47 protein-coding genes (1 of these 47 running past the window's edge) are annotated in these 57,671 nt (G+C 68.7%); 22 read left to right on the forward strand and 25 right to left on the reverse strand.

Annotation, left to right across the window (positions count from 1 at the left end):
- The 3 genes from hflK to E4A53_RS08925 form a co-directional block, all read left to right on the forward strand.
- Window positions 1-1,021: FtsH protease activity modulator HflK (gene hflK, locus E4A53_RS08915; RefSeq protein ID WP_136162759.1), on the forward strand; the 1,021-nt coding region annotated here is incomplete at its 5' end.
- On the forward strand, window positions 1,018-1,881 hold the full coding sequence (gene hflC, locus E4A53_RS08920) for a protease modulator HflC (protein WP_136162760.1): 864 nt from the start codon (window positions 1,018-1,020) through the stop codon (window positions 1,879-1,881). The genes hflK and hflC, both read left to right, overlap by 4 nt.
- Before the next feature lie 97 nt (window positions 1,882-1,978).
- Window positions 1,979-3,502, forward strand: a complete 1,524-nt coding sequence (locus tag E4A53_RS08925; protein ID WP_136162878.1) for a DegQ family serine endoprotease — start codon at window positions 1,979-1,981, stop codon at window positions 3,500-3,502.
- A 101-nt stretch (window positions 3,503-3,603) separates the two neighbouring features.
- Here the strand turns inward: E4A53_RS08925 and phoB are convergent, their stop codons facing one another.
- From phoB to E4A53_RS08960, 7 genes are all read right to left on the reverse strand, one after another.
- Complete coding sequence (gene phoB, locus E4A53_RS08930; protein WP_136162761.1) at window positions 3,604-4,302, reverse strand: phosphate regulon transcriptional regulator PhoB; 699 nt, start codon at window positions 4,300-4,302, stop codon at window positions 3,604-3,606.
- Between the two features lies 1 nt (window position 4,303).
- The gene (gene phoU / locus E4A53_RS08935; RefSeq protein ID WP_136162762.1) at window positions 4,304-5,008 is read right to left on the reverse strand and encodes a phosphate signaling complex protein PhoU; all 705 of its coding nucleotides are present in this window, start codon (window positions 5,006-5,008) and stop codon (window positions 4,304-4,306) included.
- Window positions 5,009-5,019: 11 nt separating this feature from the next.
- Window positions 5,020-5,808: a phosphate ABC transporter ATP-binding protein PstB gene (pstB, locus tag E4A53_RS08940; RefSeq protein ID WP_136162879.1), complete on the reverse strand. Its 789-nt coding sequence runs from the start codon at window positions 5,806-5,808 to the stop codon at window positions 5,020-5,022.
- Between the two features lie 2 nt (window positions 5,809-5,810).
- Window positions 5,811-7,064 (reverse strand): phosphate ABC transporter permease PstA, encoded by a 1,254-nt coding sequence (pstA, locus tag E4A53_RS08945; protein ID WP_239018218.1) that lies wholly within the window; start codon window positions 7,062-7,064, stop codon window positions 5,811-5,813.
- The gene (gene pstC / locus E4A53_RS08950) at window positions 7,057-8,448 is read right to left on the reverse strand and encodes a phosphate ABC transporter permease subunit PstC (RefSeq protein WP_136162763.1); all 1,392 of its coding nucleotides are present in this window, start codon (window positions 8,446-8,448) and stop codon (window positions 7,057-7,059) included. Before pstC ends, pstA begins: the two co-directional genes overlap by 8 nt.
- The gene (locus E4A53_RS08955; protein WP_136162764.1) at window positions 8,445-9,491 is read right to left on the reverse strand and encodes a substrate-binding domain-containing protein; all 1,047 of its coding nucleotides are present in this window, start codon (window positions 9,489-9,491) and stop codon (window positions 8,445-8,447) included. Before E4A53_RS08955 ends, pstC begins: the two co-directional genes overlap by 4 nt.
- Window positions 9,492-9,559: 68 nt before the next feature.
- Complete coding sequence (locus E4A53_RS08960; protein ID WP_239018219.1) at window positions 9,560-10,792, reverse strand: sensor histidine kinase; 1,233 nt, start codon at window positions 10,790-10,792, stop codon at window positions 9,560-9,562.
- Window positions 10,793-10,902: 110 nt separating this feature from the next.
- Between E4A53_RS08960 and E4A53_RS08965 the strand changes: the two genes are divergently transcribed.
- The 4 genes from E4A53_RS08965 to E4A53_RS08980 are packed head-to-tail and all read left to right on the forward strand — an operon-like array spanning window position 10,903 to window position 13,425.
- On the forward strand, window positions 10,903-11,310 hold the full coding sequence (locus E4A53_RS08965; RefSeq protein ID WP_136162766.1) for a hypothetical protein: 408 nt from the start codon (window positions 10,903-10,905) through the stop codon (window positions 11,308-11,310).
- A 5-nt stretch (window positions 11,311-11,315) separates the two neighbouring features.
- Complete coding sequence (locus tag E4A53_RS08970; RefSeq protein ID WP_136162767.1) at window positions 11,316-11,579, forward strand: HPr-rel-A system PqqD family peptide chaperone; 264 nt, start codon at window positions 11,316-11,318, stop codon at window positions 11,577-11,579.
- Window positions 11,576-12,418, forward strand: coding sequence for an HprK-related kinase A (locus E4A53_RS08975; protein ID WP_136162768.1), 843 nt, complete (start codon window positions 11,576-11,578; stop codon window positions 12,416-12,418). The genes E4A53_RS08970 and E4A53_RS08975 overlap by 4 nt, the downstream gene beginning before the upstream one ends.
- Window positions 12,415-13,425 carry a nucleotidyltransferase domain-containing protein gene (locus tag E4A53_RS08980; protein ID WP_136162769.1) on the forward strand — a complete coding sequence of 337 codons (1,011 nt, stop codon included), beginning with the start codon at window positions 12,415-12,417 and terminating at the stop codon, window positions 13,423-13,425. The genes E4A53_RS08975 and E4A53_RS08980 overlap by 4 nt, the downstream gene beginning before the upstream one ends.
- Before the next feature lie 15 nt (window positions 13,426-13,440).
- Here the strand turns inward: E4A53_RS08980 and E4A53_RS08985 are convergent, their stop codons facing one another.
- The gene (locus E4A53_RS08985) at window positions 13,441-14,124 is read right to left on the reverse strand and encodes an HAD-IA family hydrolase (protein ID WP_136162770.1); all 684 of its coding nucleotides are present in this window, start codon (window positions 14,122-14,124) and stop codon (window positions 13,441-13,443) included.
- Window positions 14,125-14,201: 77 nt separating this feature from the next.
- Between E4A53_RS08985 and glmU the strand changes: the two genes are divergently transcribed.
- Complete coding sequence (glmU, locus tag E4A53_RS08990) at window positions 14,202-15,566, forward strand: bifunctional UDP-N-acetylglucosamine diphosphorylase/glucosamine-1-phosphate N-acetyltransferase GlmU (protein WP_136162771.1); 1,365 nt, start codon at window positions 14,202-14,204, stop codon at window positions 15,564-15,566.
- Between the two features lies 1 nt (window position 15,567).
- Window positions 15,568-17,391, forward strand: a complete 1,824-nt coding sequence (glmS, locus tag E4A53_RS08995) for a glutamine--fructose-6-phosphate transaminase (isomerizing) (protein WP_136162772.1) — start codon at window positions 15,568-15,570, stop codon at window positions 17,389-17,391.
- Between the two features lie 6 nt (window positions 17,392-17,397).
- On the opposite strand, the gene ybaK is transcribed toward glmS, so the two are convergent.
- The 3 genes from ybaK to E4A53_RS09010 all read right to left on the reverse strand — a co-directional run bounded on the left by ybaK (window position 17,398) and on the right by E4A53_RS09010 (window position 19,430).
- Entirely contained in the window at window positions 17,398-17,871 is a 474-nt protein-coding gene (gene ybaK, locus E4A53_RS09000) for a Cys-tRNA(Pro) deacylase (protein ID WP_136162773.1), read from the reverse strand.
- Window positions 17,872-17,879: 8 nt separating this feature from the next.
- A complete protein-coding gene (locus tag E4A53_RS09005) occupies window positions 17,880-18,344 on the reverse strand; it encodes a nuclear transport factor 2 family protein (protein ID WP_136162774.1) in 465 nt (154 codons plus the stop codon).
- Window positions 18,345-18,440: 96 nt separating this feature from the next.
- Window positions 18,441-19,430 (reverse strand): phosphatase PAP2 family protein, encoded by a 990-nt coding sequence (locus E4A53_RS09010; RefSeq protein ID WP_136162775.1) that lies wholly within the window; start codon window positions 19,428-19,430, stop codon window positions 18,441-18,443.
- 220 nt (window positions 19,431-19,650) lie between these two features.
- Here E4A53_RS09010 and E4A53_RS09015 point away from each other — a divergent pair, with 220 nt between their 5' ends.
- The 3 genes from E4A53_RS09015 to E4A53_RS09025 all read left to right on the forward strand — a co-directional run bounded on the left by E4A53_RS09015 (window position 19,651) and on the right by E4A53_RS09025 (window position 23,587).
- On the forward strand, window positions 19,651-21,723 hold the full coding sequence (locus tag E4A53_RS09015) for an NAD(+) synthase (protein ID WP_136162776.1): 2,073 nt from the start codon (window positions 19,651-19,653) through the stop codon (window positions 21,721-21,723).
- 64 nt (window positions 21,724-21,787) lie between these two features.
- Window positions 21,788-22,912 (forward strand): PQQ-dependent sugar dehydrogenase, encoded by a 1,125-nt coding sequence (locus E4A53_RS09020; RefSeq protein WP_136162777.1) that lies wholly within the window; start codon window positions 21,788-21,790, stop codon window positions 22,910-22,912.
- Window positions 22,913-23,074: 162 nt separating this feature from the next.
- Complete coding sequence (locus E4A53_RS09025; protein WP_168694343.1) at window positions 23,075-23,587, forward strand: FxDxF family PEP-CTERM protein; 513 nt, start codon at window positions 23,075-23,077, stop codon at window positions 23,585-23,587.
- Between the two features lie 74 nt (window positions 23,588-23,661).
- Here E4A53_RS09025 and E4A53_RS09030 read toward each other — a convergent pair whose 3' ends face one another.
- The 5 genes from E4A53_RS09030 to E4A53_RS09050 all read right to left on the reverse strand — a co-directional run bounded on the left by E4A53_RS09030 (window position 23,662) and on the right by E4A53_RS09050 (window position 31,187).
- The gene (locus E4A53_RS09030) at window positions 23,662-25,245 is read right to left on the reverse strand and encodes a phytoene desaturase family protein (RefSeq protein ID WP_136162779.1); all 1,584 of its coding nucleotides are present in this window, start codon (window positions 25,243-25,245) and stop codon (window positions 23,662-23,664) included.
- Window positions 25,245-26,036, reverse strand: coding sequence for an SDR family oxidoreductase (locus E4A53_RS09035; RefSeq protein ID WP_136162780.1), 792 nt, complete (start codon window positions 26,034-26,036; stop codon window positions 25,245-25,247). The genes E4A53_RS09030 and E4A53_RS09035 overlap by 1 nt, the downstream gene beginning before the upstream one ends.
- 12 nt (window positions 26,037-26,048) lie before the next feature.
- Window positions 26,049-27,542 (reverse strand): flavin-containing monooxygenase, encoded by a 1,494-nt coding sequence (locus tag E4A53_RS09040; RefSeq protein ID WP_136162781.1) that lies wholly within the window; start codon window positions 27,540-27,542, stop codon window positions 26,049-26,051.
- Window positions 27,543-27,643: 101 nt separating this feature from the next.
- Window positions 27,644-28,621 carry an AraC family transcriptional regulator gene (locus tag E4A53_RS09045; protein WP_206366286.1) on the reverse strand — a complete coding sequence of 326 codons (978 nt, stop codon included), beginning with the start codon at window positions 28,619-28,621 and terminating at the stop codon, window positions 27,644-27,646.
- A gap of 121 nt (window positions 28,622-28,742) precedes the next feature.
- Window positions 28,743-31,187, reverse strand: a complete 2,445-nt coding sequence (locus E4A53_RS09050; protein WP_239018220.1) for a TonB-dependent receptor — start codon at window positions 31,185-31,187, stop codon at window positions 28,743-28,745.
- Window positions 31,188-31,636: 449 nt separating this feature from the next.
- Between E4A53_RS09050 and E4A53_RS09055 the strand changes: the two genes are divergently transcribed.
- From E4A53_RS09055 to E4A53_RS09065, 3 genes are read left to right on the forward strand one after another with little or no spacing between them, the layout of a single operon-like run.
- On the forward strand, window positions 31,637-34,816 hold the full coding sequence (locus E4A53_RS09055) for an efflux RND transporter permease subunit (RefSeq protein WP_136162782.1): 3,180 nt from the start codon (window positions 31,637-31,639) through the stop codon (window positions 34,814-34,816).
- On the forward strand, window positions 34,809-36,011 hold the full coding sequence (locus tag E4A53_RS09060; RefSeq protein WP_136162783.1) for an efflux RND transporter periplasmic adaptor subunit: 1,203 nt from the start codon (window positions 34,809-34,811) through the stop codon (window positions 36,009-36,011). Before E4A53_RS09055 ends, E4A53_RS09060 begins: the two co-directional genes overlap by 8 nt.
- On the forward strand, window positions 36,001-37,413 hold the full coding sequence (locus E4A53_RS09065; protein ID WP_136162784.1) for an efflux transporter outer membrane subunit: 1,413 nt from the start codon (window positions 36,001-36,003) through the stop codon (window positions 37,411-37,413). The genes E4A53_RS09060 and E4A53_RS09065 overlap by 11 nt, the downstream gene beginning before the upstream one ends.
- Before the next feature lie 125 nt (window positions 37,414-37,538).
- On the opposite strand, the gene trmB is transcribed toward E4A53_RS09065, so the two are convergent.
- From trmB to lnt, 4 genes are all read right to left on the reverse strand, one after another.
- Window positions 37,539-38,219, reverse strand: a complete 681-nt coding sequence (gene trmB / locus E4A53_RS09070; protein ID WP_136162785.1) for a tRNA (guanosine(46)-N7)-methyltransferase TrmB — start codon at window positions 38,217-38,219, stop codon at window positions 37,539-37,541.
- Between the two features lie 44 nt (window positions 38,220-38,263).
- Complete coding sequence (locus tag E4A53_RS14895) at window positions 38,264-39,232, reverse strand: hypothetical protein (RefSeq protein WP_136162786.1); 969 nt, start codon at window positions 39,230-39,232, stop codon at window positions 38,264-38,266.
- 74 nt (window positions 39,233-39,306) lie between these two features.
- A complete protein-coding gene (gene metK, locus E4A53_RS09080; RefSeq protein ID WP_136162787.1) occupies window positions 39,307-40,494 on the reverse strand; it encodes a methionine adenosyltransferase in 1,188 nt (395 codons plus the stop codon).
- A 51-nt stretch (window positions 40,495-40,545) separates the two neighbouring features.
- On the reverse strand, window positions 40,546-42,039 hold the full coding sequence (gene lnt, locus E4A53_RS09085; protein ID WP_239018221.1) for an apolipoprotein N-acyltransferase: 1,494 nt from the start codon (window positions 42,037-42,039) through the stop codon (window positions 40,546-40,548).
- A gap of 71 nt (window positions 42,040-42,110) precedes the next feature.
- On the opposite strand from lnt, the gene E4A53_RS09090 reads away from it, so the two are divergent.
- Complete coding sequence (locus E4A53_RS09090; RefSeq protein WP_136162789.1) at window positions 42,111-42,530, forward strand: VOC family protein; 420 nt, start codon at window positions 42,111-42,113, stop codon at window positions 42,528-42,530.
- Between the two features lie 9 nt (window positions 42,531-42,539).
- Here the strand turns inward: E4A53_RS09090 and E4A53_RS09095 are convergent, their stop codons facing one another.
- Window positions 42,540-43,805, reverse strand: a complete 1,266-nt coding sequence (locus E4A53_RS09095; RefSeq protein WP_136162790.1) for an NAD(P)/FAD-dependent oxidoreductase — start codon at window positions 43,803-43,805, stop codon at window positions 42,540-42,542.
- A gap of 283 nt (window positions 43,806-44,088) precedes the next feature.
- On the opposite strand from E4A53_RS09095, the gene E4A53_RS09100 reads away from it, so the two are divergent.
- Window positions 44,089-45,183, forward strand: a complete 1,095-nt coding sequence (locus E4A53_RS09100) for an alpha/beta fold hydrolase (protein WP_136162791.1) — start codon at window positions 44,089-44,091, stop codon at window positions 45,181-45,183.
- 6 nt (window positions 45,184-45,189) lie between these two features.
- Here the strand turns inward: E4A53_RS09100 and E4A53_RS09105 are convergent, their stop codons facing one another.
- Together E4A53_RS09105 and E4A53_RS09110 are read right to left on the reverse strand one after the other, a co-directional pair.
- Window positions 45,190-45,654, reverse strand: a complete 465-nt coding sequence (locus E4A53_RS09105; protein WP_136162792.1) for a YybH family protein — start codon at window positions 45,652-45,654, stop codon at window positions 45,190-45,192.
- Window positions 45,651-47,057, reverse strand: a complete 1,407-nt coding sequence (locus tag E4A53_RS09110) for an amidohydrolase family protein (protein WP_239018222.1) — start codon at window positions 47,055-47,057, stop codon at window positions 45,651-45,653. Before E4A53_RS09110 ends, E4A53_RS09105 begins: the two co-directional genes overlap by 4 nt.
- Before the next feature lie 243 nt (window positions 47,058-47,300).
- Between E4A53_RS09110 and E4A53_RS09115 the strand changes: the two genes are divergently transcribed.
- The 5 genes from E4A53_RS09115 to pyk all read left to right on the forward strand — a co-directional run bounded on the left by E4A53_RS09115 (window position 47,301) and on the right by pyk (window position 56,801).
- Window positions 47,301-50,201 (forward strand): TonB-dependent receptor domain-containing protein, encoded by a 2,901-nt coding sequence (locus E4A53_RS09115; RefSeq protein WP_136162794.1) that lies wholly within the window; start codon window positions 47,301-47,303, stop codon window positions 50,199-50,201.
- A gap of 84 nt (window positions 50,202-50,285) precedes the next feature.
- Window positions 50,286-52,082 (forward strand): DUF885 domain-containing protein, encoded by a 1,797-nt coding sequence (locus E4A53_RS09120; protein WP_136162795.1) that lies wholly within the window; start codon window positions 50,286-50,288, stop codon window positions 52,080-52,082.
- Window positions 52,083-52,112: 30 nt separating this feature from the next.
- Window positions 52,113-53,723, forward strand: a complete 1,611-nt coding sequence (locus E4A53_RS09125) for an amidohydrolase family protein (RefSeq protein WP_136162796.1) — start codon at window positions 52,113-52,115, stop codon at window positions 53,721-53,723.
- Window positions 53,724-53,780: 57 nt separating this feature from the next.
- The gene (locus E4A53_RS09130; RefSeq protein ID WP_136162797.1) at window positions 53,781-55,274 is read left to right on the forward strand and encodes a peptide MFS transporter; all 1,494 of its coding nucleotides are present in this window, start codon (window positions 53,781-53,783) and stop codon (window positions 55,272-55,274) included.
- A 69-nt stretch (window positions 55,275-55,343) separates the two neighbouring features.
- Window positions 55,344-56,801, forward strand: coding sequence for a pyruvate kinase (gene pyk, locus E4A53_RS09135; RefSeq protein WP_136162798.1), 1,458 nt, complete (start codon window positions 55,344-55,346; stop codon window positions 56,799-56,801).
- Between the two features lie 14 nt (window positions 56,802-56,815).
- Here pyk and E4A53_RS09140 read toward each other — a convergent pair whose 3' ends face one another.
- Together E4A53_RS09140 and E4A53_RS09145 are read right to left on the reverse strand one after the other, a co-directional pair.
- Window positions 56,816-57,511 (reverse strand): aspartate/glutamate racemase family protein, encoded by a 696-nt coding sequence (locus E4A53_RS09140; RefSeq protein WP_136162799.1) that lies wholly within the window; start codon window positions 57,509-57,511, stop codon window positions 56,816-56,818.
- Between the two features lies 1 nt (window position 57,512).
- Window positions 57,513-57,671 carry the end of an HAD family hydrolase gene (locus E4A53_RS09145; RefSeq protein WP_206366287.1) on the reverse strand. Its footprint extends 459 nt past the window's final position, so only the last 159 of its 618 coding nucleotides appear in the window; the start codon falls outside the window, past its right edge — the gene reads right to left on this strand; its stop codon occupies window positions 57,513-57,515.

Raw genomic sequence — 57,671 nt, forward strand, 5'->3', positions numbered from 1 at the left:
CGGCGGACCGCGCAACCCGTGGAGCCAGCCGCCCGGTGGCGGCCGCCCGCGCGGCAACCGGCCGGGTGCCGGGCCGACGGCGCTGGACGAACTGCTGCGCCGCGGGCGCGCGCGTTTCGGCGGTGGCGGTGGCGGCGGTTTCCCGGATTTCGGCGGCGGACGGCCGCTGTGGCTGTACGGGATATTGATCATCGTCGGCCTGTGGCTGCTGCTGACCAGCGTCCACCGCATCGGCCCGCAGGAACGCGGGGTGATCCTGCGCCTGGGCAGCTATGCCGGGACGATGGGGCCGGGCGTCAATCTGTCGCTGCCGGCGCCGATCGACACCGTCACCGTCCGCGATGTCGAGGAGATCCGCACGATCGACATCGGGTCGACCTCGCCCGATTCGGAAAACCTGATGCTGACCGGCGACCAGAATATCGTCGATCTCGCCTATTCGGTGCGCTGGAACATCAGCGATCCGGCTCATTACCTGTTCCAGCTCGCCGAGCCGGACGAGACGATCCGCGAGGTCGCCGAAAGCGCGATGCGCCAGGCGGTCGCCAATGTCAGCCTGAACGACGCGATCGGCTCCGGCCGCGGCGCGATCGAGACCGAGGTGCAGGAACGCATGCAGTTCCTGCTCAACGACTATCGCGCCGGCATCCGCATCCAGGGCGTCGCGATCAAGCAGGCCGATCCGCCGCTGGCGGTGATGGACGCGTTCAAGAAGGTGACGGCGGCGCAGCAGAACGCGATTAGCTACCTGAACAACGCGCGCGCCTACGCTCAGCAGATGACCGCCAAGTCCGAAGGCGAGGCAGCGTCGTTCGACAAGGTCTACGTCGAATACCGGATGGCGCCCGAAGTCACCCGCCGCCGCATGTATTACGAGACGATGGAGGATGTTCTGTCCAAGGTGGACAAGACGATCGTCGAGGCGCCGGGGGTCACCCCCTATCTGCCGCTGCCCGAGATCAAGCGCCGCGCTCAGGCGGAGACCCAGACTCAGACGGTGACCGGGGGGGCCAGCCGATGAACACCGTTTCCTGGCGCAACCCGGTCGCGCTGATGATCGCCGCGATCGCCCTGATGGTGTTGGCCAGCGCCACTTTCTCGGTCGTTCCCGAAACCCGCCAGGGGGTGATCGTCCGCTTCGGCGAGCCGATCAGCATCGTCAACCGCTACAAGGCGGACCAGGATTTCGGTCGCTCCGGCGCCGGGCTGATCGCCCGCGTGCCGTTCGTCGACCAGATCGTCTGGGTCGACAAGCGGGTGCTGGATGTCGAGATGGATCGCCAGCAGGTGCTGTCGACCGACCAGCTACGGCTGAACGTCGACGCCTATGCGCGCTACCGCATTGTCGATCCGCTGCGCATGTTCATCACCGCCGGCACCGAGCAGCGCGTGTCCGACCAGTTGCGCCCGATCCTCGGTTCGGAGCTGCGCAACGAGCTGGGCAAGCGGCAGTTCGCCGCCTTGCTCAGCCCGGAGCGCGGCCAGCTGATGGACAACATCCAGGCCGGCCTGAACCGCGTCGCCCGGCAATATGGCGCCGAGATCATCGACGTTCGGATCAAGCGCGCCGACCTGCCCGACGGCGCGCCGCTCGATTCCGCCTTCGCCCGGATGCGCAGCGCCCGCGAACAGGAAGCGCTGACCATCGACGCGCAGGGCCGCAAGCAGGCGCAGCTAATCCGCGCCGAGGCCGACGCCAACGCGGCGCGCACCTATGCCGACGCGTTCAACAAGGACCCGGACTTCTACAATTTCTATCGCGCGATGCAGTCCTACCGCCACACCTTCGGCGTCGACGGCACCACTGCGGAAGGCAATGCGTCGATCGTCCTGTCACCGAACAACGGCTATCTGCGTGAATTCCAGGGCAGAGGGCGGTGACGATCAGGGGTCATTCAATTTCCGTTCAGCGTGGGCGCGCAAGGACAGCGCGCGCATTCCGCGCCCCGGGCCTGCAGTCTTTGAGAGGACAATGAACGTGCGTTACGCCTACGCGATCACGACAGCCCTTCTCGTCGGCGGCGCGGCCGCGACGATGACCATGCAGCAGCCGGTCGGAGCACAGGTGGCCCAGAACGAGCCGGCCGCCATCGGTTCCGCCCCGCCGCGCGCCGGCGCGCCGATGAGCTTCGCCGACCTAGCCGCCAAGCTCCAGCCCGCCGTCGTCAACATCTCCACCACCCAGCGCGTCGCGGTGCAGACCAACCCGTTCGCGGGCACGCCGTTCGGCAGCCTGTTCGGCGACCAGGGGCCGGGCGGACCGGTCACACGCGAAGCGACGTCGCTCGGCTCCGGCTTCATCATCTCGACCGATGGTTACATTGTCACCAACAACCACGTGATCTCCGGCGGGCGCAACGGCGCCGTCGTCGAATCGATCACCGTCACTTTGCCCGACCGCACCGAATACCGGGCCAAGCTGATCGGCCGCGACATCGTGTCCGACCTGGCGGTGCTGAAGATCGACGCGACCGGCCTGCCCTTCGTCAAGTTCGGCGATTCGACTCATACCCGGGTCGGCGACTGGGTGGTGGCGATCGGCAACCCGTTCGGGCTGGGTGGCACCGTCACCTCCGGCATCGTATCCGCCCTGCACCGCAACACCGGCCAGGGCGGCGCCTATGACCGCTACATCCAGACCGACGCGTCGATCAACATGGGCAACAGCGGCGGCCCGATGTTCGACCTGAACGGCAACGTCATCGGCATCAACACCGCGATCTTCTCACCCAGCGGCGGCAATGTCGGCATCGGCTTCGCGATCCCCGCCGAACAGGCCCGCCCGGTCGTCGAGACGCTGATGAAGGGCGGCAAGGTGCGGCGCGGCTATCTGGGCGTGCAGATCCAGAACGTCACCGCGGAGATCGCCGAGGCGATGGGCCTTCCCAAGCATCGCGGCGAGCTGATCGCCGGGGTCGAGCCGAACGAGGCGGCGGCCCGCGCCGGCATCCGCCGCGGCGACGTCGTCACCAAGGTCAACGGCCAGGACGTGACGCCGGACCAGACGCTGTCCTATCTGGTCAGCAACACCCCGGTCGGCGCCCGCATCCCGATCGAGCTGATCCGCGACGGCAAGACGATGACGGTGACGCTGACCGTCGGCGAACGCCCGCCGGAGGAGCAGTTGGCCGCCAGCCTGGGCCAGGGCGACGGCTTCGACAGCGAGGACGACGACAGCGAATCGAGCCAGCAGGCCGCGCAGGCTTCGCTCGGCGTCGCCGTCCAGCCGCTGACCCCGGCGATCGCGCGCAGCATCGGCGTCCCCGCCGACGTCAAGGGCGTGGTCATCACCGGCGTCGACCCGTCGAGCGACGCGGCGTCCAAGACGCTGAAACGCGGCGACGTCATCCTGTCGATCAACCGCCGTCCGGCGCTGACCGCGCAGGACGTGACCGCCGCGGTGCGCGAAGCGACCGCCGCCAACCGGACCAGCGTGCTGCTGCTCGTCCAGCGCGGCGCCGGCCGGCCGCAATATGTCGGCGTCAAGCTGAAGAGCCGCTGAGCCGCGGCCGGGCTGCGGCCTGGCGCAAAGAAGCCATGGACACCGGCCGCGGGGCGCCCCGCGGCCGGTGTTTCATTGTCTGTCCCGCGCGGTAGCGCCGGTCAGTGCCGACCTTCGCTGTCCAGGGAATAGCCGGCGGAGCGGACGGTGCGGATGATGTCCGGCAACGCATCGCCGTTGATCGCCTTGCGCAGCCGGCGGATGTGGACGTCCACCGTGCGCGGCTCGATATCCGCGTCCTGGCCCCAGACCGAATCGAGCAGCCGCTCGCGCGAGAACACCCAGCCGGGATGCTCCAGGAAATGGCGGAGCAGGCGGAACTCGGTCGGCCCCAGCGCCACCGGCTTGCCGGCGCGGCGGACCTTGTGGCCGACGGTGTCCATTTCGATATCGGCATAGCTGAGCTGGGCGCCGGCCAGCGCCGGCCGCACCCGGCGCAGCACCGCGCCGACCCGAGCGACCAGCTCGCGCGGGGAAAACGGCTTGGTCACGTAATCGTCGGCGCCGGTTTCCAGCCCGCGGACGCGGTCCTCCTCCTCGCCGCGCGCGGTCAGCATGATGATCGGCACATTGGCGGTGCCCGGCATCCGCCGCAGCCGGCGGCAGACCTCGATTCCCGACAGGCCCTCGATCATCCAGTCGAGCAGCACCAAGTCCGGCGCCCGTTCCTGCGCGAGGAGCAGCGCCTCTTCTCCGTCGGCGGTGTGGCGGACGGAAAAATCCTCCCGCCGGAAATGCCAGACCAGCAGTTCGGCGAGGGCGGCGTCGTCCTCGACCAGCAGCATGTCGCCGCGCGCCATGTCAGCTCTCCACGCTGTCTTCGTCGCCGCCGCGCTCGCGTTCCGGCATCGGCGTGCCGCGCGCGGCGTAATAGACCATTTCGGCGACGTTGGTCGCATGGTCGCCGACCCGCTCGAGATTCTTGGCGACGAACAGCAGATGCGCCGCCTGGCCGATCGTTGCCGGATTCTCCATCATGAAGGTCACGAGGGTGCGGAAGATGCTGTTGTAGAAATCATCGACCCGCCGGTCGTCGTCGCAGACCCGGACCGCCGCCTGCCAATCGCGCGCGGCAAAGGCGTCGAGCGCGCCGCGCACCATATCCACCGCCAGCGTCGCCATCGACGGCAGCACCGACAGCGCCTCGACCGTGTGGCGCCCGCCGATCAGCGGGGTGCGGCGGGCGATATTCTTGGCATAATCGCCGATCCGTTCGATGACGCCGGCGATCTTCAGCGCCGCCACCACCTCGCGCAGGTCGTCGGCGAGCGGCGCGCGCAGGGCGATGATCTGCACCGCCAGCCGCTCTACCTTCGCCTCGATCTCGTCGATCAGCTGGTCCTCCGCGACGATCCGCCGCGCCGTTTCCAGGTCGTGGCGGACCAGCGCCTGCATCGCCTGTTCGATCGCCGCTTCGGCGCGGCCGCCCATTTCGGCGATCAGGCCGCGCAGCGCGACGATTTCGTCGTCGAATGCCTTGATCGTATGTTCGGTGCCGTTCGCCATGTCCTGTCCTCTCAGCCGTAGCGGCCGGTAATATAGTCCTTGGTGCGGACTTCCCGCGGGTTGGTGAAGATTTCCGACGTCACGCCATATTCGACCAGCTGGCCGAGGTGGAAAAAGGCGGTGTGTTGCGACACGCGCGCCGCCTGCTGCATGTTATGGGTGACGATGACGATCGCGTAGCGGCCGCGCAGTTCGTGGATCAGTTCCTCGATCTTGGCGGTGGCGATCGGGTCCAGCGCCGAGCAGGGCTCGTCCATCAGGATCACCTCCGGGTCGACGGCGATGGCGCGGGCGATGCACAGCCGCTGCTGCTGGCCGCCGGACAGCGCCGTGCCGCTCTCGTGCAGCCGGTCCTTCACCTCGTCCCACAGGCCGGCGCGGCGCAGCGACTGCTCGACGACCGCATCGAGGTCCGCCTTGCCGTCGACCAGGCCGTGGATGCGCGGGCCGTAGGCGACATTCTCGTAGATCGACTTGGGGAACGGGTTCGGTTTCTGGAACACCATGCCGACGCGGGCGCGCAGTTGCACCACGTCCATGTCGGGATTGTAGATGTCGGTGCCGTCGAGGGTGATCTGCCCTTCCACCCGCGCGCCGGCGATGGTGTCGTTCATCCGGTTCAGCGTGCGCAGGAAGGTCGACTTGCCGCAGCCGGACGGGCCGATGAACGCGACGACATTGTCCATGTCGACATCGATCGACACGCCGCTGATCGCCTGTTTCTGCCCGTAAAAGACATTGACGTTGCGCGCCGACATTTTTGCCGGCCGGTCGGATTTGACGGAATGGTCTTCGATCATGGTCACCAGCGTCGTTCGAAACGGTTGCGGAGGTAGATGGCCAGCCCGTTCATCGCGAGCAGGAAGGCAAGCAGCACGACGATCGCCGCCGATGTCTTCTCGACGAAACCACGGCTGACTTCGTCGGACCACAGGAAAATCTGCACCGGCAGCACCGTCGCCGGATCGGTGAAGCCGTCGGGCGGGGTGGCGATGAACGCGCGCATGCCGATCATCAGCAGCGGTGCGGTCTCCCCCAGCGCGCGGGCCATGCCGATGATCGTGCCGGTCAGGATGCCGGGCAGGGCCAGCGGCAGGACATGGTGGAACACCACCTGCACCGGGCTGGCGCCGACGCCCAGCGCCGCGTCGCGGATCGACGGCGGCACCGATTTTATCGCGTTGCGCGCGGCGATGACGATGACCGGCATCGTCATCAGCGCCAGGGTCAGCCCACCGACCAGCGCGGCCGAGCGCGGCAATTGCCAGGTATTCAGGAACACCGCCAGGCCGAGCAGGCCGAAGATGATCGACGGCACCGCCGCCAGATTGTTGATCGACACCTCGATCAGGTCGGTCATCCGGTTGCGCGGGGCATATTCCTCCAGATAGACCGCCGACAGCACGCCGATCGGGAAGGCGAGCAGCAAGGTGACGATCATCGTCAGCAGCGAGCCCTTGAACGCGCCCCAGATGCCGGCGCGGGTCGGGTCGTTCGAGTTGGACCGGGTCAGGAAGCCGGCGTTGAACGTCTTGCGCACCGCCCCGGCCTGTTTCAGCTTCGCATAGGCCGCCTTCGCCTCGGCGGTGCCATGGCCCTTGGCGGCAAGGTCGATGGCGGTCGCCGCCGCGACCCAGAAGCTGGCCTTGCCATCGAGCAGGGCGGGGTCGTCGCGCACCGCGTCGCGCACGTCGAGCCAGCTGTTTTCCGACAGATAGCCGGCCCCCTCGCCGCCATAGGCGGTGGTGGCGGCGGCGTTCAGATGCGCGGGAATGCCAGCATTGGCGAGGGCAAGGTCCGCCCCGCGCCCAGCCAGTGCCGCGCGGTCGATCAGCAGCGGCGCCGCCTTGAAATCCAGGGTGACGCGCACTTCCGTGCGCAGGAAGCCGGTAGCGCCCTGGCCGATCATCGACACCAGCAGAAAGGCGAGGAAGGCGGCCGATAGCAGCACCGCGCCCAGGCCGAGCAGCCGGAAACGCCGTTCGGCGGCATAGCGCCGGGCAAGCCGCCGCCGCATCACCGGTCCGTTCCAGTCGGTAAGGCCGAGCCTATTCATATGCCTCGCGATATTTCTTCACGACGCGCAGGGCGACGATGTTGAGCAGCAGGGTGATGACGAACAGCACCAGCCCCAGGGCAAAGGCGGCCAGCGTCTTGGCGCTGTCGAATTCCTGATCGCCGGTCAGCAGCTGGACGATCTGGGTGGTGACGGTGGTCACGCTGGCGAACGGGTTCGCCGTCAGGTTGGCGGCGAGGCCGGCGGCCATCACCACGATCATCGTCTCGCCGATCGCCCGGCTGACGGCAAGCAGGACGCCGCCGACGACGCCGGGCAGCGCGGCGGGGATCAGTACCTTGCGGATGGTCTCCGACTGGGTGGCGCCCATCGCCAGCGACCCGTCGCGCATCGCGGCGGGAACGGCGGTGATCGAATCGTCGGCCATCGACGATACGAACGGGATGATCATGATACCCATCACCACACCGGCAGCGAGCGCGCTTTCCGACGAGGCGCCGGGGATGCCGACGGCGGCGGCGAAGTCGCGCAGTGCTGGCGCCACGGTCAGTGCCGCGAAATAGCCGTAAACGACGGTCGGCACGCCGGCGAGCATCTCCAGCGCCGGCTTCATCCACGCACGCAGCCGGGGGCCGGCATATTGGGTCAGGTAGACCGCGCTCATCAGGCCGAGCGGGATGGCGACGACCATCGCGATGATCGCGCCGATGAAGATCGTCCCCCAGAACAGCGGGATCGCGCCGAACTGGTTGGTCTGGCCGGCGATCACCGCCGATTGCGGGCTCCAGCGTAGGCCGAACAGGAAATCGACCGGCGACACCATCGAGAAGAAACGCCAGGATTCGAACAGCAGCGACGCGACGATGCCGACCGTGGTCAGGATCGCGATCAGCGATGCGACGAGCAATGTCGCCATCACCGCCCGTTCCACCCGGGTGCGGGCGCGGAAATCCGGGCGGACGCGGGTGAAGGCATAGGCGCCGCCGGCAAAGGCGAGGATCAGCGCCAGTACCGTCGCGATCCCGTCGAAGCGCGCCTGTGCGGCCCGATAGGCGGGGGCGAGCGCCGCGGCTTCGTCGTTGAACGCACCGGCGAGCTTGCCCTGGGCCAGTGCCCGCGCCTCGGCGAGCAGGGCGCCCCGCTCGATCCCGCTTTCGGGCAGGGCGGCGGCCGGGGTGTCGAGCACCGCGCCGGTCACCAGCGCCGGGCTGGTCCAGCCCCAGACCGCAAGAAACAGCAGCGCCGGCACCGTCGCCCACAGCGCCACATACCAGCCATGATAGAAGGGCAGCGAATGCGGGCGACCGGCCGCCCCGGCGGCGGTATCGGCTGCGGCGGCGAAACGGGCGGCGCGGGTCCGCGCGCTGAGCCAGCCGATCAGGCCGAGGCCGATGACGAGGAAGGCGATGGCGGCGACGCTCATTTCAGCACGGCCGGATCAAGCGGGGTCAGCGCGGTGGCGACGGCGACGTTCTGCGCGCGGACGTCCGGCGTCGCCGCGATCAGCCCGCGCCGGGCGAGCGGACCGCCCGGGTTCCACGCCCCGGCATATTCGGCGACGAATTCCTTCAGCCCCGGTATCGCGCGCAGATGCGCGCTCTTGACGTAGATGTAGAGCGGCCGCGCGCCGGGATAGGCGAAGCTGGCGATGCTGTCGTAGGTCGGTTCGACGCCGTCGATCGGGATGCCGGCCAGCGTGTCGAGATTCTCTTCGAGGAAGCTGTAGCCGAAGATGCCGACCGCATCCGGGTTGGCGCCGAGCTTCTGGACGATCAGATTGTCGTTTTCCCCGGCATCGACATAGGCGCCATCCTCGCGGATGCGGGTGCAGCGGTCCTTGTGCTTGTCCTCGTCGACGGCTTTCAGCGCCTTGTTCGCCGGGTTCTGATCGCAGCCGGGGGTCATGATCAGCTCGGTCAGCGAATCGCGGGTGCCCGACGTCGACGGCGGGCCGTAGACGACGATCGGCGTCGTCGGCAGCGCCGGGTTGATGTCCGCCCAGGTCCGGGCGCGGTTGGGCTTGCCGTCCGGGTTGGCGGCGATCGCCAGATAGATTTCGCGCACGCTGAGCGCCATCCGCGAGCCGCGTTTCGATTCGCCCAATGCCAGTCCGTCGACGCCGATCTGGATCTCGACGATCTTGTCGACGCCGTTCTTCTTGCACAGCGCATATTCGCCGGCCTTCATCCGCCGCGACGCATTCTCGATATCCGGGTACTGCGCGCCGACGCCACTGCAGAACAGCTTCATGCCGGCGCCGGTGCCGGTCGATTCGATGATCGGCGAGCGGTAGTTGGGCTTGGCGTTGACGAACTGTTCGGCGACCGCGGTGGTGAACGGGAACACCGTCGACGAGCCGACGGCACGGATCTGCTCGCGCACGCCGCCCCCCGCCCCGCCGGCCGGGTCGTGGCACGCCGACAGCAGGCCGGCCGAAGCCATCAGGATCACGAGGCTGCGCAGCATGAGTTTCGGCGCTACTCCATCGGCGGCCCCGCGGCGGGCCGGTTCCGGCTCCGCGTCGTGCCCGCGTTTCACGCGCCCTGTGTGATGTTTTCGTGACAGTTTGATGACAGCGCCGGCAGCAGTACGGTTACCGTGGTGCCCGCGCCGGGCATGCTGGCGATGTCCAGCCGCCCGCGATGCCGTTCGACGATGTGCTTGACGATGGCAAGGCCGAGACCGGTGCCGCCGAGCGCCCGGCTGCGCCCCGAATCGACACGGTAGAATCGCTCGGTCAGGCGCGGCAGATGTTCGGCGGCAATGCCCTCGCCTTCGTCGGCGACGGTCAGCCGGACCATGCCGTCCGGTCCCGGCGCGAGGGCGATCGTCACCGGCGTGCCCGGCTTGCCGTATTTCATCGCGTTGCCGACCAGGTTGTGGAGCAGTTGCGATAGCTGCCCCACATCGCCGACCACCGGCGGCGGCGCCTCCGCTATGACAACCGTCAGGTCGCGGCCGCGATTGCCATGGCTGGCGGCGAGGGTCGCACGCACTTCCTCCACCAGCCGGGCGAGGTCGACCGGGCTTTCCGGCGCCCGGAACTTGTCGGCCTCGATCCGCGACAGCGACATCAGGTCGTCGACCAGCCGCCCCATCCGCCGCGCCTCATCGTCCATCACCTTCAGGAAGCGGCGACGGGTCGGCGGGTCGGCGCCAGCCTTGTCGTCGGCCAGCGTCTCGACGAAGCCGAGGATCGCGGCGAGCGGGGTGCGCAGCTCGTGGCTGGCATTGGCGACGAAATCGACCCGCATCCGTTCCGCCGCGTGACTGCCGGTCCGGTCGCTCAGATGGACAAGACGGCGGCCGTCGTCGAGCGCGCCGACCTGCATTTCCCACCGCGCCTCGCGCGTGCCGATGCCGACCAGGCTGACCGGCGCGCCGGGCAGCGCCGCCAGCGGCGCGGTCAGCCGGTCAGCCGCTTCCGGGTGGCGGATGGCGAGCCGGGCGTGCTCACCGACGATATGCGCGCCGAGCAGTGCCAGCGCCGCCGCGTTGGCGTTGGTGACGCGCTCGTCGGCGATGATCAGGATCGGCTCGGTGATCGCCGCGATCAGCGCGTCGGCGGGGTCGGCGACCGCCGGTGCGGCGTTCGCCGGCAGCGATGGCGGTGCATGGGCACCGCGCCCAAGCCAGAACAGTCCGCAGCCGCCAGCCAGCACCAGCGCAACCACCCCGGCCGCCACCCCTGCCCACCAGAGCAGCGCCGCCGTCGCCACCAGGACGAGCAGCGCCAGCACCACGCGCAGGGGATCGTCATGCCGCATCATCCCCCTCCTATCCGATTTCCACGCCGCTGACCCGGCCGATTCGCCATCGATCGTGCATCCATGCGATTTTACGATTATGAAAGCGTGACGGGCGGATAGGGGCAGGGATGGGCCACAGTGACTCCTCCGACGGCGCGCGGCGGCCGCTAAGCGCGGACCGGCGCGCCCTGCTGCGACTGGGCGCGGCGGGCGTGTCGACGGTCGTAACCATCCGCCCGGCGCTGGCGCAGACGGCGGCGTCGGTGCTGACCTGCGAGATACCGGTGCCCGATCCCGCGCGCGCCGGCGATTTCATCGCGGCGGACGGCAGCCTCGTTCCCACCGACACGCCCGGCGCGTTCCGCCCCTCCGCCCGGCCGTTCACCGGCGAGGAGGTGAAGGCGGCGCTGACCGGGCGCTCGCTGCCCGGCGTCGATCACCAGCGCAGCCGCGCCTACACCAACTACATCCGCCGCCTGCAGCAGGGGACGAGCGGCTTCACCTGCTACGCATCGCTGCAGATGCCGCGCGCCTGATCGCGATGCGCTGGGCGCTGGGTGCGCGCACCGCGCTGAAACGGGTGCCGCTCGACATGCTGACCGCCTGTTTCGACCGGCGGTCGGGAATGACCCACCTGCTCGCCGCGCCGGCGCCGGAACTGCTCGCCGCGCTGGCCGCCGGACCGGCGGATATCGCCCTGCTGCTTGCCCGCATGGGCATCGCCGACGCCGATGCGGAGGAACGCGCCGGGCTGGAAGCGCATCTCGCTGCGCTCGAAGCGGCCGGGCTGGTCGTCCGCGCATGAGGCACGTCTTTTCCGTCCGCGTCGGTCCGGCCGGTTTCCGCGTCGGGTCGGACTGGCGGGCGCCGGTCGCGGCGCTGGAGGCGCTCTATGCCGGCTATCCAAAGGCCGGGATCGCCGACTTCACCGTCCGGCTGGAAGCGGCGCGACCATGGCGGCGGTGGATCCGGCCTTCGGTAACGATAGCCGGCGATTACATGCTGCCGGACGCGGTGCCGCTGGCGCTCCGCCACGGCCTGCTCGCTGCCGAAATGGGGATGAACCTGCAGATGGCGCTTGGCGCCCGGCGCTGGCTGCTGCTCCACGCCGCCAGCCTGGAGCGGGACGGGCGGGCGCTGATCCTGACCGGGGCATCCGGCTCCGGCAAGTCGACGCTGGCGGCGCTGCTCGGCGACCGGGGCTGGCGGCTGATGGGCGACGAATTCGCGCTGATCGATCTGGCGAACGGCGTGCTCCATCCCTTTCCCCGCCCGGTCAGCCTGAAGAACGCCGCGATCGCGCTGTTCGACGCGGCGCGGCTCGGCCCGCTGCTCGCCGCGACGCCGAAGGGCGATATCCGCCATCTGCGCCCCAATGCCGACGCGATCGCGCGAATGGCCGAGCCGGCCGCCCCGGCACTGATCCTGTTCCCGCGTTTCGGCCATGCCGCCGCCGAGCGGCCCGTGGCGCCGAGCGAGGTGTTCGTTCGACTGACCCAGGCGTCGACCAACTATGTCGCGCTGGGCGAGGCCGGGTTCGACGCGCTGACCCGGCTGGTGACGACGCTGCCGGCGCGGGCGATCGACTATCCCGACGCCGACAGCGCCGTCGCGCTGGTCGAGCGGCTGTGGGCGGCGGCATGAGCGCGGCGCTGCTCGTCCGTGCGCTGCGCGACCCGGCATCGGTCACCGGCCTGTCAGCCGACGCGTGGGCCGGACTGATCGCCGCCGCGCGCGCCGAGCAACTGGCCGGCACGCTTGCCGAGCGCCTGCACGGCCTGCCGTTGCCCGATGCGGCCGCACGGATCATGGCCGACGCCCGCTTCGCCGCCGGCGAGGGCCGGCGGGCGGCGTTGTGGGAGGCGGAGGCGGCGCGCCGGGCGCTGGCCGGGCTGGGCGTGCCGGTGATCCTGCTGAAAGGCACCGCCTATGCCGCCGCCGGCCTCGACGCCGCGCAGGGCCGCACGATCGGCGACCTCGACATATTGGTGCCGCGCGCGGCGACTGGCCGGGTCGAGGCGGCGCTGCTCGCGGCGGGCTGGGAATGGATGAAGCCGGACCCGTATGACGACGCCTATTACCGGCGCTGGATGCACGAGCTGCCGCCGCTGATCCACCACGCGCGCGACCGGATGATCGACGTCCACCACACCATCCTGCCGCCGACCGCGCGGCCGGTGCCGGATGCCGATGCGCTGGTCGCCGGCGCCCGGCCGATCGGCGAGGGGCTGCACATGCTGTCGGGCGAGGACATGGTGATCCACGCCGCCGCCCATCTGATCGCCGACGGCGACCTGTCCGGCGGGCTGCGCAACCTGTGGGACATCGACCGGCTGGTTCGGGCGTTCGACGACGACGCCTTCTGGCCGCGCCTCGCCGAACATAGCCGGCTTCACGGCCTGACCGACGCGGTGGCGCGGGCGTTGCGGCTGGCGGAGCGGCTCTACGCGACGCCGGTCGCGCCGGCGCTGGCCGGGCGGTGGCGGGCGAGCGACACGCTATTCGCGCGCCGCCTGCTCGCCCGCGACGGCTGGGGCCGTCCAGTCCGGCCGCTCACCCGCCTCGCCTTTTACGGGCGCTCGCATTGGCTGCGGATGCCGCCGGCGCTGCTCGCGCGACACCTGTGGACGAAATGGCGCCGGCGCGGGTGAAGCCTGTTTTGGAGTTCATCCGCCCGCCTGCCCAAGCCGCTCCAGCGCCGAGATCAGTTCCGCATAGCTGTCGATGATCGCGTCGGCCCCCATCGTCTCGATCGGCTGGTTCGGGAAGCCGAAGCGGACGGCGACGCTCGGCACGCCCGCGTTCTTCGCCGCCATGACGTCATAGATCGAATCGCCGACGAACGCCGCGCGGCCGCCGCCCAGCCGGCGGACCAGTTCGTGGATCGGCGCGGCGTTGGGCTTGGCGTTGCCGGCACCCAGGGTATCGCCGCCGATGATCGTCGCGAAACGGGCGGACAGGCCGAGCGTATCGACCAGTTGAACCGCCAGGGCTTCCTGCTTGTTGGTGACGATGCCGACCGCGACGCCCAGCGCATCCAGCCGGTCGAGCGCGGCGAGCAGGCCGGGATAGGGCACGGTGCCGACGGCGATGTTGGCGCGATAATGATCAAGCAGCGGCGGATAGAGCCGGTCGAGCAGATCGGGATCGCAGCCGCCGCTCTGTTCCAGCCCGCGTTCCAGCATCCGGCGCGGGCCGCCGCCGATCAGCGACGCGACCGCCTCGAGCGCGATCGGCGGCCGCCCGGCCAGCGCCAGCGCGTGGTTGACCGCGGCGCCCAGGTCGGCGCTGGTGTCGAACAGGGTGCCGTCCAGGTCGAAACCGACGATCGGAAAGGGAAAAGCGTTCATGCGCGGGGCCATGCCCGCCGGCCACTGGCAATGGCAAGCCGTCCGTGCGAAGGGGCGCGGCAAAGGACATGCCAGCGATGACCGATATCCCCGTCGCCGCCGTCATCCTTGCCGCCGGCAAGGGCACGCGGATGAAATCGGACCTGCACAAGGTGCTGCACCCGGTCGCCGGCCGGCCGATGCTGCTGCATCTGGTTGCCGCCGTCGACGCCCTCGCCCCCGCGCGCAAGGTGGTGGTGGTCGGCAGCGGCCGCGATCAGCTTGAGGCCGCGCTTGCCGGATACGACGCGGCGCTGGCGGTGCAGGAGCCGCAGCTCGGCACCGGCCACGCCGTCCAGCAGGCGGAAGCGACGCTGGCCGGCTTTTCCGGCGACGTGCTGATCCTCTACGGCGACGTGCCGCTGGTCTCGACCGAGACGATGCGGCGGATGCTCGACCGCCTCCACGCCGATGACGGGCCGGCGGCGGTCGTCCTCGGCTTCCGCCCCGCCGACCCGGCCGCCTATGGCCGGATCATCGCCGAGGACGACGGGCGCATCGCCAGGATGGTCGAGTACAAGGACGCGACCGCCGAAGAGCGGGCGGTGACGCTATGCAATTCCGGGCTGATGGCGGTCGGCGCCGCCGACCTGTTCCGCCTGCTCGCCCGCGTCGGCAACGCCAATGCCGCCGGCGAATATTACCTGCCCGACATCGTCATGCTCGCGGCTGCCGACGGCCGCGCCTCCGCGGTGATCGAGACCGACGCGGGCGAGGTCGCCGGCGTCAACAGCCGCGCCGAGCTGGCCGCGGTCGAGGCGGCCTGGCAGCAGCGCCGGCGGGCGGAGGCGATGGCCGACGGGGTGACGCTGATCGCGCCGGAGACCGTGCATTTCTCCTACGACACTGAAATCGCGCACGACGTGACGATCGAGCCGAACGTGGTGTTCGGCCCCGGTGTGCGGGTTGCCTCCGGCGCGCGAATCCGCGCGTTCAGCCATGTCGAGGGCGCCAGTATCGGCGAGCATGCGGAGATTGGCCCCTATGCGCGGCTGCGCCCGGGCGCCGAGATCGGCAACAAGGCCAAGGTCGGCAATTTCGTCGAGGTGAAGAAGGCCAGGCTTGGGGAAGGGGCGAAGGCCAACCATCTGTCCTATATCGGCGACGCGGATGTCGGCGCGGGTGCCAATATCGGCGCGGGGACGATCACCTGCAATTATGACGGCTTTCTCAAATACCGGACAGAGATTGGCGCCGGGGCGTTTATCGGCTCGAACAGCGCGCTGGTTGCCCCGGTCAGCATCGGCGCCGGTGCGATCGTCGGTGCCGGGTCGGTACTGACCGCCGATGTCGACGCGGATGCGCTGGCCGTGGCGCGCGGGCGGCAGGAACAGCGGGACGGCTGGGCGGCGCGGTTCCGCGCCCGGATGGCGGAGCGCAAGGCGGCATTGAAGGGCAAGTAGCATGTGCGGAATCATCGGGATCCTTGGCCAGTCGGCGGTTGCCGGGCGCCTGCTCAACGGGCTGCGGCGGCTGGAATATCGCGGCTATGATTCGGCCGGCATCGCCACCGTCCACGACGCGGTGATCGAGCGCCGCCGCGCCGAGGGCAAGCTGAACAACCTTGCGGAACGGCTGGCGGCGGAACCGTTGCCCGGCAACAGCGGCATCGCCCATACCCGCTGGGCGACGCATGGCGCGCCGACCGAGGACAACGCCCACCCCCACATCGTCGATGACGTCGTCATCGTCCACAACGGCATCATCGAGAATTTCAAGCCGCTGCGCGACGAGCTGATCGCCGAGGGGCGCCAGTTCCTCAGCCAGACCGATACCGAGGTCGTCGCTCATCTGATCGCCCGCGAGATGGCGCGGGGCCTGCCCCCGCGCGAGGCGGTGGCGGCGGTGCTGCCGCGCCTGCACGGCGCCTTCGCGCTGGGCGTGATGTTCCGCAGCGAACCGGACCTGCTGATCGGGGCACGGCTCGGCGCGCCGCTGACCGTCGGTTATGGCGAGGGCGAAAACTATCTCGGCTCCGACGCGATCGCGCTGGCGCCGCTCAGCCAGCGCATCGCCTATCTGGAGGAGGGCGATTGGGTGGCGATCACCCGGGCCGGCGTGGAGATTTTCGACCGCGACAACCGGCCGGTCACCCGGCCGATCGTCGAATCCGGCATTTCCGGCCAGCTGGTCGAAAAGGGCAATCACCGCCATTTCATGCAGAAGGAGATCTACGAGCAGCCGGTGGTCGTCGCCCAGACGCTGCACTCCTATCTGCGCCGGCTGGAGAACAAGGTCGCGCTGCCCGACATGGATTTCGACCTGGCCGGGGTGAAGCGGGTGACGATCGTCGCCTGCGGCACCAGCTTCTATGCCGGGATGGTCGCCAAATACTGGTTCGAGCAATTCGCGCGGGTGCCCGTCGACCTCGATGTGGCGTCGGAATTCCGCTACCGCCAGCCGGTGCTGGAACCGGGCGGGCTGGCGCTGTTCATCTCGCAATCCGGCGAGACGGCGGACACGCTGGCGGCGCTGCGCCATGCGCGGGCGGAAGGGCAGACCATCGCGGTCGTCGTCAACGTGCCGACCAGTTCGATGGCGCGCGAGGCGGACCTGCTGCTCCCCACCCATGCCGGGCCGGAGATCGGCGTCGCGTCGACCAAGGCGTTCACCTGCCAGCTGGCGGTGCTCGCCGCCTTCGCCGCCAATCTCGCCCGCGCCAAGGGACGGATGGACGCCGACGAGGAAAAGGAGATCGTCGCCCAGCTGGCCGAGGCCCCGGCGGCGATGAACGCGGCGCTGGCCCGCGACGAGGCGATCGAGGCGATCGCGCCGCTGATCGCCCCGGCGCGCGACGTGCTCTATCTGGGCCGCGGGCCGGAATACCCGATGGCGCTGGAAGGCGCGCTGAAGCTGAAGGAAATCAGCTATATCCATGCCGAGGGCTATGCCGCCGGCGAGATGAAGCACGGCCCGATCGCGCTGATCGACGATGCCGTTCCGGTCATCGTCATCGCGCCGTCCGGCCCGCTGTTCGACAAGACGGTGTCGAACATGCAGGAGGTGCAGGCGCGGGGCGGCAAGGTGGTGCTGATTTCCGACGCGGAAGGATTGGCTGCCGCCGGCGATACATGCCTGGCGACGATCGAGATGCCGCGTGTCCACCCGCTGATCGCGCCGCTCGCCTATGCGGTGCCGGTGCAGTTGCTCGCCTATCACGTCGCCGTCGCCAAGGGCACCGACGTCGACCAGCCGCGCAATCTGGCGAAGAGCGTTACCGTCGAATAACGGCCGTCAGGCGATAAGCGGCGCGGCGATCGCGGCGAGCAGGCGTGCGGCATCGCCGGGGGCGAGCCGGACCTGAAGCCCGCGCTGACCGCCATTGACATAGACGAAGGGGTGGACGAACGCCGCCTGCTCGATCGCGGTCGGCAGCGGCCGCGGCTGGCCGAACGGGCTGATCCCGCCGACCTTGTAGCCGGACAGCCGCTCGGCGTCGGCCGGCTTCATCATCCGCGCCGCCTTGCCGCCGAACGCGGCGGCCAGCTTCTTCATCGCCACCTCGCGGTCGGACGGGACGATGGCGATCGCGGGCCGGCCATCGACCAGCGCCATCAGCGTTTTCAGCACCCGTTCCGGTGGCTGGCCAAGCGCCTCGGCCGCCTGCAGGCCGACATGGTCGGCGTCGCGGTCATAGGCGTAGCTTTCGACGGTGAAAGCGACGCCGGCCGCGTCCAGCATCCGGGTAGCCCGCGTCGCCCGTGCCATCGGCGGCGTCAGAAGCCGAAGCTGTCCAGCGCCGGATGATCGTCCGGGCGGCGGCCCAGCGGCCAATGGAACAAGCGCTGTTCCGGCGTGATCGGATGTTCGTTGATACTGGCGTGGCGGCGGTCCATCAGGCCGTCGGCGCCGAATTCCCAATTCTCGTTGCCATAGGCGCGAAACCAGGTGCCGCTGTCATCGTGGAACTCATAGGCGAAGCGCACCGCGATCCGGTTGCCGCCGAACGCCCACAGGGCCTTGACCAGCCGATAGTCGAGCTCGCGCGTCCACTTGCGGGCGAGGAACGCCTCGATCGCCGGGCGGCCGGTGACGAATTCGCCCCGGTTGCGCCAGACGCTGTCCACTGCATAGCCGAGCACGACGCGGGCCGGATCACGGCTGTTCCATGCATCCTCTGCGAGGCGGATCTTCGCGATCGCCGATGCTTCGGTGAATGGCGGGAGCAGTGGGTGGGTCATCGGTCTATGTCCTTGAGATACGAATCGGAATCCGGCAGCCGTGCCGGCCGGCGACTCCGACTATAGCGCGCCGGCCGTCGCGACCGAATGGCAGGCTCAGTGCTGCGGGCGCCGGCCCGGTTCCTTGTCGGACGGCAGGGTGCGGACGAGGGCGGTGACGACGGCGAGCGCGGCCAGCGCGACGACCGCACCGAACAGCATGTCGGCCAGGTAGTGCGTGCCCTCGACCGGCGTCGCCAGCAGCATCGCACCGTTGATCGCGACGACCGGCCAGCGCAGGCGCGGGAACGGCCAGGCCGCCGCCATGTAGAGCACCGCGCTGCTGGTGTGGAAGCTTGGCGCGCAGACCAGCCCTCGCAGGTCGCCCAGGTTGATGACGGTCAGCGCCCGGCTGCGCAGTTCCGGGATCAGTTCCGCCTGGTAGAGCGCGCTGGCCGGCATGTACGGGATCGGCCCGTGCCACAGCGTCGCCAGCGGCCCCTCCGCCGGGAAGAAGGCGAACAGCAGCAGCGTCGTCACCGCCGCCAGCCAGAAGGCGACGATGAACCGCCGCGCCTCCGCCTGCCGGCCGGCCCAGGCGAAATAGCCGAGCAGCAGCGCCGGGGTAACGAAGATGCTGGCATAGGCGGCGGCGCCCAGCCGTTGCAGCGGCCGGTGCGCGGCAACGACATTGTACCAGTCGCGCCAGTCGAAGCGCAGCATCGCGTCGATCCTCTCCAGCGCGCCGTCGTGAAAGCCGGTACTGAACGCAGCGATCGGATAGGTGGCAACCGCGCCAAGCAGGCAAAGCAGCGCGAACAGGCCGAGTGATTCGGCGGCATCGCGCGCGATCCGCTGCCCTTCGCTTCGGGGCCGCCGGAACAGCCAGCGCAAGGTGATGCCGATGACCGCCGTACACCAGAACAGGATGCGGCTGCCCGGCGTGAAGATGACGGTTTGCCCGGTGGCCGCGATCATCGCCGCGACGGCCAGAGTGCTGAGCGCCAGGCCACCGGCCAGCCAACTGCCGGGAACGAGCGCCGTCTGCCCCGCTGGTAGCGCCGCGCGCCGGGCAACGGGAGGAACGCGGACATCGCTAGCGAACATCCGCTCGGCCGCCTGTCGTCATAAACCTGTTTTCCCTGCCCCCGCGCGCGTAGCGCCATGCGGTCCTGCGCGCGCGTTCCACAACCCACGATGAACGAACGATGCGCGTCCGCCGATGGCGCGGCGATGGCGGGCGAATGGATTCCGCGTCATGCCGGGGTTGATCGGTGGGCGTCGCCACGCCCATAGAACGATTTCGCCGCCGCCGAGAAGGTGTCCGATGCCCGAAAGCCGCTTTCATTCGCTCCACGCGCACGGACTGGTCCGCGTCGCCGCCGCGACGCCGGTCGCCAGCGTCGGCGATGTCGCCGCCAATGCCGAGGCGATCGCCGGGCTGATCGCCGATGCCGACCGACGCGGCGTCGATCTGGTCGTGTTCCCGGAACTGGCGCTGTCATCCTACGCAATCGACGACCTGCTGCTGCAGGATGCGCTGCTCGGCGCGGTCGAACAGGGGGTCGCGCGCATCCTTGCCGCCAGCGAGGCGCTGGCGCCGGTCGCGGTCGTCGGCGCGCCGGTCCGGCGGAACGGGCGGCTCTACAACTGCGCGCTGGTCGTCGCCCGCGGCACGCTGCTCGGCGTGGTGCCGAAAAGCTTCCTGCCCAACTACCGCGAATATTATGAGAAGCGCTGGTTCGCCTCCGGCGCTGGGCTGACCGGGCTGGAGGTGACGCTGGCCGGGCAGACGGCGCCGTTCGGCGTTGACCAGCTGTTCGCCGCGACCGATCTGCCCGACTTCGTTTTCCACGCCGAGATCTGCGAAGACTACTGGGCACCGCTGCCGCCGTCGACGCACGGCGCCCTCGCCGGCGCGCTGATCCTGTGCAACCTGTCTGCGTCGAACGTCGTCGTCGGCAAGGCGCGGGAGCGGGCGATGCTGGCCGCCGCCCATGCCACGCGCACGCTCAGCGCCCACATCTTCTCCGCCACCGGCGCCGGAGAGAGCACCACCGACCTGGCGTGGGACGGGCAGGCGATGATCCACGAGCTGGGCGACCTGCTCGGCCGCTCCGCCCGGTTCGACCGGACGCCGGAATTGCTGGTCGCCGACATCGATGTCCAGCGCCTGCGGCTGGAGCGGGCGCGCAACGGCACGTTCAACGACTGCGCCACCGGCGCCGGCCACCCGGAGACCCGCTTCCGCCGCATCGCCTTCACCCACCAGCCGCATATGCGCGACGCCGGGCTGGAGCGGCCGCTCCGCCGCTTCCCGTTCGTTCCCGACGACGCCGCGCGGCTCGACGAGGATTGCTACGAGGCATTCAACATCCAGGTCGAGGGGCTGGCCCAGCGGTTCCGCGCGACGCCCGGCGACAACATGGTCATCGGCGTGTCGGGCGGGCTCGATTCGACCCACGCACTGATCGTCGCCGCCAAAACCTGCGATCGTCTCGGCCTGCCGCGCAGCGCGATCCTCGCCTTCACCCTGCCCGGCTTCGCAACCGGGGAGGGGACGAAGGGCAATGCCTGGGCGCTGATGAAGGCGCTGGGCGTCACCGCGGCGGAGATCGACATCCGCCCCGCCGCCGAACGGATGCTTGCCGACCTCGACCACCCGTTCGCCGACGGCCAGCCGGTCTACGACGTGACGTTCGAGAATGTGCAGGCGGGGCTGCGCACCGACTACCTGTTCCGTCTCGCCAACCAGCACGGCGGCTTCGTCATCGGCACCGGCGACCTGTCGGAACTGGCGCTTGGCTGGTGCACTTACGGCGTCGGCGACCATATGAGCCATTACGGCGTCAATTGCGGCGTACCGAAAACGCTGATCCAGCACCTGATCCGCTGGTCGATCGCCACTGCCCAGTTCGACGCGGAGACCGACGCGATTCTCGACGCGATCCTCGCGACCGAGATTTCGCCGGAGCTGGTTCCCGCCGGCGCCGACGGGGCGATGCAGAGCACCGAGGACCGGATCGGCCCCTATGCGCTGCACGATTTCTTCCTGCACCATATCGTCCGCCACGGCCTGCCGCCGTCGAAGGTGGCCTTCCTCGCCTGGCATGCCTGGCGCGATGCCGCCGTCGGGCATTGGCCGCCGGGCTTCCCCGACGACGCGCGCGTCGCCTACGATCTCGACACCGTCGCCCGCTGGCTGCGCGTGTTCCTGACCCGTTTCTTCGCGACCAGCCAGTTCAAGCGTTCGGCGCTCCCCAACGGGCCGAAGGTTTCGCCCGGCGGCAGCCTGTCGCCGCGCGGCGAGTGGCGGGCACCGTCGGACGGCGGCGCGGCGCTGTGGCTGGCCGAACTCGACCGGGCATTGCCGGAAAAGGCGGCTGCGCTAAACAGGTAACGCGGCGCGGCTGAAACGATCGCGCGGCCGGTGCGTTCGCACCGCGTTCCGGTGGAGAAACCCTATGCGCCGTATCGCCCTTACCCTGCCGTTGCTCGTCTTCAGCGCCTGTTCGGAGGCCGCGCCCGCACCCGCGGACGATGCCGCCCGGCCGTTCACCGTCACCCCCATTGCCGATTTCGACAGCCCCTGGGCGATGACCTTCCTGCCCGACGGACGAATGCTGGTTACCGAGAAGACCGGACAGATGCTGCTGGTCTCCGCCGACGGCAAGACGCGGCAGAATCTGGGGGGTATCCCGCCGGTCGACAGCGCCGGCCAGGGCGCGCTGATGGATGTCGTCCTCCACCCGAAATTCGCCAGCAACCATCTGGTCTATTTCAGCTATTCCGCCGCCGGAGAGGGCGGCAAGGGCGTGGTGCTGGCGCGCGGGACGTTCGTCGACGGCGATGCGCCGCGCCTCGACAAGGTGGAAACGCTGTTCAGGGGCAGCCCGCTGGTTTCCGGCAGCGGCCATTATTCGGGGCGCATCGTCTTCGCGCCGGACGGGCACCTGTTCTTCACCAACGGCGAGCGGCAGAAATTCACCCCCGCGCAGGACCCGCAGGCAACGCTGGGCAAGGTGCTGCGCCTGAACGACGACGGTACGCCGGCCGCCGGCAATCCGCTGGCGGCACAGGGCTTCAATCCGGCGATCTGGTCCTATGGCCACCGCAACCTGCTCGGCATCGATTTCGCTCCCGACGGCGCGCTGTGGGAGGTGGAGATGGGGCCGAAGGGCGGCGACGAGGTGAACCTCGTCCTGCCCGGCCACAACTATGGCTATCCGCTGGTGTCGAACGGCGACCATTACGACGGCACGCCGATCCCCCGCCACGCCACCCGGCCGGACCTGGAGGCGCCTAAGGTGTGGTGGAACCCGTCGATCTCGCCCTCGTCGCTGATCGTCTACACCGGCAGCCTCTTTCCGCAGTGGCGGGGCGACGTGTTCATCGGCGCGCTGTCCGGCAAGGCGCTGATCCGCGTCGATGTCGACGGCACCAGCGCGGCGAAGGGGGACGAGTGGCCAATGGGCGCCCGCATCCGATCGGTACGCCAGGGGCCCGACGGCGCGCTCTACCTGCTCGAGGACGGCGCCGAAGGCTCCGAGGGGCGGATGCTGAAGCTGACTCCGGCGCGCGCGCGCTGAGTGCCGACGCGGCGGCCGTTTCGATTCGGGACAAATTTTCCAGATTTGCCTGCATTTTAACCAAGACAAGGTTACCGCTTCGTTAGTAAGTGTCCCCTCGGCGTCTGGATCGAAGTGGGTGATTCAAGCGCATTCGGTCTTCGCAGTTAGGGGTATATGAGTATGAACAAGTTCCTTCTCGGCGCAGCGTTGGCGACGGTCACTGTGCTCGCGGCGCCCGCTTCGGCGGCAGTCATCACCCTGTCGGTTCCGGGCACCGGCGGTTCGACCGGCTTTACGCAGTCGAGCAACACCTCGGGCGTGATCAACGACGAGTTCCAGTTCACCGTGCCGGTCGCCGGCGACGCGAGCGGCTCGCTGATCTCGATCGACCTGTCCGGCGCGTTCGACGTCGCCATCACCAAGGTGTGGCTGGACGCGATCCCCTTCCATCAGGACCTGACCGGTTCGGAAGAAAAGTGGACGCTGGCGAGCGCGAACATCGGCGCCGGCCCGCACAGCATTTTCGTCGAAGGTACCTGGGGCACCAACGGTGGCTCCTACAGCGGCACGCTGAACTTCCTGCCGGCCGCGGTGCCGGAGCCGGCCGCCTGGGCGCTGATGATCGCCGGGTTCGGCCTGGTCGGCGGCACGATGCGCAGCCGGCGTCGGGTGACCAGCGTCACCTACGCCTGAGCGTAGATCGCCTCGATACAAGGGGAGGGCTGGCCGAGAGGCCGGCCCTTTCTTTTTTGGCCGGGGCGCCCGGCCTACCCGATCGCCTGCGCGGCCATATAGCCCGACATGCCGCCAAGGCCGGGGCCGGGATGGGTCGAGGCGCCGATGTGGAACAGCCGTTTGACCGGGGTCCCGTGCCCGCTCGGCCCGGCATGCGGACGCCACAGCATGAACTGGTCTATCGAGCACAGCCCGCCATAGGGGTCGCCGCCGACCAGATTGACGTTCAGCTTTTCAAGATCGGCCGGGGACAGAGCGCGCCGGCCGACGATCTGCGCGTCCAGCCCCGGACACAGCGCACAGAGCCGGGCGACGATGCGGTCGGCATAGGCGTCGCGCACCGCTTCGGTCCAGCAGCCGTCCGCCGGCACCGCGATCTCGCCGAGCGCGTCGCCGCGCAGTTCGCCGTTACGCGGCACCTCCTGCAGCTGGATCCAGAGGATGGCGGCGCCGTCCGGCGCGCGGCTGGGGTCGACGGCGGTCGGCTGCGCGACGACGATCGTCCCCTCCGCCGGCAACAGGCCACGTTCCGCCTCGTTGACCGCGCGCGATACCGCGTCCAGCCCGTCGGTCACATGCAGCATCGCGACCTTGCCGAGCGCCGGGTCCGGCCAGGCCGGCGGCGCCGACAAGGCAAGGTGGATCTGCATCTCGCCCCGGCCATAGCGGAAGGCGGCGGCATCGGCGCGGACCTGCGGCGGCGTCGCTTCCGCCGGCAGCAGCCGTCCGTAAAGCTGGGTCGGGGTGACCGAGGCGACGACCGCATCGGCGGCGGTCACCACCTCGTCGCTCGCCAGCCGGACGCCGGTGGCGCGGCCGCCGGCAACGATGATCTCGGCGACGTCGGCATTGGTACGGATCGCGCCGCCGCGCGCGGCGATCAGCCGCTCGAACGCCTCGACAATGCGGGCGCTGCCGCCCTCGACCATTGGCGCGCCGACCTGTTCGAGCGAGAACAGCACCAGCCGGTTCATCAGTGCCGACATCGCGCTTTCCGGGGCGAGCCCGACATGCAGCACCCAGGGCGCGAACAGCCCGCGCGCCGCCGGCGAGCGGAAGTCGGCCGACAGCCAGGTCCGCGACGCGCGCATCGCTTCTCCGAAGAAGCGGGCCAGCCCCTTCAGCCCGCGCCGCCGCGCCTCGCCCAGTAGCAGCTTCAGCGTCGGCCAGGACCACAGCTCGCCGCCGAGCATGCCGAAGACCAGCGCCGCATCCGCCTCGACCGCCGCCATTGCCCGGCGATAGGCATCGCCGTCGCCCGGCGCGATCGCGTCCAGCGCGGCGGCATTGCGCGCGCGGTCGGTGGTGAACAGCAGCGCGGCGCCATCCGGCCGGACCAGCGCGGTCGGCGCATCGGTGTTGAGGAATTTCAGCCCGTGGCGCGCCAGTTCCGGGCCGAGCAGGCCGTAATGCGGCGCGGTGACGAACAGCGGATAGAGTGTCGACAGTGTGTCGTGATGGAAGCCCGGCGCGGTCAGTTCTTCCGTCCGGATGCAACCGCCGGCGACCGCCTCGCGCTCCAGCAGCAGCACCCGCTTGCCGCGCAGCGCGAGCAACGCGCCGCAGACCAGCGCATTGATGCCGCTGCCGACGATGACGACATCCGCCGCCGCCATCAACGCCCGCCGGCGAGCAGCGGCATCAGCGGCACCCGCCGTTCCGGGCCGAGCACCGAATAACCGCCGTCGACATTGGTCTCGCTGCCGGTCATGTAGCTGGCCTCGCCCGACGCAACGAAGCTGACCACCGCCGCGACCTCGCTGGCGTCGGCGACCCGGCCGAGCAGGTTCAGCTCCGCCGACACCGCGTCGGCATGGGCGCGGTCGCCGCCGGTCAGCCCGTCGAACGGGTCCGACCAGATATGGCCGAGCGTCACCATGTTCACCCGGATGCCGTCCGCCGCATAATCGAGCGCCTGCGCCCGCGACAGATGGCGCAGCGCCGCCTTGGCGACCGGATAGGCCCAACGCCCGACATGCGGGAACACGCCGGAGATCGAGCCGATGTTGACGATATTGCCCCCCGCCGCCTTCAGATGGGGGCGTGCCTTCTCCCCCAGGATTGCCGCCGAGACGGCGCTCACGTTCAGAGTCTCCAGCCAGGTGGCACGGGATGTCGCCGGGCCGTCGTCGCCATAGGAGCAGGCGTTGTTGACCAGGACGTCGATTCGTCCGAACTCGGCGACTGTACCGTCGACCAGCGCGGCCAGCGCGGCATCGTCAGTGATGTCGGTGGCGACGAAGCGGGCGCGCGCACCGAGCGCGGCGGCGATCGCCTCGCCCTTGTCGACGCTGCGCGCGGCGACCACGACCTGCGCGCCGTCGGCATGCAGCCTGCGGGTGATCGCGGCGCCGATCGACGCCGCCCCGCCGGTGACGATCGCGACCTTGCCGTCATGGGTGGCCATGGTGTCTTCTCCTTATTTCGCGGGGACGGGGCGGCCGTGGCGGCGCAGCAGGCGCGGCAGCAGCCCGGCATAATCCTTGGCATCGATCGCGACGAACCAGTGCTTGATCCGCGTCATCAGCGGCAGGCGCAGGTCGATCGCTTCCAGCATGTCGTCCATGTGATGGACGGAGAAGGGGATGATGTTCGTGCCTTTGGAATGCTTGCCGTCGGTGCGCGCCTCCATCCAGGCCAGCCGGCGATCGATATAGGCGTTCTGCTCCGCCTCGCCCGGCAGCGTCATCCCGCCGCACAGATGGTTGGCCAGCCACAGCGCGCCGACCTCCGCGTTCAGCTGGCTGAAGAAGGAGGAGTTGTAGCCGTTGAACGCCAGCCCCGGCACGCCGACCGGCAGCATCGAGCAGTAGAGCCGGAAATTGCCGCGCGTGTCCGTGACCTTGGCGAGCGTTTCGGCGTCGAGGAAGTCGCAGCGCTGGTCCCAGCCGGTGCCGCAGATGACCAGATCGGCCGGAACGGTACTGCCGTTCGACAGCGTCGCCTTGCCCGGCGCCAGCGCGGTAATCTCGCCGCGCACCAGCGTCAGCCGGCCATCGGCCACGCTCTCGTAGAATCCGTCGGTGACCAGACTGACCGTGCTGCGCGCGATCGTCTCCAGCTTGCCGTCCGGCATCAGGCCGATCTTCTTCAGGCCGAGTTGGCGGGATATCACCGCCTGGACGCTGCCCAGCATGCCGTTGCGGATCGGCCGACCGGGGCCGTGCAGGAAGCGTTCGAACCCGCGCACGTCGATATAGCGAAACAGCCCCTCGCCCAGCCGGTTGAGGAACAAGTGCTTGAAGTTGAGGACGCCGCCCAGCTTCTTCGGAATCTTCCAGATCAGGTGGCGGGCGACGACGGTGGTTGTCGCCGCCGTCCGCGCGCAGGCCATCGCCACGTCGCACGACGACTTGCCATAGCCGACGACCAGCAGATGGCGCCCGCGTACCATCTCATGATCATTGAACTGGCTGGTGTGGAGGACGCGGCCGCCCGCCGCCTCGAACGCCTCGACGCCGGGATAGCGCGGCACCGACGGCAGCGAGAAGATGCCGTTGCAGACGATCAGCCAGTCGAACACACCGCTTTCGACCGAACCATCTGCCACGCCGCGGGTTTCGACCATCCAGCGCTGTGTGCCGTCGCCGGCTGGGCGCGCCGCCGTCACCTCACGGCCGAGGCGGAGGGCGTCACGGAAGGCGAAATGGTCGATATAGCTTTCCAGATAGGCCTGCATCTGCGTGCCGGTCGGCCACTCGGGATAAGTGCGCGGCATCGGCCAGTCGGAAAAGGCGTAGGTCTCGCGCGGGTTCTGCGTCGTCAGCCCCGGATAGCGCCGCCGTGCCGACCAGACGCCGCCGATGTCCGCCTCCTTCTCGAACACCGTCACGTCGTAGCCGAACTGGCGCAGCGTCTTCGCCGTGCTCAGCCCGGCCAGCCCGGCGCCGATGATCGCGATCTGTCCTGCCATGCCTGCCCTCTCGCTCACCCTGCGCACAGGCTAGGCGGATCGCGCGGCGCACGGCTATGCAGCGACCGCCGATCCTGTTCGCGCAGTGCGAACTTGTGCGTTCAGCTGGCGCGGCGGCGCAGGGTTTCCGATGGCGTCTCGCCGAACAGCGCGCGGTACTGGCCGGCGAAGCGGCCGAGTTCGAATATGCCCCAACGGCCTGCCGCCTCGGCAACGGTCAGCGGCAGTTCGGCGCCAAGCAGTTCCTCGCGCACGCGGCGCAGGCGGGTCAGGCGCAGATAGGCCATCGGCGACGTGTCCCGGAACCGCTGGAACCCCTCGAACAGGGTACGGCTGCTCACCCCGCTGATCGCGACCAGCCTGGCCATGTCGATCGGCTCGCCGGCATATTCCTCGATATAGCGTTCGACGAGGCGGACATGGCGCGGCGCGATCTGCCAGTCGCCGGCTTGCAACGCTTCCGAATAGTTGTGCGGCTGGGTCTCCAGCAAGCTGGTCAGCAGCAGCGCCTCCAGCTGGCGCACCGTCGCCCGGCCCGGCGCCTCGCCGCTCAGCTCGTTCATCAAAGCCGAGACATAATGCCACCAGACCGCGACATTGCCGGTCATCGGCATCGATGCGTCGAAGCGCAGCGGCGCGCGCAGTGGCCGGTCGAGCAAAATCGCCAACTGCTGCTCCAGCGCGTCGCGTTCGATCCGCACCATCGCCTTGGCGCAATCGGCATCCCACACCATCCGCACCGGATCGGTCGGGTTGAGCAGGGTCGCCACCTTGCGCGACGCGACGAATTGCTGGTCGCCGGCGTGTATCGTCGCCCGCCCGGCGATCGGCAGCATCAGCAGGTAGAAATCCTCCAGCTGGCCGGGGTCGATCTCGACATCGGCGCCATAGCTCATCGCGCCGACGGCGATGCGGTCCAGAGGAACGGCGTTCTGCCAGGCGGCAAGCGCGCGCTGGCCGCCGAGCGGGTCGAGCCGGTGGGAACAATAGACCTGCGCAACCTTGTCGCGAACCTCGTCGACATCGGTCGATCGGAAATGCGGGTGCGCCGCCAGCGGCGCTCGGTCCATCGTCAGCATCGCGGTCGCCTTGCCAGCCGGTCCTGCTCGCGGAGCATGGGGTGCCCGAAGGATTTCATATCTTGGCGAAGGTGGCAAGGACGGGCGGTTTCCGACTTCCGCGCCGGCCCGCTCCCCCGTCCTACAGCTTCCATTTCGCCGTGACATACCATTCGCGCGGGCGGGCGAAGAGCTGTTCGTACTGGCGGAAGGACGAACCGTAGATGCCGGTCTGGGTATAGCGGCTGTTGGTGAGGTTGGTGACGCCGCCGATCAGACTGAACGCGCGCCCGGCGAAATCATAGGCGATCGATGCGTTCACGATGTGATAGCCGTCCTGATACAGCTCCGCCGTGTTCAGCGCGTCCATGAAGAAGCCGGAACGGTAGGACCAGTCGACGCGCGGGGTCAGCTCGCTGCCATTGCCGAGCGTGATGCTTTTCAGCAGCGAGGCGCTGAGCGTCCATTTCGATATCCGCTCGAATCGCGAGGCGAGTGTGATCTCGGTCGCCGCCGGGTCGATCTTCTTGTAGGCGGGATCGAGATAGCCGGCGCTCGCCTCGATGAAGAAGCCGCCGCCGGGGGACAGGCGGGCCTCCAGCTCGGCGCCGCGGATCTCGGCGCGCGCGGCGTTCTTGGTCACCGGCGCGACGCCGGTGAACACCTGCACCTGCAGGTCGTCGTATTTGGTCAGGAACACCGCGCCGTTCAGGGTCAGTCGCCGGTCAAGCCATTCGGACTTGAAGCCAAGCTCGAACGCCGTCGCCTTCTCCGCGTCATATTGCGGCGTCGCCGCAAGCGGCGGGAACACGCGCTGAACGAAGCCGCCGCTCTTGAACCCGTTGGAATAGGACGCATAGACCATCGCCCGGTCGGTCGCCCGCCAGGCGAGGTTGATCATCGGCGTCACGTCGTCCTCGCCGCGCGACACCTTCTCATAGGGCAGGACGCGCGTCTTGGGGGTGTTGGGGCTGCCGCCGATCAGCTGCTCGCCCGGCGTCCGGTCGACGAAGATCGTCTGGTCGGGCAGGAAGCTCTTGTCGTCCTTGGTGTAGCGGACGCCGGCGGTCAGGTCGACGCGTTCGGCAAAGGTATAGGTCAACTGGCCGAACGCGGCATAGCTCTTGGTGGTGAAGCGGCCGCCCGACTGGAAATTCACCGGCGTAAAATCCAGTATGTTGATATTATTGCCTTTTTCGTTGAAATAATAGCCGCCGACCAGATATTTCAGACGGTTGTCCGCCGTCGCCCCGGTCAGTTGCAGTTCCTGGCTGAACTGCTTGTCGGTCAGGCTGTCATAGAAATGAGTGATGGTCAGCGGCGAATGGTCGCCATCGCGGGCGAAACGGCCGTCGAGCCGGCGGTAGGCGGTGATCGATTTCAGCGTCACCGCGCCGATCGTCCATTCGATCGTGCCGCTCGCGCCCCACAGCTTGTTGCGCGAATATTGGGGCGCAGTGCCGAAATCCTGCGTGCGGCTCAGATACTGGTCGCCGTAGCAGGCGGCGGCGCTGCCCTGCGGGCTGTACGGCGCGAAGCCAAGGCAGGGCTGGCCGCCGAGGAAGGTGGCGATATAGTTGTTGAGCAGCGCGAAATTGTCGACCGGCGCGTCGAACGGGGGATCGATGACATAATGGCCGGGCGTCGCCGGGCTGCCCGGCGGCAGCATCGGCAGCCCGTTCGGATTGAATACCGCCGAGCGATAGTCGATGCCGGACAGGGTGAGCGCCGGGCCGTGGCTGCGGTCGTCGGTGCTGTCCAGCGCCAGGTTGACCTCGAAATCCGGCGACGCTTCCCAGCGCAGCTGCAGCCGGCCGGTCTTGGTGTTGACGTTGCCGAGATCCTTGCCGTCGGCGAGGCGGGTGACGTAGCCGTCGCGGTTGAACGTGCCGACCGACAGCCGCGCCGACAGCGTGTCGCCCAGCGGCACATTCAGCATCGCCCGCGCGTCGACGCGGTCATAGCGGCCCGCCGTGATCTGGACGCCCGCCGCCAGCCGGTTCTCCGGCCTGGTCGTCGTCAGGCTGAGCGCGCCGCCGATCGTGTTGCGGCCGAACAGCGTGCCCTGCGGCCCGCGCAGCACCTCCACCCGCTCGACATCGACCAGGTCGAGCAGTGCGCCGACCGAGCGGGCGACGTAGACGCCGTCGACATAGACGCCGACGCCCGGCTCGGTCGTCGGCAGGAATTCCTTCTGGCCGATGCCACGAATATAGATCGCCGCCGAAGAACTGGCGCCGCCGAAGCTGGGGTTGTTCTGGAAGCTGAGATTGGGGGTGAAGGTGGCGATGCCGTCGACCTTGTCGAGCCCGCGCGCCGCGAGCGAGTCGCCGCTGAACGCAGAAATGGCGATCGGCGTCTCCTGCGCGCGCTCCTCGCGCTTGCGGGCGGTGACGACGATGTCCTGCTGGCTAAGCAGGTCGGCACGCGACGCATCCTGCGGCGGTGGCGACGCATCCTGTGCTATGGCCGGCGCCGCGCCCAGTGCGGCCAGCGCGACAAGCGCCGCCGCAGCAACCATCATTCCGTCCGACGCCTCGAACCGCTCCATCATATCCATCCCCCAATAGGTTTCGGCCCGGTCCATGCCGGACGCGCTTTTTCTGCATGGGGAGGAGAACAGGAATCGGAGCGGGGCCGGTATGCAGCGAGCGCGCCGACTGTGCGATTGCCGCGGCTATTCAGCCGATTGCCCCCCGGCCCGCGCGGATCAGCGGCGGCGGTAGCGGAAATGCCACAGCTTGTGGCCGCGCATCTTGGCGCGCGTCACAGTCGTTTTGCATGTGCCAGGCGGATCGATGCGCCGCGCGTCCGCGCGCCGACGTCAGTATCGCTGCGCCGCAAGCCGTAACGCAAAAATAATCCCGTTCGGGGCCATTCGACGCAATATCGCCGTTGAAGCGGAAACCGGCCACGCGTACGAACGGCAGCGGTGCAATATCGTATACGACCTTGGGCGATCCCACCGGTATCGGCGCATGACGAGCGCCTCGACGCCGCGTGGGTACCGCCCGGGGCGCGGCGCGGGGCCGCATCATGATCGGCATCGTCCGGATCGCGCTCGCCAGGCCGCTGACCTTTATCGTCATGGCGTTGATGATCCTGATCGCGGGCGTGCTCGCGGCGATCCGGACGCCGGTCGACATCTTTCCGGAAATCCGGGTGCCGGTGATCGGCGTCGCCTGGCAGTTCGCCGGCCTGCCGCCGGAGGAGATGGCCGGCCGGATGGTCGCGCTTCACGAGCGGCTGCTGCCGACCGTCGTCGACAATGTCGAGCATATCGAAAGCGAGTCCGTCCAGGGCGTCGGCGTGGTCAAGATCTTCTTCCAGCCGGGCACCGACATCCGCGTCGCCACCGCGCAGGTGTCTTCGGTCTCGCAAAGCGCGATCAAACAGATGCCGCCGGGGGTGAACCCGCCGCTGATCATCAACTACAGCGCGTCGACCGTGCCGATCATCCAGCTTGCCCTGTCGGGCGAGGGCCTGTCCGAACAGCAGCTTGCCGATCTAGCGATGACCCAGATCCGCCCGCGGCTGATCGCCGTGCCCGGCGCCGCGGTCCCCTATCCCTATGGCGGACAGCAGCGGCAGATCCGCGTTGACCTCGACCCGCAGGCGCTGCAGGCGCGCGGCCTTTCGGCGCAGGACGTCAGCGCCGCGATCGCCGCGCAGAACCAGATCAATCCGGCCGGCTTCGTCAAGATCGGCGATTATCAATATGCGGTGCGGCTGAACAACGCGCCGGATTCGGTCGAGCAACTGAACGCGCTGCCGGTCAAGGTGGTCGACGGCGCGACCATCGCGATGCGCGACGTCGCGCATGTCCGCGACGGCGCGTCTCCGCAGACCAACATCGTCCATGTCGACGGCAACCGTTCCGTGCTGATAACCATCCTGAAGAACGGCGCCGCATCGACGCTGGCGGTGGTCGACGGCATCAAGAACCTGCTGCCGAAGCTGCAGGAAAGCCTGCCGGAAACGCTGCGGATCAAGCCGATCGGCGACCAATCGGTGTTCGTCAAGGCGGCGGTGTCCGGCGTCGTCCACGAAGGCGCGATCGCCGCCGCATTGACCAGCCTGATGATCCTGCTGTTCCTCGGTTCGTGGCGCTCGACGGTCATCATCGCGCTGTCGATCCCGCTGGCGGTGCTGGCGGCTGTCGCCGCCCTCTCCGCCTTCGGCCAGACCTTCAACGTCATGACCCTCGGCGGGCTGGCGCTTGCCGTGGGCATCCTCGTCGACGACGCGACTGTGACAATCGAGAACATCAACTGGCACCTGGAACAGGGCAAGGGTGTGGTCCCCGCCATCCTCGACGGCGCGGCGCAGATCGTCACGCCCGCCTTCGTTTCGCTGCTGTGCATCTGCATCGTCTTCGTGCCGATGTTCTTCCTGCCCGGCGTCGCGGGCTTCCTGTTCGTGCCGATGGCGCTGGCGGTGATATTCGCGATGATCGCATCATTCGTCCTGTCGCGCACGCTGGTGCCGACGATGGCGATGTATCTGCTGAAGCCGCACCGGCGCGACGGCCATCAGGCCGGCCCGCCGCCCGGCCGGCTCGCCCGCTTCCAGCGCGGGTTCGAGGCGCGGTTCGAACGCATCCGTGCCGCCTATGGCTCCTACCTCGCGCTGGCGCTGGCGCGGCGGCGCCCGTTCATGCTCGGCTTCCTCGCGGTCGTGCTGCTGTCGTTCTCGCTGGTGCCGTTCCTCGGCCGCAATTTCTTCCCGACCGTCGATGCCGGCCAGATCACCCTGCACGTCCGCGCGCCGGTCGGTTCGCGGATCGAGACGACAGCCGCCGAATTCGCGCGGATCCAGGACCATATCAGGACGCTGCTGCCGAAAGGCGAGATCGTCGCGATGGCCGACAATATCGGCCTGCCGATCAGCTCGATCAACTCGATCTACAGCAACAACGGCACGATCGGGCCGCAGGACGGCGACATATTGATCAGCCTGCGCAAGGGGCACCGGCCGACGGCGGAGCATGTCGCGCTGCTGCGGCGCGAACTGCCGAAGGCGTTTCCGGGCAGCACCTTCTCCTTCCTGCCGGCGGATATGACCAGCCAGATCCTGAATTTCGGCGCGCCGGCGCCGATCGACATCCAGATCAGCGGCCACGACAGCATAGCGAACGCCGCCTATGCGGAAAAGCTGCTGCGCGAAATCCGCACCATACCCGGCGTGGTCGATGCCCGCATCCACCAGACGGCGCGCTCGCCCCAACTGAACATCGACGTCGATCGCAACCGCATCGGCCGCTACGGCCTGACCGAGCGCGACGTCACCAACAGCATCGCGACCACGCTTGCCGGGTCCAGCCAGACGGCACCGGTCTTTTTCCTCAACCCGGAAAACGGCGTGTCCTATTCGGTGGTGGCACAGGCGCCCGAATACAGCGTCGGGTCGATGAGCGCCCTGTCCAACGTCCCGGTGTCCGGCGCCGGCGCTGCCGACAGCCAGGTGCTGGGCGGGATCAGTACCATCTACCGCACCAACACTGCGCCGGTGGTCAGCCGCTACGACATCCAGCCGACGATCGACATCTACGCGGCCACCCAGGGCAGGGATCTGGGCGCGGTCGCCGGTGACATCGAGCGGGTGATCAAGGCAATGGATCACGCCAAGCCGAAGGGTTCCGACGTCTTCCTGCGCGGCCAGTACGAGACGATGAACACCGCCTTCTCCGGCCTCGCCTTCGGCCTCGTTGCCGCGATCGTGCTGATCTACCTGCTGATCGTCGTGAACTTCCAGAGCTGGCTCGACCCGTTCATCATCATCACCGCGCTGCCCGGCGCGCTTGCCGGCATCGTCTGGATGCTGTTCCTGACCGGCACCACCCTTTCCGTCCCGGCGCTGACCGGCGCGATCATGTGCATGGGCGTCGCCACCGCCAATTCCATCCTGGTAGTCAGCTTCGCGCGCGAGCGGCTGGCCGAAGTCGGCGACGCCGGCCGCGCCGCGATCGAGGCGGGCCTCGTCCGATTCCGCCCGGTCATCATGACGGCGCTGGCGATGATCATCGGCATGCTGCCGATGGCGCTCGGCCTGGGCGAGGGCGGCGAGCAGAACGCGCCGCTCGGCCGCGCGGTGATCGGCGGCCTGATCGTCGCGACGCTGGCCACCCTGTTCTTCGTCCCCACCGTATTCAGCTATCTCCACCAGCGGCACCGGACGGACGGCCGCGCTGCGGAACGCGAGCTTGTTCATGTCTGACGACCCGACATTTCCCGAATCGGGCCCCGCCCTGCCGGACGCGCAGCACATCCGTTCGCTGAAGCGATTCGGCATCGGCGCCGCGCTGATCGCGCTGGCGGTCGCCGCCACCGGTATCGCCATGCGCAGCAGTGCCGAGCGGCAGTTGACGGTCAGCAGCGCGGAAGCGGCGGTGCCCATCGTCGCCGTCATCCGCCCGACGACCGGCAAGTCAGACGACACGCTGGTCCTTCCGGGCAGCGTGGAGGCGTGGAACAGCGCCGCCATCTACGCGCGCAGCAACGGTTATATCCGCCGCTGGCTCGCCGACATCGGCGACCGGGTCGCCGCCGGCCAGCCGCTCGCCATCCTCGACGCGCCGGAGCTGGACCAGCAGTTGGCGCAGGCCGAGGCGGATTATCAGACGACACTGGCGCAGCAGGCGCTGGCCCGCACGACGGCGGCGCGGTGGGAACAGTTGCTGAGCCAGGACGCCGTCTCCCGCCAGGAAGCGGACGAGAAGGCCGGCGACTACAAGGCGCGCCAGGCGGTGGCGAACGCCAGCCTCGCCAACGTCCGCCGACTGCGCGCGCTGAAGGATTTCACCCGGCTGCGCGCCCCGTTCGCCGGCATCGTCACCAGCCGCTCGGCGCAGATCGGCGCGCTGGTCGTGTCGGGCACCGCCGCGTCGCAGCCGCTGTTCACCGTGGCCGACGAACATCGGGTGCGGGTCCATGTCCGCGTGCCGCAGAGCGGCCTGTCGGCGGTCAGCCCCGGCATGCACGCGCGGATGACCCTGCCGGAACATCCCGGGCGGGAATTCGACCTGGTGGTCGCCCGGTCCTCTGCCGCGATCGACCCGAATTCGGGAACGATGCTGGTCGAATTGCAGACCGACAATCCGGACGGCGCGCTGCGCCCCGGCGCCTATGCACAGGTGCATTTCCCGATGGAAGCGCCGCCGGGCAGCGTCCACATCCCGTCGAGCGCGCTGATCTTCGGCACCGACGGCACCACCGTCGCCACGATCGATGCGAATAACCGGGTGAGGATCCGCCCGGTCAAGGTCGGCCGCGATTTCGGCAAGCAGCTTGAAATCGCTTCGGGCCTGGCCGCCACCGATCGGGTTATCGACACGCCGCCCGACGCGATCCGCACCGGCGACCACGTCCAGGTAGCGAAGACGGCGACAAAAGCCGGGCGTGATGGGGACTGAACGCCGGCTGGCGATGGTCGCGCTGCTGGCGGCGACCGCCGGCTGCTCGATGGCGCCGGCCTACCGCCCGCCCGAGCTGGCGGTTCCGGCCGCCTACCGCGAAAGCCAGACGCCGCCGGACGGCTGGGCGGTCGCCGAGCCGGACGACGACAGCGCGCGCGGCGCCTGGTGGCGGATGTTCGGCGACCCCGTGCTCGATTCGCTCGAAGCCCGGATCGAAACCGCAAGCCCGACCCTTGCCGCCGCCCTCGCCCGCTACGATGCGGCGAGCGCCGCCGCCCGCGCCGCCGGCGCCAACCTGTGGCCTGACCTTTCCGTCGGCGCCGCGATCGAACGCGCCCATGTCGCCGCCGCGCGCCCGCTCGCCGGCAGCGGCGCGACCTACACCAACCGCATCGCCAGCGGCGCCTTCGCCTACGAGGTCGATCTGTGGGGGCGGGTTCGCGACAGCGTCCGTGCCGCCGGCGCGGACGCGGAAGCAAGCGGCGCCGACCTCGCCGCCGCACGGCTCAGCCTTCAGGCCGAACTGGCCGATACCTATTTCCGCCTGCGTGGGCTCGACGCGCAGGTGCGGCTGCTGGCGCAGACGGTCGATGCCTATGCCCGGGCACGGGCGCTGACCGTCGCCCGCCACGGCGGCGGCATCGCCAGCGGGCTGGACGTCGGCCGCGCCGATACGCTGCTGGCCTCGGCGCGCGCCGAGCTGTCCGCCGTCGCCGGCCAGCGCGCCGCGGCCGAACATCGGATCGCGGCGCTGGTCGGCGCGGTCGCGTCGGACTTCACCGTGCCGCCCGGCGCCCTGCCGGCCGATCCGCCGCGCGTACCGGCCGCCGCCCCGTCCGCATTGCTGCAGCGCCGGCCCGACATCGCCGCCGCCGAGCGCCGCATCTTCGCCGCCAACGCGCGGATCGGCGTCGCCCGGGCAGCGCTGTTCCCGTCGCTGACGCTGGGGGCGGAATCCGGCTTCAACGCCGCTCGCGGCGATCTGTTTTCGACGCCGGCGCATTTCTGGGCGCTCGGCCCGGCGCAGGCGGTCCTCAGCCTGTTCGACGGTGGCCGCCGCCAGGCGAACATCCGGATCAGCCGCGCGCAATATGACGAGGCGGCCGCCCGTTATCGGGAGGCCGTGCTCGCCGCCTTCCGCGAAGTGGAGGACGGCTTTGCCGCCGAACGCACGCTGGCGCAGCAAGCCGCCGAACGCCGCGCAGCCGCCGAGGCAGCGCGGCGGACCGAGGCGCTTGCCCTGGTCCGCTATCGCGACGGCGCGTCGGACTATCTGGAGGTGGTGACGGCGCAGGCTGCCGCGCTCGATGCCGAACGCAGCGCGCTCGCCGTCGGCACCGCGCGGATGCAGGCCGCCGTAGCCCTCGTCCGCGCGCTCGGCGGCGGGGTCGGGGACTAGGTTGAGGATTCAGTCAGCCCCGAAGCATCGGTGATCCACAGGTCGCAGGAACGGCAGGGCGCGAAGGTCAGTCGAACCCGATACGGCAAAGGGAACCGGATCTATCGAGAGACGGCATCGTCTCCCTATTTACGCCTGAAAGAAAAATACCAGACCTCGTGCCCCTTCCGCCGGGCCTTCGCCTCGTAGCGGGTCTGCGGCCAGTTGGCGGGACGGATACGGAAATCGTCAGGGCTTTCCGCCAGCCAGACGAAGTCCCGCCGCCCGTCCATCACCATCATCGCCCAGCGGCAATAGGTCGGGTCGTCGGTGCCGAGGCGGAACTCGCCATCCGGCTTCAACTTGGCGGCGATCAGGTCGAGCGGACCGGGGTTGATCATCCGCCGCTTGGCATGGCGCGCCTTCGGCCATGGATCGGGATGGAGCAGGTAGACGCGCTCGAGCGACGCGTCGGGCAGGCGTTCCAGCACGGTCAGCGCGTCGCCCATGTGCAGACGGATGTTGGTGAGGTCGCCGTCGCGGATGTGGAGCAGCGCGCCGACGACGCCGTTCAGGAACGGTTCGCAGCCGATGAAGCCGATGTCCGGCCGCGCCGCCGCCTGCGCCGCAAGATGTTCGCCGGCGCCGAAACCGATCTCGAAGGCCAGCGGCCGATCGTCGCCGAACAGGCGGACGGCGTCGAGCGGCCCGTCCTCCGGCACCGACAGGCCGGGCAGCATCGCCTCGACCAGCGCCGCCTGCCCGGCGCGCAGCTTGTGCCCCTGGCGGCGGCCATAGAGGCGGCGGAGAGTCGTCGGGTCGTTCACCGCCGCCGGCTAGGCAAAAGCACGACCGCCGTCAAAGGCCGCGCTCATCTTTTGCAGGGCTTGCCCTCATATTGCTGGCGGTGGAGGTCATAGGCCCTGCCGTTGAACCGCCAGACCGGGAAGCAGAAGCCGGGGCCGCCCAGTTCGATGTCCGGCCAGCCGCCGACGCCCTTCGTCGCCAATATGTTCGGAATCCCCTGGCCGCCGGCACCGGGGACCGTGGCCCACTGGCCGTTCGCCTGTTTGGTCAGCAGTTGATAGCCCATGCCGGTCATGCCGTAGCAGAAGGTGCCGCTCTGGGTGATCAGCGCCTCCGGCCGGCCATCGCCGTTCAGGTCGCCGGGCGCTTCCAGCGTCGCCGGCTCGCGAAACGAATCATCCGGGCAGAGCGACCAGCCCTTACCCATCCGCGTCGCCTCGGCCGCCTTGAAGATCGCTGCCTGTTCGGCGGCGGAGAATGGCTGACCGGCGACCGGTGTTGGGGGGGGCGGTGGCGGTGGAGCAGTACGTGCGGGCGTCGGCTTCGCCGCTGGCCGGGCCGGCTGCGGAGCGGCGGCCGTTTGCGCCGGGGGCACGGCCCCGTCGCACGGGCCGCTCGGCATATAGCGGTTGCCGTCATAGGCGAACGGCCGGCGGCAGGTCCCCTGCGCGACCGCCATGTCGAGCCAGCCGCCGCTGCGGGTGGCCTGTGCGGTGATCGTGCCGGTACCGCTGATCACCTGCCGCCACTGCTTGCCGGCCTTGGTCAGCACCGCAAAGAAGCTGCCCGACCCCTTGTAGCAGGCGGCGTTGCTGTCGGTGACCAGCGCTTCCGGTGCGCCGTCGCCGCTGATGTCGACAAAGGTCATGCGCGGGCTGGCCGGCTGGCCGCAGGCGTTGGTCGGCCGGTCGTTGGCGATCGGAAACCCGGCGGCGGCGTAAAGCTGGGCCGCCTCGGCGCGGTTCATCTGGGGCACGGCCGCCAACGCTGGGCTGGCGACGGCGACGGCGGGCAGAAACAATAGGTAACGCATGGCATCCTCCAAGGATGGATCGGGGGGTGCGACTCGTTATCTATCCCCCCGCCATACAGGATGCCGGCGCCGGATCAGAGAGCCTGTTTCAGCGCATCGACCAGATCGGTCTTTTCCCAGGTGAAGAAATCGCCGTCCGGCTGGCGGCCGAAATGGCCGTAGGCGGCGGTCGGCTGGTAGATCGGCTTGTTGAGCTGCAAGTGGGTGCGGATGCCCTTGGGGGTCAGCCGGACCAGCTTGGGGAGCACCGCCTCGATCCGCGCCTCGTCGACGGTGCCGGTGCCGTGGGTGTCGACATAGAGCGACAGCGGCTCGGCGACGCCGATCGCATAGCTGAGCTGGATGGTGCAGCGGGTGGCGAGGCCGGCGGCGACGATGTTCTTCGCCATGTAGCGGCTGATATAGGCGGCGGAGCGGTCGACCTTGGTCGGATCCTTGCCGGAGAAGGCGCCGCCGCCGTGCGGCGCGGCGCCGCCATAGGTGTCGACGATGATCTTGCGCCCGGTCAGCCCGGCGTCGCCGTCCGGCCCGCCGATGACGAACAGGCCGGTCGGGTTGACGAAAATCGATTCGTCGCCCGGCAGCCAGCCATTGGGCAGCACGTCGTTCAGCACGCCCTTCACGTAATCGCGCAGCCACGCCTGATCGACGCTCTCGATGTGCTGGGTGGAAACGACCAGCGCGGTGGCGCGCACCGGCTTCTCGTTCTCATAGGCCAGGGTCACCTGGCTCTTCGCGTCCGGCTCCAGGAAATCGACATGGCCGCTGTGACGGTCCTCGGCCATGCGCTGGAGGATGCGGTGCGAATAATAGAGCGTCGCCGGCATCAGGTCCGGCGTCTCGTTGCTGGCATAGCCGAACATGATGCCCTGGTCGCCGGCGCCTTCGTCCTTGTTGCCGCTCTCGTCGACTCCCATCGCGATGTGGGCCGACTGCGGGTGCAGGTGGTTGGCGAAATCGGCGTGCTGCCAGTGGAAGCCTTCCTGCTCATAGCCGATCCGCTTGACGGTGGCGCGGGCCGCCGCCTCGATCTCCGCCTGCGCTTCGGGCGTCAGCACGCCGGCGCCGTCCATGATCCCCTTGCAGCGGATCTCGCCGGCCAGGACGATGCGGTTGGTGGTGGTCAGCGTTTCGCAGGCGACACGCGCTTCCGGGTCCTTCGACAGGAACAGGTCGACAATCGCATCCGAAATCTGGTCGGAAACCTTGTCCGGATGCCCTTCGGAAACCGACTCGGAAGTGAAGAGATAGTTGCTGCGCATCGCTGATCCTGCAGTTGAAAGCGGATATAAAGGATTCGTTATGTCCGCCACCTAGCGCGGGTTACGGCCGATGACAACGGCGAACGCGACCAGCAGCAGGGCGAAGGCCAAAGATAAAAGGTTACCGGCGCGCGCGAACGGGGTCGGCGCCGCCGTCGGCGGCAGGCGCAGCTCGATGAAACCGGCGGTCTCGTGCGGCAGACTGGCGCGCAACCGCCCTTCCGCGTCGATTACCGCCGAAATGCCGGTCGGCGTCGAGCGGACGACCGGCATCCCCTCCTCGATCGCGCGCAACCGCGCCTGGGCCAGGTGCTGCGGCGGCCCCCAGCGGCCGAACCAGGCGTCGTTCGACGGGTTGAACAGCATGCGCGGCCGGTGGCGCGGGTCGATCACCTGACCGGGAAAGATGATCTCGTAGCAGATCTGGACGCCGACCGCGCCGAAGCCGGGCACGTCAAGGCTCTGCGGCCCCGGCCCCGGCCAGAAATCGAGGTCTCCGGGCACCAGCCGCGACAGGCCGATCGCCGACAGCACCGGCCGCATCGGCAGATATTCGCCATAGGGCACCAGATGCGCCTTGTCGTAGCGGCCGGCCAGCCGCCCGTCCGGCGCCAGCACGAACAGGCTGTTGCGCGCGCCGATCACCCGGTCATCGCTGTCGCCGATCAGCGCGACACCGCCGGTCAACAGCATGTCGCGCGGGCCGAGCAGGCTGGCGAGACGCAGCCGCGCCGCCGGCTGCAGCTCCAGGAATTCCGGCACCGCCGCCTCCGGCCACAGGATCAGGCGCGGCGCCGCGCCGGGCGCACCGCTCAGCGCGGCAAGCTTGCGGAAATTGGCGCGGTCGAAAGCCGGGCCTTCCTTTTCCTGCTGCGGGATATTGGGCTGGACGACGCGGAGCAGCGGCTGGCCGGCATCGTCGCCGGGCGCGGCGGCGAACAGGCCGGGGACGGCCAACAGCAGCGGCACGCCCACCGCCGCCGCGCCGGCCCGCCGCTGCCGCCGTGCCAGCAGCCACAGCCCGCCGGCGGCGACGCAGGCAACGCCGGACAGGCCGAAGGTGCCGATCCACGCCGCTGCGCGGGCCACCGGCAGCAGCGGCAGCCAGACCGCGCCGAGCGGGTTCCAGGCGAAACCGGTGAACAGCGTCGCGCGCAGCCATTCGCTGATGATCCAGCCAGCAGCGAAGACCAGCACCAGCCGCCGTGCGTCGCCGCGCCCAAAGCGCCAGGCCAGCCCGGCGGCAAGCGCCGGATAGACCGCCAGGTACAGCGCCAGCAGCAGCACCGCCAGATAGCCGAGCTGCGGCGGCATCTTGTCCTGAAAACTGAAGGCGTGGGCTATCCAGTTCAGCCCGACGGTGAAATGGCCGACACCGAACCACCAGCCGATCGCCAGCGCCCGCCGCCGTGTCGGCGCCGCCGCGACCAGAGCCAGCAGCAGCGCGAAGCAGGCGAGCGCCACAGGCCAAAGGCCGAGCGGGGCGAAACCGGTCGCGGATGCCGCGCCGGCGGCGAGAGCAAGGATCAGCGGGCGCTCGTGCACCGCGCCGCTATCGCGTGGCGCCGTGACATTTTCAATGCGTGCCGCGTCAAGCGCGCCTATACCGTCCGGCGATGCGCCCATTCCATCTTGCCTTCCCGGTCCACGACCTCGCCGCCGCCCGCGCCTTCTACGGCGGACTGCTCGGCTGCGCGGAGGGGCGCAGTTCGGACTGCTGGGTCGATTTCGACCTGTTCGGCCACCAGATCGTCGCCCATCTCGACCCGGCGGCGCGGCCGGCGCCGGTCACCAACCCGGTCGATGGCCACGCCGTGCCGGTGCCGCATTTCGGCGTGGTGCTGACCATGGCCGACTGGCAGGCGCTGGCCGACCGGCTGACCGCCGCCGACATCCGCTTCGGTATCGCCCCGTATGTCCGCTTCAAGGGGCAGGCGGGCGAGCAGGCGACGATGTTCTTCACCGATCCCAGCGGCAACGCGCTGGAATTCAAGGCATTCGCCGACGACGCGATGCTGTTCGCGGTGGACGCCTGACCGGACCGCTCAGCGCCGGAACCGCGTCAGGTCGAACGGGGCCAAGGCAACCGCCGGCGCCGCGCCGGTGATCAGCGCGCCGGCCAGCTCCCCGGTCACCGCCGCCAGCGTCAGCCCCAGATGCTGGTGGCCGAAGGCGTAGAACAGATTGTCCGCCGCCGTGCTCCTGCCGATCGCCGGCAGATAGTCGGGCAGGGTCGGCCGCGCGCCGGTCCAGCGGCTGGGCGCCGCATCGAACGGCAGGCCGAGCGCTTCGGCGTGTTGGGCCAGCCTTTCCCATTTGCGCGGGTCCGGCCGGGCGTGCGGGCCGCCGAATTCGACGAAGCTCGCCGCGCGCAGACCGGATCGGAAACGGGTGACGATCATCGCCCGATCCTCGAACACCACAGGCGGCATCGTTGCCGGCCACGCGCTGCTTGCCGCCTGGATGTGATAACCGCGCTCGTGGATGATCGGGACGGCGGTGCCGACGCCGGCCATCAGGCCGCCGGATGCGGCGCCGGCGGCGACCAGGATTGCCCCGGCGGTCATCGCGGTGCCGTCATCACAGACCAGCCTCGCCGCACCGTCGGCGACGGACAGGCTGCTGACCTTGCCACTGTGCCAGGCGCCGTCGAGCGCGGCAAAGCGCGCGCGCAGCGCCCGGCCCAGTTCCGGCAGGTCGGCGATCTGGCCGCTGCCGTCGAAGCGGATGCCGCCGGCCAGCGGTTGGCGGGTGAGCGCGGCGATCCGCGCCAGTTCGTCGGCGGTGGCGTCGCGGATCGTCGTCGTGCCGGTATCGGCGGAAATCCAGTGAGCGCGACCGGCGGCCGCGCTGGCCTGGCTTTCCCAGACGACGAAATGGCCGTCCTCAAGCAACAGGTCGGCCGCGCCGGCATCCGCCAGCGTCCGCCGCCACGCCGGCAGCGCCGGTTCGAGTAGCGTCGTCAGCGCCGCCTTGCCCCGTTCGAAACGCCGGGTGCCGGTGCTGCCGAGCAGCCGGAGAGCGAAGGGAAGCCACGCGGAAATCTGGCCCAGCGGCAGCGATACCGGCCCGCCGCGCCAGAACAGTCGCCGCGGGAAACTGAGCACCGTGGCCCGCGAGGCCAGCGGCTCAACCTGTTCGACCGCGATATGCCCGGCATTGCCCCACGATGCCGCGGCCCGGTCGTCTGCGGGGACGACGATCGTCGTCCGCAGACCCCGGCGCTGCAATTCGAGGGCACAGCACAAGCCGACCACCCCCCCGCCGATGACGATCGCGTTGTCCGCCGAAGCCTGTTGTTGATTTCGCATGGTTGGAAAATATACGGTATACGAAACTTATGCCAGAGCAGATACTGTAGGAGAGGCATGATTTCCCGCAAGGCGCATTCATCGTGACATCCTATGCGGCGCCCACCCGCTTGGCCCGGCCGACGGGAAGGCCGCCGCGCTCCTTGCGCGCCGCGGAACGCAATTCCGCTGGCCGGATACCGCTCGCCGCCTTACCGTCTTCTGCCCACGGGGCGCCGATTTGGCGAGCGCCCGATAATCCCGACCGTTCGATGCCCCTTTTTCACCAATCGGAGTGCCGCCAATGCTGAGCCTTGCCCTTGCCGCCCTCGCCCTTCAGGCCGCGCCGGCAGCGTCACCGCCTCCGACGACCACGCAGCCCGCGGCGGCACGCTGGCCGTCGAAGGAAGGCGACGTCATCCTGCGCGATTTCCGCTTCGGCGCCGGCGAGACGATGGCGGAGCTGCGGATCCACTACACCACGCTCGGCACGCCGCATCGCAACGCCAAGGGCGAGATCGACAATGCGGTGATGATCCTGCACGGCACCGGCGGTTCCGGCCATCAGTTCTTCCAGCCGCACTTCGCCGATGAGCTTTACGGGCCGGGCCAGCCGCTCGACATCAATCGCTACTACATCATCCTGCCCGACAATATCGGCCATGGCGGATCGTCGAAGCCCTCCGACGGGCTGCGCATGCGTTTTCCGCAATATGATTACGACGACATGGTCGAAGCGCAGCGCCGGATGCTGGTCGAGGGGCTGGGGGTCAAGCATCTGCGGCTGATCTTCGGCACGTCGATGGGCTGCATGCACGCCTTCGTCTGGGGAGAGGTGCACCCCGACTTCGCCTCGGCGCTGATGCCGATGGCGTGCGAGCCGGTACAGATCGCCGGCATGAACCGGATGTGGCGCCAGTTGATGATCGACGGGATCAAGGCTGACCCGGCGTGGAACAATGGCAATTATACGACGCAGCCGGCCGCCGGCCTGCGTACGGCCGCTTCGCTGTCGATCGTCGCCGGCGGCGCCCCGCTCAACCTGCAGAAACTCTACCCCGAGCGCGACGCCGCGATCGCCTACGTCCAGGCGCGGATGACCAGGGACATGGCCAGCCGCGACGCAAACGACATGCTCTATCAGTTCGAATCGTCGCGGAACTACAATCCCTGGCCGAACCTGGAGAAGATCACCGCGCCGATGACCTGGATCAATTCGGCCGACGACTTCATCAATCCGCGCAACTTCACCTTCCCCGCCGAGGCGGTGAAGCGGATGCCGAACGCGACATTCCGCCTTATCCCGGAGACCGACGACACCCACGGGCACGGCACCCACACCTGGGCGGTCAACTGGAAGGCGGACATGATCGCCCTGCTCAAGCGCAGCGGCGGCTGAGGCGGGTCACTTCTCCGGCGGGCTGTGCGCCTCGTAGGAGGAGACGTGGTTCATCGCGATCACCCATTTGCCGTCGACCTTGCGGAACAGGCGGGTATTGATCCCCTCCTGCGGATGCGCCGGTCGCTCCAGATGGTAATGGCTGATCAACAGCGCCGCGTCTGGGGCGAGCAGGTCGACGGTCATGTCGTAGAAATGGAGGGTGCCGCGCCGTTCCGGCGCGCCGCCATAGTCGCGGACATAATGGTCGAGGGTGCCTTGCCAGTCGTCCTGCATCTTGCCGCCGGAGACGAAGACGACACCCGGATTCTGGAAGCCGTCCATATAGCCGCGAAAATCGCCACGGTTCCACGCGCTCTCCATCCGCGCGATCACCCCCCGGATCGCCGCTTCGTCGTCCGCCGGCCCGGCGGCCGCACCGGGCACGGCCGCCGCCAGCAGCGCCGCGCCCACCATCCATGCCAGCTTCATCGTGCTACCTCCTGCTCGGGTCGATAGAAAAGCGGATTTTCCGGCAGCCGCGCCAGGTCGACCCGACGTCCCTGTGCGATCACCGCCTCGACCTTCTCGATATTGCGGATATCGGCGAGCGGGTCGGCCGACAGCAACACAAGATCGGCGATTTTGCCAGCCTCGATCGTCCCCAGATCCTTGCTCATCGCGGCGGCGGCAGCGCCGTTACGGGTGCCGGCGACGATCGCCTGCATCGGCGTCATCCCCAGCTCAACCAGGCCCTGGATCGCGAGGATGGTGCCGCTGCCCGGCTCCGCCTCCGGCCCCTTGGGCGTGCGGCGGAACTCCGGCGCGTCGCCGAGGAAGCTGTCGGTGGCGACGGTGACGCGGCAGCCGGCCTTGATCAACCGTTCGGAATTGCGGCGCTGGATGTCGTCATTCTCACCGAGCATTTCGAGCCGGCGCCAGCGCTCTGCGCTGGTGGTGGCGGGCGGCAGCTTCGCGATCCGGGCTTCCGCCTCGGCGCGCGCCTGCAGATGGCGCTGGCGGAACGCGCCGGCGGTGAAGTTGGAGCGCAGGCCGCACAGCGCATCCTGCTTGACGATCAGCGCGATCAGGTCGTCGGGCAGGTCGCGGCTCATCAACTCAGGATGCTGGATCAGGTCGATGCCCGCCTCGACGGCCAGACGCAGGCCTTCCGAGCTTGTCGCATGGGTTTCCACCGGCTTGCCGCGCTTATGCGCTTCCTGGACGATCACCGCCTGCTGACGGGGTGAGAAGCCGATCAGCGACGGCCGCAGGAAATGGCTGGTCCCGCCATATTTGATGAAGTCGACGCCCTTGTCGAGGTAGCGGTTGATCGCCACCCGCAGCTCGTCCGGCGTCATATCCATCAATTCTTCGCCGGCATCCTGGGCCAGGATGTCGTTCCATCGCTCCTGGAACAGCGACAGCTCCGAATCCTTGGTCAGCGAGAAGGTCAGCGAAAACGGCCCGCCCCAGCCGACGATGTTGCCGGCCGCCTTGATACGCGCCCCAACCAACTCGCCACGGTCGACCCGGTCACGCACCGCCAGCACCGGGGCGAGCACGCCGTAGCTGTCACGCAGCGTCGTCACCCCGGCCTTCAGCGCCCGCTGCGTGAACTCGACCGCCAACTGTTCGCCATGATCGGCATATTTGACCGACGTGTCACGCCGCGCCGGGTTGCCATAGACGCTCAGATGGACGTTGCTGTCGATGAAGCCGGGCAACAGGTAACGCCCGCGCCCGTCGATGACCTCCACGCCGGCGGGGGTGGCGCCGGCCGCCCGCACCGCCTGGATCCGTCCGCCCGCTACAAGCACGGTCATGTTGGGCCGCGCCGGCGCTCCGGTGCCGTCGATGACGGTCACCCCGACAATCGCCAAATCGGACGCCACACCGGTTTGAGCGACCGCCGGCACTGCCAGCACCGCCGCCACGGCACGGAGCGCCCAATGTCGGACTAATTGTCTAGACTTACCCATTCCTTCATCCTCCCCACATCCAAGACGGGATTGACAGCACGGTTTAATCGCATACCGTATTTGGTATACGGTAGTCGATGAGTCACTGCGCTTAGCCGTATTAGATCAATTATGGCGTCGGCCGAGCGCAAGCAGATTAAAACAGGGAGAAGCACGATGAACGGCATAAAATTGTCTGACATGGCGGCGCGGATACGTCCCGCATTGCTGGCATCTACGCTGCTGTGTGGCTTCGCGGTGGCGACTCCGGCCTTCGCTCAGGCGGAAGAAGGGGGGGACATCATCGTCACCGGCTCGCGCCTGATCCGCACCGACCTGACGGCGCCCAGCCCGATCACGGTGGTTAGCGACGCCGACATCAAGATGTCCGGCAACGTGACGATTGAAAGCACGCTGAACCAGTTCCCGCAGCTTGCCGGCGGCAACAGTTCGAGCGTCAACAACGGCGGCGGGTCCGGCGTGCTGAGCGCCAACCTGCGCGGCCTTGGCCCGACCCGCACGCTGGTGCTGGTCAACGGCCGCCGGTTCATCCCGGCGAACTCCGATGGTCTCGTCGACCTCGCCACTATTCCCGACGCCCTGATCCAGCGGGTCGAGATCATCACCGGCGGCGCGTCGGCGGTCTATGGGTCAGACGCGGTTGCCGGCGCGGTGAACTTCATTCTCAAGAAAAATTTCGACGGCCTGGAAGCCAGCTACCAATATGGCCAGACGACGCGCAGCGACGGCGCATCGCACAAGGCGGACATCACCTTCGGCACCAACTTCGCCGACAACCGCGGCAATGTCGTATTTTCCGCGTCCTACACGAAGCGCGACCAAGTCCTGCAGGCCGATCGCGGCTTTGCCCAGGTGCCGCTCGACACGGTCGGCGGCAAGCTGGTTCCCGGCGGCTCCGGCAACGTGCCAGGCACCCGCGTCGGCCTTAGCGCCACCCAGCTCGCCAACCTGCAAGGCATCAACCTGACGCCGAGCGGCAACTGCTCGGCGCTGACCGGCATCGTCTTCGGCGAAAACGGTGTGCCGCAACCCTATTGCACGCCAGAGAGCGCGTATAATTACGCACCGTTCAACTATCTGCTGCGGCCGCTGGAGCGGATTCAGGTCTCCGCCCTCGCCCACTATGAGGTAGCGGACAACATCGAGGCGTTCGCGGAAGTCTATTACGCCAACACCCGCAACGAATCGACGCTGGCGCCGGACTCCTTCGTTCCGATCACGCCGGGCGGGCCATCGTCCACCCTGCTGGTTCCCAACTATGCGAACAGCCCGGTGCTGAGCCCGGCGACCCGGCAGTTCTTCGTCGATAACGCCTGGCTGTTCGATCCCAACGGCACCGGCACCGCGTCCGTTGTCGGCGGCGGCCGGCGCGCGAGCGAACTCGGCACCCGCGATTCGAGCTACGAGCGCAACGCGATCAACCTGACCGGCGGCCTGCGCGGCCAGGTCGACCTGCTCGGCAGCCAATGGCACTGGGAGGCGTTCTACCAGTATCAGCGCAACCGGACGGACAACCGCACCGAAGGCATGATCTCGCAAGCCCGCCTTGCCCAAGGTCTCGACGCGATCACCAACGGCGCCGGCGAGGTTGTCTGCCGCAACCAGTCGCTCGGCTGCGTGCCGGTCAACGTGTTTGGCATCGGATCGATCACGCCGGCGGCCGGCAAGTTCCTTACCCCGCCGCGGGTCAGCGACGACCGCTTCGTCCGCCAGGTCGCCGGCGCCTCGCTCAGCGGCGTGCTGTTCGAGCTGCCGGCGGGCCCGGTCTCGGTCGCGCTCGGCACGGAATACCGCAAGGACAGCTACCTCTTCCATCCGAGCCCGCTCGACCTGGCGGGTGAATATGGGCCGGTGTCGCAGTCGCCGATCTCCGGCAGCTTCAACCTGAAGGAGATCTTCGGCGAGCTGCGCGTCCCGATCCTCGCCGACATGCCGTTCGTCCAGACCCTCGCCGTCGAGGGGGCGGCGCGCTATTCCGACTATTCGAACATCGGCAGCGTATTCACCTGGAAGCTCGGCGGCGAATATGCGCCGGTCAAGTGGGTGCGGTTCCGTTCGGCCTACAACGTGGCCATCCGCGCTCCGTCGCTGAACGAACTGTACGCACCCAGCACGCAGGGCTTCACCTCCGGGACGGATCCGTGCGCTGTGGGCCAGAACCCGACGGCGGCGCAGAAGCAGTTCTGCGTGTCGCAGGGCGTTCCAGCAGCGGATATCGACACCTTCACCCAGTCGGCGCTGGGCTTCAGTGCGGTCGGCGGCGGCAACCCCAACCTGTCGGAGGAAAAGTCGAAGACGCTGACGATCGGGGCGGTGGTGTCGCCACCGTTCCTCGACCGGCTGAACCTGACCGTCGACTATTTCAAGGTCAAGGTGTCGGGCGGCATCGCGGCGATCAACGCCAACCAGACGATCAGCGACTGCTATCGCAACATGGACGCCAATTCGCCGACCTGCCGGGCGATCAGCCGCCTGCCCAACGGCCAGGTCAACGAGGTGAAGACCTTCACCAACAACCTGGCGGCGATCAAGGCAGAGGGGCTTGATGCCCAGATCGACTACCGCATCCCGCTGGGCGGCTTCCTCCAGCTGGGCGACGAACCGGCCAGCCTGATGCTGCAGGCGGTCGGCAGCTGGTTGTTCGAGGAGTCGCGGCAGGTGTTGGTCAGTCAGCCACCGATCGACTGCGCCGGACATTTCGGCAATGGCTGCATCGGCACCGGCGCGTTCGGCGTGCCGGCGTTCAAGCTCAGCCTGTCGGGCACTTACACCGGCGGTCCGTTGACCTTCCGCGCCGAAAGCCGGATGATCGACGGGTTCAAGCTGTATCCGGGCTTCACGGCTGCCGTGCAGAAGACCAGCCCGCAATGGTATGTCGACCTGTCGGCGACCGTGAAGGTGATGGAGCATTTCGAGCTGTTCGGCGGTCTCGACAACCTGTTCGACAAGACTCCGCCGATCCTGGGCACCGCGCTTGCGGGCGACGCCAACACCGATCCTTCGCTGTGGGATGTGGTCGGGCGCCGCTTCTTCGTCGGCGGGCGCGTAACCTTCTGACCTACGGGGTGGCTGCCGCCGGATCTCCGGTTTCGGCAGCCACCCGATTTGTTACGATACAAGATCGACCAAGGGGACACTGGCATGAAACGTCGTCATAACCTTCGCTCTGGCCTGACCGGCGCAGCCGCTTTGACGGTACTTGCCTTCTGCTCTCCTGCGACCGTTGCCGTCGCCGCGCCCCAGGCCGTGGCGGCGACCGCGGCCGACCAGCAGTTGCAGGCGCTGTACAATGCCGAGTGGGAATGGCGGCAGGCCGAACTGGCCCGCGTCCGCGACGCCAGCGGCCGATGGAATAACAACGCCGACCGCCTGCCGCGGGTCGACGCGCAGTCGCAGGCCGCCCGGCTCGCCTACTGGACCAAGGCGCTGGCGGCGCTCGACCGCATTCCGGTCGACCAGCTGTCGCCGGACGAGAAGATCAACGCCGCGGTCTTCCGGCAGTCGATCACCACGCTTGCCGACAACGTCCGTTTCAAGACCTACGAGGCGCCGTTCAACGCCGACACCTTCTTCTGGAGCGGGCTGTCGCCGCGCACCGGCGGCTTCGCCAATGCCGCCGAGTACCGCGCCTATATCGGCCGGATGCGCGACATTCCGCGCTATTTCGACGAGCAGACCACCAACATGCGGGCCGGGTTGAAGCGCGGCTACACGGTGCCGCGCATCGCCGTCGTCGGCCGCGACAAGACGATCGAGCCGTTCACGATTTCGGGTGACGGCAATCCGTTCCTCGATCCGTTCAAGGCGATGCCGCCGTCGATCCCGGCGGCCGAACAGGCGCAGTTGAAGGCAGAGGCCGCGAGCGTCCTCGATAGCGTCGTCGTCCCCGCCTACAAGAAGCTGCTGACATTCATCCGCGCCGAATATCTGACCAAGGCGCGGACCACCCTCGCCGCCGAGGCGATGCCGGACGGCAAGGCCTTCTACCAGTCGCAGATCAAGGGCTTCACCACCCTCGACCTGACCGCCGAGCAGATCCACGAGATCGGGCTGAAGGAAGTGGCGCGGATCACCGCTGAGATGGAAGCGGTGAAGGCCGAGACCGGCTTCAAGGGCACGATGCCCGAATTCCTGAAATTCCTGCGCACCGATCCGCAATTCTATCCCAAGACGCCATATCAGCTGCTCGCCTTTTCCGCCTATGTCGCCAAGCGGGTCGACGGCAAGCTGGCGGAGTTGATCGGCTTCCTGCCTCGCCGGCGCTTCACCATCCTGCCGGTGCCGCCGGCGCTCGCGCCGATCTACACCGGTGGGCGCGGCGGGCTGGAAAGCTGCCTGATGAACACCTACGACCTGCCGTCGCGACCGCTCTACACGCTAACCGCGCTGACCCTGCACGAATGCAATCCAGGGCACAGCTTCCAGGCGGCGGTGGCGCAGGAAGCGAAGGGCCGGCCCGATTTCCGCCGCCAGACCTCGTTCTCCGGCTATGGCGAGGGCTGGGCGCTCTACATGGAATGGCTCGGCACCAAGATCGGCATCTACGACACGCCTTACGAAAATTTCGGCCGGCTCTCCTACGAGATCTGGCGCGCCAGCCGGCTGGTGATCGACACCGGCATCCACCATTACGGCTGGACCCGCGAACAGGCCCAGCAATATCTGCGCGATCACACCGCCTTGTCCGAGCACGAGATCGAGACGGAGATCGACCGCTACATCGCCTGGCCGGGCCAGGCGCTGGCCTACAAGCTGGGCGAGATGGTGATCCGCCGCAAGCGCGCCGAGGCGGAGGCAAAGCTCGGCACCACCTTCGACCAGCGCAACTTCCACGACGTCATCCTGTCGCTCGGCTCGGTGCCGCTGCCGGTGCTCGAAGCGCGGCTCGACCAATTCATCGCCGACGGCGGAAAGGGCATCGACCAGGGCGACAACTGATCGCAACAGGCATCGAACGGGGGGCAGCATATGGCAGGACGGATGATGGTGCGGGCGCTGGCGGCAGCGCTCCTGTGGGGAGTGGCGCCGGCGGCGCTGCCGGCACAACCGGCAACGGATGTGATCCCGGCGCGAACGCAGGGCCAGGGGATCGGCCCGTTCCAGCGGGTCGTGCTGCACAATGCGATGATGATCGACGGCACCGGCGCCCCGGCGCAGGGGCCGGTCGACATCATCCTGTCCGGTGACCGCATCGCCCAGATACGGTCGGCGCGGGCGGCGGACAGCGGGCCGGCGGCCGACCATGTCGTCGACCTGACCGGCCATTACGTGATGCCCGGCTTCGTCGACGCGCACGTCCATCTCCACACGCTGGCGAGCGCGCAGGGCGTCCCGGCCGACTATGTGCTGAAACTGTGGATGGCGCACGGCGTCACCAGCGTGCGCGACCTGGGTAGCGGTTCGATCGAGTGGCTGTCGGCGATCAAGGCGCGCAGCGCCCGCAACGAGATCGTCGCCCCGCGGATCGACATCTATCCGATGTTCCACCAGATCAGCGGCAGCCCGGTCAACGACGCCGAAACCGCGCGGGCGGTGATCCGCGACGCCAAGCGGCGGGGGGCGGACGGCATCAAGTTCATCGGCGGCCCGCCGGAGGACGTGCTGTACGCCGCGCTCGACGAGGCGCGGAAGATCGGCCTGAGGACGACGATGCACCATTCGCAGCAGATGGTCGCCTACGGCAACGTCCTGCAGACGTCGGAAGGCGGGCTCAACTCGATGGAGCATTGGTACGGCCTGCCGGAGGCGATGTTCACCGATCGCCGCGTCCAGGACTGGCCGGTCGATTTCAACAACGACGACGAGCAGATGCGCTTCGGCGAGGCCGGCAACCTGTGGCGGCAGGCGGCGAAACCCGGGTCCGACGCCTGGAACAAGGTGATGGACACGCTGCTGGAGCGCAAGTTCGTCCTCGACCCGACTTTCGTCGCCTACCTGACCAGCCGCGATTTCATGCGGATGAGCCGGGCCTTGTGGCACGACAGCTACACCATGCCCGCCCTGTGGGACTATTACCGGCCAAGCCGCGTCCACCACGGTTCCTACTGGTTCGACTGGACGACCGAGAAGGAAATGGCGTGGAAGGAAAATTACCGCCTGTGGATGCGGTTCGTGAACGAATACAAGAACCGCGGCGGCGCGGTCACCGTCGGCAGCGACAGCGGCTACATCTACAACCTCTACGGCTTCGGCTACGTGCAAGAAATGGAACTGCTGCGCGAAGCCGGCTTCAGCCCGATCGAGGTGATCCATTCCGCAACCCAGGTCGGCGCCCGCGCGCTGGGCCACGAGGATCAGGTCGGCACCATCCGGGCCGGGCGCAAGGCCGATCTGGTGATCGTCCAGGGCAACCCGATCGCCAACCTGCGCCTGCTGTTCGGCACCGGCACGATGAAGCTGAACGATGCGACCGGCAAGGCGGAGCGGGTCGGCGGCGTCGCCTGGACGGTGAAGGACGGCATCCTCTATGATGCGCGCGCGCTGCGCCGGGAAATCCGGGAAATGGTGGCGAAGGCGAAGGCCGACCGGGGCCTGCCGCCGGGGCCGATGCCGATCGAGGCGAGCGATACGACCTATTGAGGCATGTGATACTGGCGACAGGAGCGGCGGTGCAGGCGGAAGACAAGGGAAACAGGCATGGCCACGGGCGCTGAGAGCCGGAGCGCGCCTACCATCCTAGGCCATCCGCGCGGGCTGTTCCTGCTGTTCTTCGTCGAGATGTGGGAGCGCTTTTCCTATTATGGGATGCGCGCGCTGCTGATCTTCTACCTGACCAAGCATTTCCTGTTCAGTGACGAAAAAGCCTATCTGATCTACGGCGCCTATACGGCGCTGGTGTTCATCACCCCGCTGATCGGCGGCTACGTCGCCGACCGCTATCTCGGCGCGCGCAAGGCGGTACTGTTCGGCGGCGTGCTGCTCAGCGGCGGCCACCTGCTGATGGGGATCGAGGGGTCCGGCGGCGCCGATCCGACCGCGCTCGCCGCCTTCTATCTGGCGCTGTCGCTGATCATCGTCGGCGTCGGGTTCCTGAAGGCGAACGTCGCGGTGCTGGTCGGCCACCTCTACCCGCGCGACGACATCCGCCGCGATCCGGCCTTCACCCTGTTCTACATCGGCATCAACGCCGGCGCGGCGCTGGGGCCGCTGGTCTGCGGTTTGCTGGGTGAGGTCTATGGCTGGCAATACGGCTTCGGCGCCGCCGGCGTCGGCATGGTCGTCGGCCTCGCCGCGTTCATCGGCTTGCGCCCGCTGCTCGACGGCAAGGGCGAGCCGCCGCGCCCCGAGCGGTTGCGCGAAAAGCCGTTCGCCGGGATCAGCCGCGAATGGTTGATCTACCTGCTGACCTTTGCCGCCGTGCCGCTGGTCTGGCTGCTGATGGCAAAGCAGGAGGTGGTCAGCCTGATCCTGATCGCGGCCAGCGTCATCGCCGTCGGCATGATCCTCCACAAGGCGCTGTTCAGGCTGGAGCGGGCCGACCGCAACCGCCTGCTGCTCGCCCTGTTCCTGATCGTCGTTCAGCCGCTGTTCTGGGGGCTTTACGAACAGACCGGCTCGTCGCTCAACCTGTTCACCGACCGCCATGTCGACCGGCGGATGTTCGGCGTGGAGGTGCCGGCCTCGCTGTTCCTGTCGCTGACCGCGATCTACATCGTGCTGATCGCGCCGTTCTTCGCCTGGCTGTGGACCGCGCTCGGCCGACGCGGGCTGGAACCGTCGACCCCGGCCAAGTTCGGCCTGGCGCTGATCCAGATCGGCGCCGGCTTCCTGGTGTTGGTCGCCGGCGCGAACGCCGCCGGTGTCGGGCCGACGCCGGTGATCTTCATCTTCCTGCTCTACCTGCTCCACGTCACCGGCGAGCTGTGCCTGTCGCCGGTCGGCGTGTCGGCGATGACCCGGCTGGCGGTGCCGGAAATGGTCGGCCTGCTGATGGGCACCTGGTATCTGGCGACGGCGGGCGGCAACTATATCGCCAGCCTGATCGCCCGCGCGACCGGCGACGCCGGCGAAGGCTCCGCCGCGGCGGTCGTCGCCGTCTACGGCCAGATCGGCTGGTTCGCGGTCGGCGTCGGCGTCGCCGTGCTGCTGATCGCGCCGTTCGTGGCGCGGCTGGATGCCGACCGCCGCTGAGGGCGGTGCGGTTGATCTGACGCGGAAAGACGCTAAGCCCGCGCGTGGATTGAGGAACGGGCGAAGCCGATGACTGCCAGCATACCCCCGCGCGGACGCAAGGTGCGCATCCTGGCCACGCTTGGCCCGGCCAGCAGCAGCCCGGAGATGATCGAGGCGCTGTTCCGCGCCGGCGCCGATGCCTTCCGCGTCAACATGAGCCACGGCGCCCAGGCGGGCCACGCCGAGACCATCGCCCATATCCGCGCGCTGGAAAAGCAGTTCGGCCGCCCGTCGACGATCCTCGCCGACCTGCAGGGGCCCAAGCTCCGCGTCGGCGCCTTCGCGGACGGGTCGGCGGCGCTCGCCACCGGCGCCGCCTTCGCGCTGGACCACGACGCGGCGCCCGGCGACGCCGCGCGCGTCCAGCTACCCCATCGCGAGGTATTCGCCGTGCTCGAACCGGGCACCCGCCTGCTGCTCGACGACGGCAAGCTGGTGCTGCGCGTCCTGTCGCGCACCGCCGAGCGGATCGAAACGCGGGTTGAGGTCGGCGGCACGCTGTCGAATAACAAGGGCGTCAACATCCCCGACGTCGTCGTGCCGCTGGCGGCGCTGACCGAAAAGGACCGCTCCGATCTCGCCTTCGCCCTCGACCAGCATGTCGACTGGGTCGCGCTCAGCTTCGTCCAGCGGCCGGAGGACGTGGCGGAGGCGCGGCGGCTGATCGGCGGGCGGGCCGCGCTGCTCGCCAAGATCGAGAAGCCGGCGGCGGTCGACCGGCTCGAGGCGATCCTGGAACTGGCCGACGCGGTGATGGTCGCGCGCGGCGACCTGGGTGTCGAGCTGCCGCCCTACGAGCTGCCGCCGCTGCAGAAGCGCATCGTCGAAACGGCGCGGCGGATGGGCCGGCCGGTCGTCGTCGCCACCCAGATGCTCGAATCGATGATCCAGGCGCCGACGCCGACCCGCGCCGAGGTGTCGGACGTGGCGACCGCGATCTACGACGGCGCCGACGCGGTGATGTTGTCGGCGGAAAGCGCCGCCGGCGCCTGGCCGCGCGAATCGGTGGCGATGATGGATTCGATCGCGATCGCGGTCGAGGGTGATCCCGGCTACGCCGCCCGCATCCATTTTACCGAGACCCGGCCGGACCCGACCACCGCCGATGCGCTGTCGGAGGCTGCAGGCGTCATCGCGCGCACGGTGTCGGCCAGCGCGATCATCTGCTTCACGGTCAGCGGCTCGACCGCGCGGCGAATTGCCCGAGAGCGGCCGATGGTACCGCTGCTGGTACTGACGCCAAAGCTGGAGACGGCGCGGCGACTCGGCTTGCTCTGGGGCGCCCATGCCGTCCGCACCCGCGACATCGGCTCGTTCGAGGAAATGGTCGCCAAGGCGAAGCGGATGGCGCTGCGCCACGGCCTCGCCGCCGCCGGCGACAGCGTCGTCGTCATCGCCGGTGTGCCGTTCGGGACACCGGGTTCGACCAACGTCCTCCACGTCGTCCGAATCGTTGGAGACGAGCTGAAGGGCTATCGTAGCTGACCGCCCGCCGGCGTTCAGCCGGTTAGCGCGAAATCGACGGCGGCCTGCGCGTGGAGCGCGGTGGTGTCAAACAGCGGCACGGCGCTGTCCTGCGGGCCGACCAGCAGCATGATTTCGGTGCAGCCGAGGATGATCGCCTCCGCGCCCCGGTCGGCCAGCCGGGCGATGACGCCGCGACAGGCGGCGCGCGATTCGGGCCGGATCGTGCCAGCGACCAGTTCGTCGTAGATGATCCGGTGGACGGTGGCGCGGTCGGTCGCATCGGGCACCATCACCTCCAGCCCGTGCCGTTCGGTCAGCCTGCCCTTGTAGAAATCCTGCTCCATCGTGAAGGCGGTGCCAAGCAGGCCGACCCGCCGCAGCCCGGCGGCGCGGATATGTTCCGCCGTCGGGTCGGCGATATGGAGCAGCGGGACGGCGACCGCCCCTTCCACCGCCGGCGCCATCCGGTGCATGGTGTTGGTGCAGATCAACAGCGCGTCGGCACCCGCTGTTTCGAGCCGCCGGGCGGCGTCGACCATCCGCGCGGTCAACCCGTCCCAGTCGCCCTCGTGCTGCAGCGCCTCGATCTCGGCGAAGTCGAACGACCAGAGCAGGCAACGGGCCGAGGCGGTCGGGCCGCGTCGGGCGCGCACGCCCCGGTTGAGCAGCCGGTAATATTCCGCCGAGCTTTCCCAGCTCATCCCGCCGATCAGGCCGATCATCCGCATGCTAGAGCAGTCCGAGCGCGGTCAATTCCGCGCGTAGCGCCGTAGCATCGGTGAAATGGTGGCCGCGCATGCCGACGCTCTGCGCACCGGCGACATTGTCGGCGCGATCGTCGACGAACAGCGCATCCGCTGCCTCCACACCGAACCGCGCGAGCGCGAG

The sequence above is a fragment of the Sphingomonas flavalba genome (assembly GCF_004796535.1).
GTDB lineage: Bacteria > Pseudomonadota > Alphaproteobacteria > Sphingomonadales > Sphingomonadaceae > Sphingomonas_L > Sphingomonas_L flavalba.

Coding starts and splice junctions, on each gene's coding strand:
- pstA (WP_239018218.1), bottom strand. CDS start 7,064: ATGAATAGGCTCGGCCTTACCGACTGGAACGGACCGGTGATGCGGCGG.
- E4A53_RS09035 (WP_136162780.1), bottom strand. CDS start 26,036: ATGGCCACCCATGACGGCAAGGTCGCGATCGTCACCGGCGGGGCGGCG.
- E4A53_RS09090 (WP_136162789.1), top strand. CDS start 42,111: ATGCGCCCATTCCATCTTGCCTTCCCGGTCCACGACCTCGCCGCCGCC.
- E4A53_RS08980 (WP_136162769.1), top strand. CDS start 12,415: ATGAGCGCGGCGCTGCTCGTCCGTGCGCTGCGCGACCCGGCATCGGTC.
- E4A53_RS08975 (WP_136162768.1), top strand. CDS start 11,576: ATGAGGCACGTCTTTTCCGTCCGCGTCGGTCCGGCCGGTTTCCGCGTC.
- glmS (WP_136162772.1), top strand. CDS start 15,568: ATGTGCGGAATCATCGGGATCCTTGGCCAGTCGGCGGTTGCCGGGCGC.
- phoU (WP_136162762.1), bottom strand. CDS start 5,008: ATGGCGAACGGCACCGAACATACGATCAAGGCATTCGACGACGAAATC.
- pstC (WP_136162763.1), bottom strand. CDS start 8,448: ATGAGCGTCGCCGCCATCGCCTTCCTCGTCATCGGCCTCGGCCTGATC.
- E4A53_RS09040 (WP_136162781.1), bottom strand. CDS start 27,542: ATGGCAGGACAGATCGCGATCATCGGCGCCGGGCTGGCCGGGCTGAGC.
- pyk (WP_136162798.1), top strand. CDS start 55,344: ATGACTGCCAGCATACCCCCGCGCGGACGCAAGGTGCGCATCCTGGCC.
- E4A53_RS08960 (WP_239018219.1), bottom strand. CDS start 10,792: ATGCGGCATGACGATCCCCTGCGCGTGGTGCTGGCGCTGCTCGTCCTG.
- ybaK (WP_136162773.1), bottom strand. CDS start 17,871: ATGGCACGGGCGACGCGGGCTACCCGGATGCTGGACGCGGCCGGCGTC.
- glmU (WP_136162771.1), top strand. CDS start 14,202: ATGACCGATATCCCCGTCGCCGCCGTCATCCTTGCCGCCGGCAAGGGC.
- E4A53_RS08965 (WP_136162766.1), top strand. CDS start 10,903: ATGGGCCACAGTGACTCCTCCGACGGCGCGCGGCGGCCGCTAAGCGCG.
- E4A53_RS08985 (WP_136162770.1), bottom strand. CDS start 14,124: ATGAACGCTTTTCCCTTTCCGATCGTCGGTTTCGACCTGGACGGCACC.
- E4A53_RS09045 (WP_206366286.1), bottom strand. CDS start 28,621: ATGCTGACGATGGACCGAGCGCCGCTGGCGGCGCACCCGCATTTCCGA.
- E4A53_RS09030 (WP_136162779.1), bottom strand. CDS start 25,245: ATGGCGGCGGCGGATGTCGTCATCGTCGGCAGCGGCATCAATGCGCTG.
- E4A53_RS09025 (WP_168694343.1), top strand. CDS start 23,075: ATGAACAAGTTCCTTCTCGGCGCAGCGTTGGCGACGGTCACTGTGCTC.
- E4A53_RS09125 (WP_136162796.1), top strand. CDS start 52,113: ATGGCAGGACGGATGATGGTGCGGGCGCTGGCGGCAGCGCTCCTGTGG.
- E4A53_RS08970 (WP_136162767.1), top strand. CDS start 11,316: ATGCGCTGGGCGCTGGGTGCGCGCACCGCGCTGAAACGGGTGCCGCTC.
- E4A53_RS09115 (WP_136162794.1), top strand. CDS start 47,301: ATGAACGGCATAAAATTGTCTGACATGGCGGCGCGGATACGTCCCGCA.
- E4A53_RS09060 (WP_136162783.1), top strand. CDS start 34,809: ATGTCTGACGACCCGACATTTCCCGAATCGGGCCCCGCCCTGCCGGAC.
- phoB (WP_136162761.1), bottom strand. CDS start 4,302: ATGGCGCGCGGCGACATGCTGCTGGTCGAGGACGACGCCGCCCTCGCC.
- E4A53_RS14895 (WP_136162786.1), bottom strand. CDS start 39,232: ATGCGTTACCTATTGTTTCTGCCCGCCGTCGCCGTCGCCAGCCCAGCG.
- E4A53_RS09105 (WP_136162792.1), bottom strand. CDS start 45,654: ATGAAGCTGGCATGGATGGTGGGCGCGGCGCTGCTGGCGGCGGCCGTG.
- E4A53_RS09065 (WP_136162784.1), top strand. CDS start 36,001: ATGGGGACTGAACGCCGGCTGGCGATGGTCGCGCTGCTGGCGGCGACC.
- E4A53_RS09140 (WP_136162799.1), bottom strand. CDS start 57,511: ATGCGGATGATCGGCCTGATCGGCGGGATGAGCTGGGAAAGCTCGGCG.
- E4A53_RS08955 (WP_136162764.1), bottom strand. CDS start 9,491: ATGCTGCGCAGCCTCGTGATCCTGATGGCTTCGGCCGGCCTGCTGTCG.
- E4A53_RS09100 (WP_136162791.1), top strand. CDS start 44,089: ATGCTGAGCCTTGCCCTTGCCGCCCTCGCCCTTCAGGCCGCGCCGGCA.
- E4A53_RS09120 (WP_136162795.1), top strand. CDS start 50,286: ATGAAACGTCGTCATAACCTTCGCTCTGGCCTGACCGGCGCAGCCGCT.
- E4A53_RS09020 (WP_136162777.1), top strand. CDS start 21,788: ATGCGCCGTATCGCCCTTACCCTGCCGTTGCTCGTCTTCAGCGCCTGT.
- E4A53_RS09130 (WP_136162797.1), top strand. CDS start 53,781: ATGGCCACGGGCGCTGAGAGCCGGAGCGCGCCTACCATCCTAGGCCAT.
- metK (WP_136162787.1), bottom strand. CDS start 40,494: ATGCGCAGCAACTATCTCTTCACTTCCGAGTCGGTTTCCGAAGGGCAT.
- hflC (WP_136162760.1), top strand. CDS start 1,018: ATGAACACCGTTTCCTGGCGCAACCCGGTCGCGCTGATGATCGCCGCG.
- E4A53_RS09095 (WP_136162790.1), bottom strand. CDS start 43,805: ATGCGAAATCAACAACAGGCTTCGGCGGACAACGCGATCGTCATCGGC.
- pstB (WP_136162879.1), bottom strand. CDS start 5,808: ATGATCGAAGACCATTCCGTCAAATCCGACCGGCCGGCAAAAATGTCG.
- E4A53_RS09015 (WP_136162776.1), top strand. CDS start 19,651: ATGCCCGAAAGCCGCTTTCATTCGCTCCACGCGCACGGACTGGTCCGC.
- E4A53_RS09005 (WP_136162774.1), bottom strand. CDS start 18,344: ATGACCCACCCACTGCTCCCGCCATTCACCGAAGCATCGGCGATCGCG.
- E4A53_RS09010 (WP_136162775.1), bottom strand. CDS start 19,430: ATGTTCGCTAGCGATGTCCGCGTTCCTCCCGTTGCCCGGCGCGCGGCG.
- E4A53_RS09055 (WP_136162782.1), top strand. CDS start 31,637: ATGATCGGCATCGTCCGGATCGCGCTCGCCAGGCCGCTGACCTTTATC.
- E4A53_RS09050 (WP_239018220.1), bottom strand. CDS start 31,187: ATGGACCGGGCCGAAACCTATTGGGGGATGGATATGATGGAGCGGTTC.